General features: G+C 52.3%; 44 protein-coding genes and 1 other annotated feature. Of the genes, 30 read left to right on the top strand and 14 right to left on the bottom strand.

What is annotated here, in order from left to right; all coding sequences use genetic code 11:
- Together DWY25_RS16230 and DWY25_RS16225 are read right to left on the bottom strand one after the other, a co-directional pair.
- On the bottom strand, window positions 1–1,128 hold a 1,128-nt coding region (locus DWY25_RS16230; protein ID WP_147336707.1), incomplete at its 3' end, for a hypothetical protein.
- A gap of 219 nt (window positions 1,129–1,347) precedes the next feature.
- Entirely contained in the window at window positions 1,348–2,436 is a 1,089-nt protein-coding gene (locus tag DWY25_RS16225) for a metallophosphoesterase (RefSeq protein ID WP_117896103.1), read from the bottom strand.
- Between the two features lie 240 nt (window positions 2,437–2,676).
- On the opposite strand from DWY25_RS16225, the gene ltaE reads away from it, so the two are divergent.
- From ltaE to DWY25_RS16200, 5 genes are all read left to right on the top strand, one after another.
- Window positions 2,677–3,705 (top strand): low-specificity L-threonine aldolase, encoded by a 1,029-nt coding sequence (gene ltaE, locus DWY25_RS16220; RefSeq protein ID WP_244926002.1) that lies wholly within the window; start codon window positions 2,677–2,679, stop codon window positions 3,703–3,705.
- Complete coding sequence (locus tag DWY25_RS16215; protein WP_117896101.1) at window positions 3,705–4,952, top strand: M24 family metallopeptidase; 1,248 nt, start codon at window positions 3,705–3,707, stop codon at window positions 4,950–4,952. The genes ltaE and DWY25_RS16215 overlap by 1 nt, the downstream gene beginning before the upstream one ends.
- A gap of 3 nt (window positions 4,953–4,955) precedes the next feature.
- Window positions 4,956–6,941: an alpha/beta hydrolase family protein gene (locus DWY25_RS16210; RefSeq protein ID WP_117896100.1), complete on the top strand. Its 1,986-nt coding sequence runs from the start codon at window positions 4,956–4,958 to the stop codon at window positions 6,939–6,941.
- Window positions 6,942–7,107: 166 nt separating this feature from the next.
- Window positions 7,108–7,878 (top strand): HAD family hydrolase, encoded by a 771-nt coding sequence (locus DWY25_RS16205; RefSeq protein WP_181981877.1) that lies wholly within the window; start codon window positions 7,108–7,110, stop codon window positions 7,876–7,878.
- Window positions 7,879–7,970: 92 nt separating this feature from the next.
- A complete protein-coding gene (locus DWY25_RS16200; protein WP_117896098.1) occupies window positions 7,971–8,798 on the top strand; it encodes an ADP-ribosylglycohydrolase family protein in 828 nt (275 codons plus the stop codon).
- Between the two features lie 162 nt (window positions 8,799–8,960).
- On the opposite strand, the gene DWY25_RS16195 is transcribed toward DWY25_RS16200, so the two are convergent.
- Window positions 8,961–9,947, bottom strand: a complete 987-nt coding sequence (locus tag DWY25_RS16195) for a metallophosphoesterase (protein WP_181981876.1) — start codon at window positions 9,945–9,947, stop codon at window positions 8,961–8,963.
- A gap of 128 nt (window positions 9,948–10,075) precedes the next feature.
- On the opposite strand from DWY25_RS16195, the gene DWY25_RS16190 reads away from it, so the two are divergent.
- The 5 genes from DWY25_RS16190 to DWY25_RS16165 all read left to right on the top strand — a co-directional run bounded on the left by DWY25_RS16190 (window position 10,076) and on the right by DWY25_RS16165 (window position 14,510).
- The gene (locus DWY25_RS16190; RefSeq protein ID WP_117896096.1) at window positions 10,076–11,260 is read left to right on the top strand and encodes an MFS transporter; all 1,185 of its coding nucleotides are present in this window, start codon (window positions 10,076–10,078) and stop codon (window positions 11,258–11,260) included.
- Between the two features lie 81 nt (window positions 11,261–11,341).
- Window positions 11,342–12,109 carry an HAD-IIA family hydrolase gene (locus DWY25_RS16185; RefSeq protein ID WP_039865092.1) on the top strand — a complete coding sequence of 256 codons (768 nt, stop codon included), beginning with the start codon at window positions 11,342–11,344 and terminating at the stop codon, window positions 12,107–12,109.
- 8 nt (window positions 12,110–12,117) lie between these two features.
- Entirely contained in the window at window positions 12,118–12,651 is a 534-nt protein-coding gene (locus tag DWY25_RS16180) for a YqaA family protein (protein ID WP_006060586.1), read from the top strand.
- A gap of 268 nt (window positions 12,652–12,919) precedes the next feature.
- Window positions 12,920–13,636: a gamma-glutamyl-gamma-aminobutyrate hydrolase family protein gene (locus DWY25_RS16175; RefSeq protein WP_117896095.1), complete on the top strand. Its 717-nt coding sequence runs from the start codon at window positions 12,920–12,922 to the stop codon at window positions 13,634–13,636.
- A gap of 355 nt (window positions 13,637–13,991) precedes the next feature.
- Window positions 13,992–14,510: an NUDIX domain-containing protein gene (locus tag DWY25_RS16165; protein ID WP_117896093.1), complete on the top strand. Its 519-nt coding sequence runs from the start codon at window positions 13,992–13,994 to the stop codon at window positions 14,508–14,510.
- Between the two features lie 82 nt (window positions 14,511–14,592).
- Here the strand turns inward: DWY25_RS16165 and mnmM are convergent, their stop codons facing one another.
- From mnmM to DWY25_RS16150, 3 genes are read right to left on the bottom strand one after another with little or no spacing between them, the layout of a single operon-like run.
- Window positions 14,593–15,123, bottom strand: a complete 531-nt coding sequence (gene mnmM / locus DWY25_RS16160; RefSeq protein ID WP_181981875.1) for a tRNA 5-(aminomethyl)-2-thiouridylate-methyltransferase MnmM — start codon at window positions 15,121–15,123, stop codon at window positions 14,593–14,595.
- Window positions 15,116–16,066 carry a tRNA modification radical SAM protein MnmL/YtqA gene (gene mnmL, locus DWY25_RS16155; protein WP_117896091.1) on the bottom strand — a complete coding sequence of 317 codons (951 nt, stop codon included), beginning with the start codon at window positions 16,064–16,066 and terminating at the stop codon, window positions 15,116–15,118. The genes mnmM and mnmL overlap by 8 nt, the downstream gene beginning before the upstream one ends.
- On the bottom strand, window positions 16,053–16,829 hold the full coding sequence (locus DWY25_RS16150; RefSeq protein WP_181981874.1) for a creatininase family protein: 777 nt from the start codon (window positions 16,827–16,829) through the stop codon (window positions 16,053–16,055). Before DWY25_RS16150 ends, mnmL begins: the two co-directional genes overlap by 14 nt.
- A gap of 130 nt (window positions 16,830–16,959) precedes the next feature.
- On the opposite strand from DWY25_RS16150, the gene DWY25_RS16145 reads away from it, so the two are divergent.
- Window positions 16,960–18,330 carry an amidohydrolase gene (locus DWY25_RS16145; protein ID WP_117896090.1) on the top strand — a complete coding sequence of 457 codons (1,371 nt, stop codon included), beginning with the start codon at window positions 16,960–16,962 and terminating at the stop codon, window positions 18,328–18,330.
- Between the two features lie 194 nt (window positions 18,331–18,524).
- On the opposite strand, the gene DWY25_RS16140 is transcribed toward DWY25_RS16145, so the two are convergent.
- From DWY25_RS16140 to trhA, 6 genes are all read right to left on the bottom strand, one after another.
- A complete protein-coding gene (locus tag DWY25_RS16140; protein ID WP_181981873.1) occupies window positions 18,525–19,838 on the bottom strand; it encodes a DUF4153 domain-containing protein in 1,314 nt (437 codons plus the stop codon).
- Window positions 19,835–20,050 (bottom strand): helix-turn-helix domain-containing protein, encoded by a 216-nt coding sequence (locus DWY25_RS16135; protein ID WP_006060594.1) that lies wholly within the window; start codon window positions 20,048–20,050, stop codon window positions 19,835–19,837. The genes DWY25_RS16140 and DWY25_RS16135 overlap by 4 nt, the downstream gene beginning before the upstream one ends.
- Window positions 20,051–20,054: 4 nt before the next feature.
- A complete protein-coding gene (locus tag DWY25_RS16130; protein WP_117896088.1) occupies window positions 20,055–20,534 on the bottom strand; it encodes a DUF2975 domain-containing protein in 480 nt (159 codons plus the stop codon).
- 189 nt (window positions 20,535–20,723) lie between these two features.
- The gene (locus DWY25_RS16125) at window positions 20,724–21,902 is read right to left on the bottom strand and encodes a hypothetical protein (protein WP_117896087.1); all 1,179 of its coding nucleotides are present in this window, start codon (window positions 21,900–21,902) and stop codon (window positions 20,724–20,726) included.
- Between the two features lie 354 nt (window positions 21,903–22,256).
- On the bottom strand, window positions 22,257–23,093 hold the full coding sequence (locus DWY25_RS16120; protein WP_117896086.1) for a DegV family protein: 837 nt from the start codon (window positions 23,091–23,093) through the stop codon (window positions 22,257–22,259).
- 49 nt (window positions 23,094–23,142) lie between these two features.
- Window positions 23,143–23,796: a PAQR family membrane homeostasis protein TrhA gene (trhA, locus tag DWY25_RS16115; protein WP_117896085.1), complete on the bottom strand. Its 654-nt coding sequence runs from the start codon at window positions 23,794–23,796 to the stop codon at window positions 23,143–23,145.
- A 301-nt stretch (window positions 23,797–24,097) separates the two neighbouring features.
- Window positions 24,098–24,308 (top strand) — a binding site (T-box leader).
- Window positions 24,309–24,348: 40 nt separating this feature from the next.
- Between trhA and leuS the strand changes: the two genes are divergently transcribed.
- Both leuS and DWY25_RS16105 read left to right on the top strand, forming a co-directional pair.
- Entirely contained in the window at window positions 24,349–26,751 is a 2,403-nt protein-coding gene (gene leuS, locus DWY25_RS16110) for a leucine--tRNA ligase (RefSeq protein ID WP_117896084.1), read from the top strand.
- 100 nt (window positions 26,752–26,851) lie between these two features.
- Complete coding sequence (locus DWY25_RS16105; protein ID WP_117896083.1) at window positions 26,852–27,337, top strand: dihydrofolate reductase; 486 nt, start codon at window positions 26,852–26,854, stop codon at window positions 27,335–27,337.
- Between the two features lie 91 nt (window positions 27,338–27,428).
- Here the strand turns inward: DWY25_RS16105 and DWY25_RS16100 are convergent, their stop codons facing one another.
- Entirely contained in the window at window positions 27,429–29,426 is a 1,998-nt protein-coding gene (locus tag DWY25_RS16100; RefSeq protein WP_117896082.1) for a BglG family transcription antiterminator, read from the bottom strand.
- A gap of 248 nt (window positions 29,427–29,674) precedes the next feature.
- Here DWY25_RS16100 and DWY25_RS16095 point away from each other — a divergent pair, with 248 nt between their 5' ends.
- From DWY25_RS16095 to DWY25_RS16055, 9 genes are all read left to right on the top strand, one after another.
- Entirely contained in the window at window positions 29,675–30,091 is a 417-nt protein-coding gene (locus DWY25_RS16095) for a PTS sugar transporter subunit IIA (RefSeq protein ID WP_181981872.1), read from the top strand.
- Window positions 30,092–30,109: 18 nt separating this feature from the next.
- Window positions 30,110–30,601, top strand: a complete 492-nt coding sequence (locus DWY25_RS16090) for a PTS sugar transporter subunit IIB (RefSeq protein ID WP_117896080.1) — start codon at window positions 30,110–30,112, stop codon at window positions 30,599–30,601.
- A 15-nt stretch (window positions 30,602–30,616) separates the two neighbouring features.
- Window positions 30,617–31,396, top strand: coding sequence for a PTS mannose/fructose/sorbose/N-acetylgalactosamine transporter subunit IIC (locus DWY25_RS16085; protein WP_117896079.1), 780 nt, complete (start codon window positions 30,617–30,619; stop codon window positions 31,394–31,396).
- Window positions 31,396–32,214, top strand: a complete 819-nt coding sequence (locus DWY25_RS16080) for a PTS system mannose/fructose/sorbose family transporter subunit IID (RefSeq protein WP_117896078.1) — start codon at window positions 31,396–31,398, stop codon at window positions 32,212–32,214. Before DWY25_RS16085 ends, DWY25_RS16080 begins: the two co-directional genes overlap by 1 nt.
- 176 nt (window positions 32,215–32,390) lie before the next feature.
- Window positions 32,391–33,188: a ChbG/HpnK family deacetylase gene (locus tag DWY25_RS16075; protein ID WP_117896077.1), complete on the top strand. Its 798-nt coding sequence runs from the start codon at window positions 32,391–32,393 to the stop codon at window positions 33,186–33,188.
- 13 nt (window positions 33,189–33,201) lie between these two features.
- On the top strand, window positions 33,202–34,047 hold the full coding sequence (locus DWY25_RS16070) for a ChbG/HpnK family deacetylase (RefSeq protein WP_117896076.1): 846 nt from the start codon (window positions 33,202–33,204) through the stop codon (window positions 34,045–34,047).
- A 29-nt stretch (window positions 34,048–34,076) separates the two neighbouring features.
- On the top strand, window positions 34,077–35,267 hold the full coding sequence (locus DWY25_RS16065; protein ID WP_117896075.1) for an N-acetylglucosamine-6-phosphate deacetylase: 1,191 nt from the start codon (window positions 34,077–34,079) through the stop codon (window positions 35,265–35,267).
- Window positions 35,268–35,296: 29 nt separating this feature from the next.
- Window positions 35,297–36,685, top strand: a complete 1,389-nt coding sequence (locus tag DWY25_RS16060; RefSeq protein WP_117896074.1) for an MATE family efflux transporter — start codon at window positions 35,297–35,299, stop codon at window positions 36,683–36,685.
- Complete coding sequence (locus DWY25_RS16055; RefSeq protein WP_117896073.1) at window positions 36,678–37,280, top strand: hypothetical protein; 603 nt, start codon at window positions 36,678–36,680, stop codon at window positions 37,278–37,280. The genes DWY25_RS16060 and DWY25_RS16055 overlap by 8 nt, the downstream gene beginning before the upstream one ends.
- Before the next feature lie 219 nt (window positions 37,281–37,499).
- Here DWY25_RS16055 and DWY25_RS16050 read toward each other — a convergent pair whose 3' ends face one another.
- Window positions 37,500–38,015, bottom strand: coding sequence for a hypothetical protein (locus DWY25_RS16050; RefSeq protein ID WP_117896072.1), 516 nt, complete (start codon window positions 38,013–38,015; stop codon window positions 37,500–37,502).
- Window positions 38,016–38,243: 228 nt separating this feature from the next.
- Here DWY25_RS16050 and DWY25_RS16045 point away from each other — a divergent pair, with 228 nt between their 5' ends.
- From DWY25_RS16045 to DWY25_RS16010, 8 genes are all read left to right on the top strand, one after another.
- On the top strand, window positions 38,244–40,241 hold the full coding sequence (locus tag DWY25_RS16045) for an alpha/beta hydrolase family protein (protein ID WP_117896071.1): 1,998 nt from the start codon (window positions 38,244–38,246) through the stop codon (window positions 40,239–40,241).
- A 4-nt stretch (window positions 40,242–40,245) separates the two neighbouring features.
- The gene (locus DWY25_RS16040; protein WP_117896070.1) at window positions 40,246–42,234 is read left to right on the top strand and encodes an alpha/beta hydrolase family protein; all 1,989 of its coding nucleotides are present in this window, start codon (window positions 40,246–40,248) and stop codon (window positions 42,232–42,234) included.
- On the top strand, window positions 42,227–44,218 hold the full coding sequence (locus tag DWY25_RS16035) for an alpha/beta hydrolase family protein (protein WP_117896069.1): 1,992 nt from the start codon (window positions 42,227–42,229) through the stop codon (window positions 44,216–44,218). Before DWY25_RS16040 ends, DWY25_RS16035 begins: the two co-directional genes overlap by 8 nt.
- Window positions 44,219–44,292: 74 nt before the next feature.
- Complete coding sequence (locus DWY25_RS16030; protein ID WP_006060607.1) at window positions 44,293–45,444, top strand: D-alanyl-D-alanine carboxypeptidase family protein; 1,152 nt, start codon at window positions 44,293–44,295, stop codon at window positions 45,442–45,444.
- 216 nt (window positions 45,445–45,660) lie between these two features.
- A complete protein-coding gene (locus DWY25_RS16025; protein ID WP_039865096.1) occupies window positions 45,661–45,990 on the top strand; it encodes an STAS domain-containing protein in 330 nt (109 codons plus the stop codon).
- Window positions 45,987–46,415: an anti-sigma F factor gene (gene spoIIAB / locus DWY25_RS16020; RefSeq protein ID WP_117896068.1), complete on the top strand. Its 429-nt coding sequence runs from the start codon at window positions 45,987–45,989 to the stop codon at window positions 46,413–46,415. Before DWY25_RS16025 ends, spoIIAB begins: the two co-directional genes overlap by 4 nt.
- Entirely contained in the window at window positions 46,408–47,133 is a 726-nt protein-coding gene (locus DWY25_RS16015) for a SigB/SigF/SigG family RNA polymerase sigma factor (RefSeq protein WP_006060610.1), read from the top strand. The genes spoIIAB and DWY25_RS16015 overlap by 8 nt, the downstream gene beginning before the upstream one ends.
- Before the next feature lie 163 nt (window positions 47,134–47,296).
- On the top strand, window positions 47,297–47,826 hold a 530-nt coding region (locus tag DWY25_RS16010; protein ID WP_147336705.1), incomplete at its 3' end, for a coiled-coil domain-containing protein.

The raw sequence follows: 47,826 nt of genomic DNA, 5'->3' as shown, positions 1-47,826 counted from the left end.
ATCCAATGCTTCCATCACCAACGGCTTGTTACTTCTTACACATTCCAGCACGATCTCTTTCGCCGTCTGCCGGATCTGATGTTTCCGTTGATTCTTCTTCTTTCCTCTTAAGGGCATCGGCACGGTCTTCAACAGCACACAGTTTCCGCAGGCATCCGTTTCACTCACGGCAATGTGATCCGCATTGATATCGATTCCAATCACGCCGTCTTGCTTTTCTTCCATCAATTCACGTTCTTCCATTTCCACAATCGCTTTGATAATGAAGTATTTCTTATGATCTTCCAATAGATAAGCGACCGCTTTCCCCGGTGTGTTGTGCGGCAGCTTCACCGCCCGTTCCAGTTCTTTGGCATTCGCGTGAAACTGGATCTTCAACCGGATTTCTCTGTTTTCACTGCTGCAGCGATAAATCAATACGCCTTCTTCAATATGATATTTGAATAGGCAATTGGAATACTTCCCCTGCCTGCGTCCGGGGATCATCATGGTTTTGTTTCTCTGATACCGGTATTCTTCAAGCCACGCTTCATGATTTCCAGCATAAACCGTCGTTCTGGAACGCGATAGCTTCTTCCCGCCAAAGCAGGTAAACCGCATTTTCTGATTCGCGGTGTTGAGCTGTTGCTGGGTGCGGTTCAATTTAAAGATCAATTGAGAGCGTTGATTCTTTAACTGTTTCCGGGTTGGCCGCAGCCCCTGAACCTCCAGTAAATAATCTTCTTGGGTTTGTTTGCCTTGTTTTGTTTTCTGCTTAAGCTGAGCTAACTGCTTATCGAGCCGTTGGATTTCTTTCTCTGTTTTCCGGATTTTCTTTTCCACGCTTTTCACTCTTGCTTTTAACGATTTCTTCCAGCGCTCATGGTTTTCAAAGTCTGCTTTCAATTGATGCTGAGCTTCCCATAGCGCTGTCAGAGGAAAATAATCATTCGTGTGATACCGGCGCTTCAGCTCTTTATGAAGCGATTCTTCAAATGGGAAGGGAATTCCCCGGGCTTTCAGCGTCAGATAACGATAAGCGGTATGGAGGATAGAATGAACCAGCTGGATATCCTGGCGAATAGCCTGAGCTTCTTCGGGAAGCAATTCATCATAGTAGATCCGATCGGAACACGTTATCGTTTTCATGAAGAAGACCTCGCTTTCAGAGATACCCATCATCTTTTGAGTTAATTATACAATAAACGTGATCTCATCTCAACGCATTTGAGTTTGTTTCATTCTTTTCATTTTCTTTTGCCTCTGACGCATCGAAATTCTTAGAATATAAAAAAACTGCCCAGAAGGAATCTGGGCAGGATTGACTAAATTCAGGGACATTCGTCAAAAAGAAGAAGGTGCATACTTTCAGGCATTATCGGCAGGAATCTCTGATTGTGCCTGAAAATGCAGCGTGACCCGCAGAATTTCACTTTCGGTGCCGAGGCGGAACGGTAATCCCCAGGCACCCATTCCACTGGTGACCAGCGCTTGCGGCTGGGTATCGCAGCGGCCGGCGACGCACGGATAAGCCAGTCCAACAACCAGGGAGAACGGCGCGACCTGTCCCGCATGAGTATGGCCGGAAACCTGTAAAAGCACGGCCGGGTTTTTCTCTTTCAGCTTGGGCTGATGATCGACGACGATCCAGTCGGCGTTCGAATTGCCGATCAAATCGTTTAACGCCAGGCGCGGCTGTGATCGGTCTTGACGGAATAACAGCTGAAGATGCTCGTCAATCGCGATGGTTTGATCGCGAAGCAGGACGATCCGGCTGGCCTGGATTTGTTGGAAATACGCTTCATAGCGGCGTTGGTGGTATTCGTGATTCCCTGCCGCCATATAAACCGTTTCCAGTTGGGAATGATTGACGGCGTCGAGGAATTCCTGCAGCTGTTTCGGCGTCGTGTATTCGTCGAACAGATCGCCGGCGATGATCACCGGCTGCTTCGGTGTTTGTTCCAGGAGGCGGATTAAGGCGTTGATTTCCTTCGCGTTGACGGAGGTTCCCAAATGCAGATCCGAGATTACGGTGAACTGCAGTTCTGCATGTGGAAACCGGGAGCTCAGCGTGAGTTGGAGATCGTGAACGGCAAGCGTATGCGCCTGCCGCCATCCTGTGACGCTGATTCCGCCGCTCAGCAGGACGCTGAGACTCAGCCAGCAGAACAGCCAGGTCCGCGTGCCGGTGGGCCGCAGCTGAAAAAGCAGCAGAAGCAGCGTGGAAACTGCCAGAAACACCAACACGCCCAAGGCCAGGGCCTGAACGAGTTGCGTAGAGCCCAGCGGTAAGGGCATGAACCGGACGATGAATATCAGCACCGCGATTCCGTCAAAAATCTGGATTTTTTTGCGAATGCCGGATGCAACATGACTGCGCTCGAGCAGATGCTGCTGAGCGACCAGACCCGCCAGAATTCCGGCCAAGACCAGAATTAATATCAATTTAAGCAACATAGTCTCACTTCCTATTCATTAGGATACCAGAGAAAACGAAAAATCAGCGTCAGAAAAAATAAAGAATTACGAAAACCGGCTTCAAAGAAGACCAGGACTAACTTGAGAGAATCAACTGAATGAAAATTGTTTCAGGAAGAAATTGAAAAAAGATCATCAAGAAGTCCAGGAAACCGGGGAAAAGACTTTAAAAGACCTGCGTTTTTTTCTATAATGAAAATCAGAATTGGAGTTGAAATCATGAAAATACTCGATTTGCGCAGTGACACGGTTACGCAGCCGACGCCTGAGATGCGGGAAGCGATCGCTTCCGCACTTGTCGGCGACGATGTGTATGGCGACGATCCGACGGTCAACGAACTGGAGCGTCAGGCTGCCGAGCGTTTAGGCAAGGAAGCGGCGTTGTTTGTTTCCAGCGGGACGATGGGGAATCTGTTAGGTGTTCAGTCGCAGACTCAGCGCGGGGATGAAGTGATCCTCGGAGCGCGGAGCCACATCATCACCCATGAAGTTGGTCATCTCGCTCAGATCTGTCAATGCATGGGGCGGACGATTGACAACCCCGACGATCGGATTTATCCGGACGATATCCGTCAGGCGATCCGGCCGGACGACATTCACGAACCGCCGACAACGTTGCTTTGTCTGGAAAACGCGTTGTCCAACGGCACAGTGGTGCCGCTGGAACTCATGCGGCAGGATTATGCCGCGGCGAAGGAGGCCGGGTTAAACGTTCATCTGGACGGCGCACGATTATTTAACGCAGCGACGGCGCTGGGCGTTGATGCGGCGGAGCTGGCGGCCTGTGCGGATTCCGTGACGTTCTGCCTGTCCAAAGGACTATGCGCGCCGGTCGGTTCAATGTTATGCGGAACGAAGGAATTTATCGCCCGCGCGCGGCGCAACCGCAAGCGGATCGGCGGCGGTTTGCGTCAGGCGGGATTTCTGGCCGCGGCCGGATTGATCGCGATGAATCAGATGAGCCTGCGGCTGGGCGAGGATCACGCCAATGCGAAAACACTGGCGGCGATGCTGGAGGAGCTGGACGGCGTTGCGGTGGCGAAGGATCAGCTGGATATCAATATGGTCTTTCTGACGCTGAACGGTCTGGCCGCGCCGGAGCGGTTTGTCGATGCATTAAAGGAACAGGGGATTTTAATCAACGGTGCGGATCACGGCGTTTACCGGCTGGTCACGCATTGGGGAATTGAGACCGCGGATTTGCCGCGGATTGCCGCAGCGATCGACCGCTGCAGAAAGGAACTGTAATGGATTACAAAACACGCCGAACCCGCGTCATGGAGACGATGCCGCAGGGTTCCCTGGCATTATTCTTTTCCGGCAAAGCGCCGGTTCGTTCGCTGGACGAGGCCTATCCGTTCTCGGTCAACCGCAATTTCTACTATCTGACAGGCTTGGATCGGGAAGCGATGACGTTGGCACTGATTAAAAACGGCGATTACGTTCAGTCGGTGCTGTTTATCGAGCCGTTTGATCCGGAACAGGCCCGCTGGGTCGGCGGCCGGATGAAACCGGAGGAAGCTCAGCAGCAGGCCGATGTCGACGCCGTGTATCCGAATGCGGAAATGCTGGATTTCATCCATCGTCAGATGAAGCTGAACCGCGGCAACCGCCGCATGAGCGTCGGGCTGGATCTGGCGAAGGAGAGCTGGGAGGAACCGGACGATCCGGCCTATCGGTTTGCCAGTCATGTGCGGCAGCATTATCCCAGCGTCGATCTGATCAACGTCCACGCGTCCCTGGCCCAGCTGCGGATGATCAAGGACGAGGATGAACTGAATCTGATGCGGCAGGCGCAGGAAGCGACGATCACCGCCGTCAAGGTGATGATGCGGCATTGCGCGCCGGGCATCAATGAAACTGAGCTGGAAGGGGTCTTCGACTTCGCTTTGATGAAGCAGGGAGTGCGCGAACATGCGTTCCCGACGATCTGCGCTTCGGGCGCCAACGCGACGACGCTGCACTACAGCCGCAACGATGAAGTGATCGAAGACGGCAGTCTGGTGCTGTGCGACCTGGGCGGCGCGGTCGGTCATTACTGTGCCGATATCACGCGCACCTATCCGGCCAACGGCCGTTTCACAGAACGCCAGAAACAGATTTACGATATCGTGCTGGAAGGTCAGCGGCGGGTGATTGCCGCCATCCGGCCGGGACGAACGCTGCGTCAGCTGAACCAGGTGCTGGTAGATTTTTACAGCGAACAGCTCGCTGCGATCGGTCTGCTGGATCATGGTATGACTGTGCGGGATTACTACTTCCACAGCGTGTCGCATCATCTGGGCCTGGATACTCACGACGTCAACATCGCGAATCTGCCGCTGGCAGCGGGGATGGTGATCACCGTGGAGCCGGGACTGTACCTGGAAGCGGAGAGGATCGGCATCCGGATCGAGGACGATGTGCTCGTCAGCGAAACCGGAGCGGTCAACTTAAGTGAAAAGCTGCCGCATACGACGGAAGAAATAGAAACGTTCATGAACAAGGGGGAATAAACAATGGACAAACTTCAACGTGATGAATTTTACAACTACCGCTTTTTATCCAATCTGACTGTATCGCCGGAGAAAACGGCGGTGGCTGTGACGGTCTGGCAGGCGGATCCCAAAAACAATAGCTACACAAGCAACATCTGGGTTCGCAAGGATCAGGGATTTGCGCAGCTGACGGCGATGGATAAGGAAAGCAGCTTCATCTTTGACGAGGAAACGACGATCCTGTTTGCGGCCAGCCGCGACAGCCAGGACAAGAAGAAGGCGGAAGCCGGCGAGCCGTATACTGCGTATTACCGGATTTCGTTAACCGGCGGGGAAGCGGTCAAGGCCTTTACGGTACCGTTAAAGGCGATCGGGATCTGGAAGCTGGACGTCGATCTGTATCTGATCAAAGCCCGCACGGATGCCGGCATCGGCGATTTTGCGGCGATGAGCGAAGAACAGCGCGAACAGGTTTTGAAGGCGAAGAAAGACAACGTTGATTATGAAGTTTTCGATGAAATTCCGTTCTGGTCCAACGGCGGCGGATTCACGAACAAGCTGCGGAACACGTTGTATGTCGTCGATGCGAAGGCGAAGACCTGCACGCCGATCACCGCACCGCTGTTTATGACCGGCGACGTCGACGTGAAGGAGGGCAAGGTGCTGTATACCGGCGAGGAATACACAAGCCGTCCGCAGCGCAAGGCTTCCGTCTATCTGTATGATGTGAAAGCCAAGACGACGGAATGCATTTATGATAAAAAAGAATATTCGATTCACGAAGCCGCGTTTTTCGGTGAGGCCATCGTGCTGGCGGCTGCGACGACAACCCGCCACGGCAATAACGAAAACCCGTATCTTTATAAGCTTGATCCGGTGAGCCATGAGGTGACGCTGTGGGCGCCGTATGAGTACAGTATGGGCTCCTCGGTCGGCTCCGACTGCCGTTATGGCGGCGGCTGTGGTTTTGCGGCGGATGAGAAAGCGCTGTATTTCTTAACGACGCGCGAGGACAGCTCGCATTTGTATAAGATGGGCGCCTGCGGCTGCATTCAGCCGGTGATCGAGCTGACCGGCTCTGTCGATCATTTCGCGCTGGCCGACGGTAAGATTCTGTTTGCGGGCATGCTGGGGCAGAAGCTGCAGGAAATCTATGAGTACGATCCGGAAACCAAGACGACTACCCAGATTTCCGACTTCAACGAAGCGGCGTTAACGAATAAGTATGTCGCAGTTCCACAGCGGTTAAGCGTCGAATCGGAAGGCACGACGATCAACGGCTGGGTGCTGCTGCCGAAGGATTATGATGAAACGAAGCGCTATCCGGCAATCCTGGATATTCATGGCGGACCGAAGACAGTGTATGGCGAAGTCTTCTATCATGAGATGCAGGTCTGGGCGAACGAAGGCTATTTCGTCTTCTTCTGCAACCCGATCGGCTCCGACGGCCGCGATAATGAATTTGCGGATCTGCGCGGCAAATACGGCACCTGTGACTACAACAACATCATGGATTTCACGGATGCGGTGCTTAAGCAGTACCCGGCGATCGACGCGCAGCGTGTCGGCGTAACCGGCGGCAGCTACGGCGGATTCATGACCAACTGGATCATCGGCCATACTTCGCGCTTTGCGGCCGCGGCCTCCCAGCGCAGCATCGCCAACTGGATTTCGTTCTATGGCGTTTCTGATATCGGCATGACCTTCGGACCGGACCAGCAGGGCGGCAATATCTACGACGATACGGAAAAGCTGTGGTGGCATTCCCCAGTCAAGTATGCGCGCGCCTGCACGACGCCGACGCTGTTTATTCATTCGGATGAAGACTACCGTTGTCCGATGGCGGAAGGCTTGCAGATGTATACCGCTCTGGTCGATCTGGGCGTTGAGTCCAAGCTTGTGTATTTCAAGGGTGAAAACCATGAACTGAGCCGGTCCGGCAAACCGCTGCACCGGATGAGAAGATTGAACGAGATCACCGACTGGATGCAGTCGCATTTAAAATAAACCAGAGAATTCATGACGATACCGCTTAGCGCGGTATCGTTCTTGTATTCCGCGTTCCCGCATCAGCCGTCGCTTCGAAGATGGCTTAGTGCGTATAACTACTGACACAGAGCCTGTTGGGCCGATGCTCTTTATGAAATCGCGAATAGAAAAGGAAACAAAAGTCATGATTAAAGGAATTGTAATGGACTTGGATCAGACGCTGCTGCATAATGACAAACAAATTTCACGCTATACCCTTCAAGTTTTAGAACAGGCAAAAAGACAGGGACTGACGCTGTTTTTCGCTACCGGACGTTCTGTGATGCGAATCGAGAACTATCGGCGTCAGGTTCAGCCGGAGGGTTTAATTTGTCTCAACGGCGGCCTGAATCTATGGCAGGGACAGAGAGTTTCTCAATATCCGCTGAATCCCACGTTGGTTAAAAGTGTTGTCGAAAGACTGAATGGGCTGTCAGGCTGCCGCTTAACGCTGACGTATGCTGAGACGATTTTTACAAATGATCCGCAAACGCAGCACGATGATCCGATCTATCATCGCGCAGACCTGCCGGGTTGCCCGATGGATTCCGTGCTGAAAATTTCGATCAATCTGGATTCTGATCAGGAAGCGGCCTGGCTGAACAGCCTGGACTACACCTGTCTTGCGAACGCGCATGAGCCAGGTTATTATGTTCTTGTCAGCTCCGTTGTCAGCAAACTGACAGGAGCGCGCGATCTTTGTCGGCGCTGTGGTTTGGACTTGTCGGAATTGGCTGTGTTTGGCGATGACTTTAACGATCTGCCTTTGCTTCAAAATTGTGGAATAGGAATTGCGGTGATGAACGCTCATCCGGAAGTCAAGGCGGCCGCTTCACAAATTTGTTTCAGTAATGAACAAGACGGCCCCGCGCATTGGATCGCAGAGGTTTTGCTGAAAGAGAAACCGGAGTTTTAAAGTGAAAGTTCTGAGTAACATTTTCAAGTCGGAAAAGGGAAGATGCGCTCATTTCAGGATCACAGTGATCAATTTTTACGAGGGAGGATTAGATGGAAAAGCGTAATGATCAACTCCGCGGTGCGATCTATGGGCTGGCTGTGGGCGACACCTTGGGTGTTCCGGTAGAGTTCATGGAACGCGGAACTTTCCGTATCGAAGGAATGCAGGGATATGGGACGCACCGACAGCCCGAAGGAACCTGGTCGGACGATACAAGCATGACGCTGGCAACCTGCGATGCAATCCGGCAAACAGGTGAAATCGACGTGGAAGCCATCCGCTCGGCGTTTTGCAACTGGCTGTTTCATGGCAGTTATGCGATTAACCAGGTTGTGTTTGATTGCGGAAATACGACCGGACAGGCGCTGGTTCGGGGTTACGGATTTGCGGATTTCAAGGCCAATGGCAATGGTTCGTTGATGCGGATTCTGCCATTAGCGTTTACTGAGGCTGATGCGGAAACAATTGCGGCCGTTTCCGCGATCACGCACGGCCACGCCATTTCGGTGTGCGCTTGTCAGATCTATATCGAATGCGCTCGAACCTTGATAACAGGAAAAGATCTTGCTGCAATCTTGCGGAATCGAAATGAAGCCGCGCCGTTTCACCGGTTATCTCAATTGGAGGAGTTGGAGGAATCGGAAATCCGGTCCAGCGGGTATGTCGTCGATACACTGGAAGCCGCGTTATGGTCGCTGCTTCACAGTCACAGCTATGCCGAAATGGTGCTGCGGGCGGTGAATCTAGGCAATGATACGGATACTGTCGGCGCGGTGGCCGGCGGACTGGCCGGAATCCTGTATGGAATGGAAGCCATTCCTGCAGCCTGGCTGGAAACGTTGCGCGGCAAAGACATCATCGAAGATTGTCTGTTCTGACGATGTGATTGGTAACGGTAGTCTGACGTCGTATTGTAATTTCAGGCGAGGTTGATGATTTTTATGCCGCGGATTTAGAAATGAATGAAACAGGACTTTGAAACTAAAAAAAGGAACGCCGTAACGGGTTTGATCATCCGTTTCAGGGCGTTCCTTTTTTAGTTATTCTTCTGGATTTTCAGCGGGTTGATCCTGTGGGACATCGCTGCCGTCTGGATTTTCGTCAGTGCCGGCTTCGTTACTGCCGTCGCTTTGATCCGGGTTGTCTGGCACAGAGTCTGTTTCAGGCGCCGGTTCTGTGTGTTCCAGACGATAAACGACGATTTCGGCAGGGGAGAACAGGCGTACGTCCATGCGGGTGGTGCCGGTGCCGTTGCTGACGTCAAGGAGAATGTCGTCAACCTGATGCTTGCCACGGTAATAAATTTCGGCATAATTCGCCCGGTAAAAGGTACCCAGCAGCGGAATGTAAATCTGGCCGCCGTGGCTGTGGCCGGCTAACATTAAATCCGTCTGGTCCTGCGGCAGCCGCAGCACGGTATCCGGCGTATGGCACAGGGCGATCGTAAAGCTGTCCGGAGAGATGTTCTGGTATGCCGCTTCCGGATCCGGATTGCCCAGCATCTCGCTTTCCAAACCGACTAATGAAATCGACTGAGTGCCGCGGTTGCGGATTTTCACGGACTGATTGTTCAAGACTTCAAAGCCCGCTTCAAACAACAAGTGACTGACCATTTCCCCGCTGCTCTGCGATTCCAGATCATGGTTGCCCAGCACCGCAAATTTTCCCAGCGGCGCTTTTAACCGCGATAAAGCGTTGCGGATCGTATCCATCGCCTGATCGTCTGGCCATTGGTTGGCAGGGTGATCAAATAAATCACCGCCGAACAGAATGACGTCTGCGCCGACGCTGTCAATTTTCTCGATCAGCGCTTCCAGCCGTGAATCGTCGACAAAGGCGTTATAATGCACGTCGGAAAAAAATAAAATCTGAAGACCGCTCAGGGCTTCTGGAATCTTTTCTGAACGGATTGTTTCTGTCCGGATCCGCACCCGCTTTGGCGCGATTTCCGTGGCGTCTAAATAAAGCACGCCCGCGCCGGCGATCAGAAGCAGAACAATCAAGGTTATTTTCAGGATTTTCTTCATGAGAACTCCTTTCGTCATTCTATTTTATCATAAGCGGCGGGCAAAAAGAATCGCGAAATCAGCGGAATTCACAGACCGGTGATGAATGACGGACGCTCAGCCTGGGAACACTAAGCACGAGGTGGACTATGAAGAAAAAATCAACTGCCGTCCGTTTTAACGGGCTGTTTCTGTTTTCGTATGCGGCCGGCGCAATCGGCACGACCCAGACAATTCCCTATCTGGTCTCGATGGGCTTTGAAGGCACGCAGAAAGGGATTATCCTGTCCGGGATGGCGATCTCAACACTCGTCACGCAGTTTCTGTTCGGCTATCTGTCGGATAAATTCAAGGGCTGCCGCTGGTTTTTCCTGATCAGCTTCGGCGTCTTTTTCATCGGCGACGTCGTGCTGTTCGGCTTCCGCTGGCCGCAGTTCTGGTACCTGTTGGCGATGATCTCGCTGACCGGCGGCATTGCCCGGACATGGCAGGGATTAGAAGATACGTGGGTGCTGCAGATCGATGAAACCAAGCCGGTTTACAGCCGGATCCATGCCTGGGGTGCATTTGGCTGGGCAATCGGCAGCTGGGCTGCGGCGATTTTATTAAACTGGCTGGATTTCCCGGTCATCGCCGTGCTTGTGTTTCTGACCAGCTGCGCTACGCTGTACTTCGCGTGGAAGCAACAGGACGCGCAGCGCGCCAGCGGTAAGGTCGTCAAAGTAGCGGACTTAAAAGAACTGGTGAAAAATAAAGCCTATATTCTGTTGGTGCTGATTCTGCTCGTCCTGTTTGGGATGGGGACAGCGGACATGTATATCGTCGTCGACAAGGTGATGGCGATCGGGGGAACCAGCTTCCACGTCGGTGCGAAGTGGGGCCTGCAATCGCTGATGGAAATTCCGATTCTGTTAGTCGGGGACAAGCTGATGAAGAAATACGATCCGGCCAACCTGATGCTGGGGGCTTCCGTCCTATTCGGCGTGCGTTTTGTCGTTTACAGCCTGATTCAGAATCCGTGGTGGATGATCGCCGCGGCGGTCTTTCAGATGGTCACGTTCCCAATCATCATTATCAGCTCCAAGCTGATGATTGATGAAATTATTCCGGAAAAGCTCAAATCCAGCGGCCAGATGGCGGCGATGAGCGTGTATATGGGCTTGTCACTGTTAATCATGCCCGTGTTTTGCAGCTGGCTGTCCGAGGCAATCGGGTGCGACCCAGCGCTACTTGTCGTCGCCGGGTTTGCGGTGCCTGCGATCGTTTTGATTCTGATGTTTAAAAAAGCCCGCGGTCCGCTTCAAAAAAAATCCCAGAATTCGCTTCGCCGGTGAACGACCGGCTTTTCTTACGGCTTGAAAGCCGGGCTTCTTTGTGTTACGCTATCGCAGGGTAAAGTAAAGGAGCCAAAGACGATGACAAAAAAATGCTACCTGTTGGATCTGGACGGCACGATGTACCGCGGAACGGCGATTATCGAGGGCGCGAAGGTCTTTATCGATTACTGCTTGAAGGAACAGCTTCCTTTTCTGTTTTTAACGAATAATTCCGGACGCACGCCGCGCCAGGCTGCGGATCACATGCTGAAGATCGGCTATCAGGGAATTGAGCCGAAGCACTTCTATACCTCGGCGATGGCGGCGAGCGATACGATGATCCGGCGGTTTCCCGATAAGAAACGGGCGTACATGGTCGGGGCCGAAGGGCTGCGTGAAGCGCTGCTGAACAATGGCTATGAGCTGGTGGATGACCAGGCTGATCTGGTGTTTATCGGTTTGGATAAGGAAGGAACCTGGGAAAAGTATTCACTGGCGCTGCGGCAGGTGCTGGCCGGGGCGATTCTGGTCGGCACCAACAACGATCGGATCTTGCTCAGCGAAGCGGGAGCCAACTGCGGCAACGGCTCAACGGTGGCGCTGATGGAATATGCCAGCTCGCGCGAGGCGGTCAAGATTGGCAAACCGCATGCCGCGATTATCGAAGGCGCGCTGGCCTATCTGGGCTTGGGCAAAGACGAGGTGGTGATCGTCGGTGATAACATGGAAACGGATATTCTGTGCGGTGTTCAGGCGGGGATTGAAACAATTTTAGTAACGACAGGCGTGCATGACCGGCAGGCGGCCGCGGCATATTCCTTCGCTCCGGATCATATAATTGAAGACCTGAGGGAACTCATGGACTAAGGAGGAGGATGCCTATCGGCACGCTGGAAGCAATTCAACAAGGCGGACTGGTGCTGTATGCCTGTCTTAAGGCGTTTCTGCCGCTGCCATCGCTGGAGGTGGTGCTGATTCCGTTGATTCTTAAAAATCCGGACGGCTGGCTGCTGTACGCAATGGAGGGGGCTGTCGGCACGGCAATCGGCGGCTGGATCGGCTATCAGATCGCAAGGCGGGCCCAGCAAGCCGTGCTGCGCAAATTTGCCAGCGAGCAGGAGATCGCATCAGGCAGGCAGCTGATGGACCGCTACGGCGTGCTGGCGGTGTTTATCGGCGGCGTCACCCCGATTCCGGATTTCCTGCTGGCTTATCTGGCCGGCATGACGCAGATGGCCCTGATTCCATTTCTGCTCAGCGACGGCACAGCACGGTTATTGCGGAGCGTGCTTGTCGGCTGGTGTATCCGGACGCTGGGCTATGTCGTCGATATCGAGCGCTGGGGCACGGTGATTTCGTTAGTCATGGTCGCATGGCTGTTATTGCGCTGGGCGCGCAGCGACGGATGAAGCCAAGAAAAAAGGCCTCCGTTCCAAAGGGCCTTTTTCCTTGTTTATAAGGGGATAGAATGTTTCTGTACGATAATTTTTTTAAAGGGGATATTATGTTAGTTCGTAGGAGAAGAGGTTATCGTACAGGCAAGAGGTCTTCTCGCTCTTGCTGAATATAATATACCAGAGAAGTATAGGCGAAATATGTCGAAATTGTGTTAAAATGTGTGATTTTCTTAAAAACTTTGATTATAATGAAACAGGAACATAGAAATGAGGAAAGAGAATGAAGAAACCCATGATTGCCCTGACTGCCCGGATCGGTGATTTCCAGGGACAGAACCGGATTTTTGATAATCAGACGTACTTTGACGCGGTCGCGCTGGGCGGCGGCATTCCGGTGCTTGTGAATTACGGCAGCGACGAGGATTATGAAGCGATTGCCGAACGTTTCGATGGATTGTTAGTGACCGGCGGCGAGGACCTGGATCCGGCGTTATTCCATCAACTTGCCCATCCGTCCGTTGAGCTCACTGATCCGCGCATGGACACGTTGGACCTTGAGCTGATCCGGCGCTTCGCGGCGAAAGGAAAACCGATCTTAGGCATCTGCCGGGGGATCCAAAGCATTAACGTGGCGTTCGGCGGCACGCTGATTCAGGATCTCAATACCCAGTATCCGGCCATGCGTCCTGCCGGACACCAACAGCACAAAGCCGATCCGAAGCCGGCGATGGACGCGCCGTTTCATGACAATACCTTCGTGGAGGGGACGCTGCTGTATGAACTGTTCGGTCCGCGGCATGCGGTCAACAGCTTCCACCATCAGAATATCGACAGAGTTGCCGACGGCTTCGTCGTTTCTTCCTGGAGCGAGGATGGGTTGGCGGAAGCGATAGAAAAGGATAAAATCCTGGCCGTGCAGTGGCATCCGGAACGCTTGACGGCGGATCCAAGCCACCGTGCGATCTTTGAAACATTTGTTCGCCAATGTCAGAAATAAAATTAGACAAATTCCGTAAAGTGTCTACAAAAACCGTTTAGTTAAGCCTTTTTTTAGAATTTGTATTGACAAGAAACCATAAATTAAGTAATATTCTATCAGGTCATAGGACCTGGATTGATTCATCTGTTATTGTTTTTCCCCCACCCATTCAAACAATAATAGATCCCCCCCAAGAGATAGAATCAATTCTGATAAGAGGACATCTTCGGATGTTCTTTTTTTGATTTCTTTTGGTTTTTGAATCGCAGCTTTGTTCTGTCCGATGCTGAGGTTCTCAGATTTCATCGAGAAAAACAAGGTCGGTTGGATAAACATTTTCATTTGTCTTAGATAGGGGAAGGAGGGAAAACTTATGGCATGCTTAGGTGTTTTTGAAGATACTGTGGATCCCGATCAGCCGATTCTCACGCTGCGGAAAACCGCGCGCGTATTTGTGATCAATCCGCAGGGGCGGATCGGGATGATTCATGTATTGGGACAAGATGAATTCGGTCTGCGCGATCATCTGGAAAGCTGCGGCGGCGGGATCGAGGCCGGGGAGAGTGCGAGCCAGGCTGCCGTCCGGGAAGCGCGGGAGGAACTGGGTGCGGTGCTGACGGATTGGATCGAACTGGGCTGGATAGAAGACGAATATCATCGGCTGCAGCGGCGCAATCACAGCACGTTCTTCGTCGCGCATTGTGAACCGGTATTGCATCCCCGATCGTTGACGGCCAGGGAGCGGCGGATGATGGCGGAGCCGGTATGGCTGTGTCCGGAAGAAGTGGAACGGCGGCTGAATCCGGAAAATAACCAGGGCATCGGACTGTTGATCGCCCGGCGGGATTTCTGCGCCTGGCAGGAAGCGGTGCGCCGTCATCAGATCCCCTAAGAAAAAGAATCCTCGGACGGGGATTCTTTTTGAAAGTTCAGTTTATCTGTTTGCGTTTCTTATTTCATGCTTTTTCTGACGGTCAGGTCCGGCGCAGATGATACAGAACCGGCGCTGCCGGCCGGCCGTCGGTATAGGATCGCACGCTCCAGGCCGAGCCTAGTTGCTCGATCCAGCCGACGACGGCCTGCCATTCTTCCATGCCGCCCGCATGGCCGCGGTAACAGGCCAGCGCCAACAAGCCATCCGGCGTCAGATGGGAAACGGCGGCGTCCAGTGCCGGCAGCGTTGTTTCGGGCGTCGTAATCAGCGGGCTGGAAGAATAGGGGAGATACCCCAGGTTAAAGACGATGATCTGAGCCGGCTGCGTCAGCCAGCGCGCCAGTTCGGCATGATCGGCCTGAATGACCGTTACGTTGGCGAAGCCGGCAGTTTTTTTCTGTGTTTTCCTCACCGCTTCGAGCTGGATGTCCAGCGCCAGCACGTTGTCGGCCAGACCGGCGAGGAAAACGGTGTCGTTGCCGCCGCCGCAGGTGGCGTCGACGGCCAGGTTGACATGCTCGAATGTTTCCCGGATCCAGCGGTGATTAACGGTATTGATATTTTCAGCCATGCGCTGCCCGCTTGCCCTGCCATGTCTTCTCCCGGGCCATAAGCTTGTCGATCTCATTGAGGACAATCGTCTTCTTTTGAGTCCACTGCGGCGCGATCAGCGCATCCGAGGCGCCGTCGCCAGTCAGCCGCTGAATGATGATTTCCGTTCTTAACAATTCCAGCTGGCGCACGACCAGACCGACATATTCTTCGCGCGACAACAACGGGAAGGGCTGTTCGGCATAGCTGTATGCCAGCTGCGTATCCTGCATTAAATGAAGCATGTGAAGCTTGACGGCGTGGATGGGCAGCAGGTTGATCTGCCGCACGGTTTCCAGCATCATTTCTTCATCTTCACCCGGCAGACCATCGATCAGATGAACGCAGATTTTTAACGGAGTCAAGGCCAGGCGCTGAACGGTTTCGACCACCTCGGCATAACTGTGACCACGGTTGATCATCTGCGCGGTGGCGTCGTGAACGCTCTGCACGCCCAGCTCCAGCCAGATTTCCTTGCTTGCGCAGCAGGATGCCAGCCAGGCGATCTTTTCCGGTTCCAGGCAGTCGGCGCGGGTCGCGATCGCAATCGCCGCGACTTCCGGCCGGTCTAAAAAGGGTTTCACGCAGGCCTGAATTTTAGAAAGCGGACCATAGGTGTTGGTATAGGCTTGAAAATAGGGAATAAAGTCGGCGTCCGGCCATTTATGGCGCATGACGGCCTGGCCTTTGATATATTGGTCTAACAGCGGTTCAGTCCGGTCTCCGGCAAATTCCCCGCTACCTGAGCTGGTGCAGAACGTACAGCCACCATAGCCGCGGGTGCCGTCGCGATTGGGACAGGTGAATCCGCCGTCCAACGGAACCTTGGCGATCTTTTTGCCAAAACGATGGCGCAGATAATAATTCCAGGTGTGATAACGCTTGTTGTCATCGGAAAATGGAAAAGGATTAACGGACTTCATGAGCTTCTCCTAATGGGATGTGTTTCAATTCGTCGATCAGCTGGATCAGGAGCTGGCTGATCGCTTCGAGCATCGCTTCGCCCCACGAAGCGGAAGCCGTAGCCGGGTGATCAGGCCCGGTCCAGCCGTTGTCGCAGATCGCGGCGATGGGTTGGGGCATCGTCAGCGTTACCCCCTTGAACTGAACGGTTTTAAAACCGGTTGTCGTGATATTCTCACTGAGCGGCTTCAGCGTGGATTCACGGCAGCGCTCGAAATGGACGGCTTGCGGACAGATCGCAAGCATCGCTGCCGTTTCTTCCCCGCCGCCATGGCCGCCGCCCCAGGCCGGGTCGATTTCTTTGGCCATCTGCCACCAGTTGGCGATGATTCCAAGATCGCCCTGGCTGTTCAATTTCAAAGCGACCTGTTCCAGCGCCGGCAGATTGCCGCCGTGGCCGTTCAGAAACAGAAACCGCCGCGCGCCATGAGCCCGCATACTGTCGACGATCTCCTGCAGGACGCGCCGCAGCGTTTCCGTGCTGAGACTGACGGTGCCGGGAAATCCCCGCAGATAGTCGCATGAGCCATACGGCAGCGCCGGCAGCACAAGGATTTCCGTCTGCTTTTCAATCCGCTGCGCCAGCGCCTCGGGAACAAAAGTATCGGCGCCTAACGGATTGTGGACGCCGTGGCATTCCAGACTGCCGGTGATGATCATCACGCTGTCGTTCGTTTTAAAATAAGCCTGAACGTCAAGCCAGCTTGTTTCTATACTAAACATAAGCAAATCTCTCCTTATCTCTTGATTAGTGTAAGCGATCCGGCTGTTTTTTTCAACTCGGTTGACGATTGCGGCTTCTTTGCGCGCGCAGGAAGCGGTATAATAGAGAAAAGAATGGGGGAGAAACCTGATGAATCGAGATGTGATCTTAAACGCGGCGGTGGACGAACAAGCGCCGCTCATCTGTAAAACTGCGGAAGTGATCTGGAAGCACCCGGAAACGGGCTTTAAGGAATGGAAGACAAGCACGTATCTGGAACAAATTTTTACCGATCTGGGCTATGACCTGGTCAAGCCGGAGGGGATACCTGGCTTTTACACCGATCTGGACACCGGCCGGCCGGGACCGAAGCTGTGTCTGATGGGTGAGCTGGATTCTCTGATCTGCGCGGAGCATCCGGATTGTGATCCGGTAACGAAGGCGGTGCATGCCTGCGGCCATCACGCGCAGGCAGCGGGGTTGGTCGGCGCAGCGGCGGCGCTGAAGCAGCCGGGCGTGCTGGACGGGCTGTGCGGCTCCATCCGGCTGATGGCGGTGCCGGCGGAGGAGCTGATCGAAGTGGGTTACCGCGAACAACTGCGCGCCGAAGGCAAGATTGAATTTTTCGGCGGCAAGGTGGAGTTCATGCGGCGCGGTTATTTTGAGGACGTTGATCTGTGCGTGCTGATCCATACCTTCGACGATCCGGGGATGAAGCATGTTTACCAGCTCGCGCGGGGTAACAACGGTTGTATCGTGAAAAACATCACGGTTCATGGTCTGGCCTCGCATGCCGGCGGTTCGCCGGACAAGGGCATCAACGCGCTGTATGCCGCCATGCAGGCGCTGCAGGCGGTCAACGCTCTGCGTGAAACATTCCGCGACGACGAGCATATCCGCTTTCATCCGATCATCACCGAAGGCGGACAGGCGGTCAACGCGATCCCGGAGGAAGTTAAGATTGAAAGCTATGTCCGCGGGGCTTCGTTGGAAGCTATTGATCAGGCCAACCGCCGGATCAACCGCGCGATCGCGGCGTCGGTTGCGGCGATGGGAGCGACGGTCACACTGCAGGATCGGCCGGGGTATTGTCCGATGCATGACGACGAAGCGATGAACGAAGTTGCGCTGGCGGCGATGAAACGGATTGTCAGCGAAGATGAAATTTTGATTCAGACCCATTGGGGAACGGGCTGCACGGACATGGGCGATCTGTCGGCGGTGCTGCCGACGATCCAGCCGGGCTCGAGCGGATCGACCGGGGCTTATCATGGCAAGGATTTCCAGATTGCCGACGAAGATAAAGCCTATGTCAAACCGGCGAAGGCGCTGGTCTTTATCGCCGACGAGCTGTTAGGCAACAACGCCGAAAAGGCAAACCAGATCGTTGCCCAGTTCAAGCCGCTGTACCCGTCGCAGAAGGCCTATCTGGAGGATGCCCGGCGGCGTTTCCTGGATAAGGAAGCAGTACGGAAGAATGCCGACGGCACGATAACGCTGGACTTTCAGAACGGGGAATAAAGCCGGCAGTGCCGGTCAGAGGCTTGGAATCGGCTTAGGCTTCCTGACGGAAGACTGCTTTTTATCGTATTAAAAGCGGGGAATCCAGGAAGCGCGGGATATTGAGCAAAACAAAAAGAAACCGCGAAACGGTTTCTTCCGGAGTTCTCAAACGAGAACTCTTTTTCATTTTTCCAGAGGATCCGGGTTTCCTCTCAATGCAGAAAGCCTGTCCAGCTTTCTAACGGGAAACAGCCCAGCAGCGTGAAGCTGATCAAGGCGTACAGAATTCCCCAGCGGGCGGCCGGGATGATCTGTTTCAAGCGTACCCAGGCCAGACCTGCGCCGACCGCCAACACGCTCAAGGCCCAGACCGCCAGCACCCGGCGCAGCGTCCAGCCGTAAACTAACGCGTACACGCCGAGCTTTAATCCGGCTAACAGGACAAACGCGATCGTACAGACGCTTAACAGCTTCGCCAGCGAACGCAGGCGGCCGGGAGCGAGCAGGGAAGTTTCACTGAGCGTGTGCAGAACCGCCAGCACGCTGAGATTTAACAACACAATGCCGCAGAGCTGCCAGAAGCCCTGAACGGCGTACTGACAAGCCAGCGTCACGGTGATGGCGCCGGCGATCAATTGTGTGAGATAGGCGTAAGCCTCCACCGCGAAGAACAAACTGTAAATTCCGCACAGCACGCCGATTACCAGTGCCGTTGTGAAGCCTGGCAAAACCTGCATCCGGTCCAGCGCTGTCTGCCATCGCCAAAGCGGGACGGCCGGTTCGGCCTGGTATAAACTGCCGCCTGCCAAACCAAAGAGCCACGCGCCGACCGGCAGCGAGAGAATCACGGTAAGCAGCGTCTGCGGTGAAAGCCAGCCGAACAATCCGGCGCCAACCTGGTCCGCAACTTCGGCGAAGAATGGATCGGCGCCGCTTAATAAGCTCCAGGCCGTCATTCCGATTCCGCCGGCTAAAAGCAGCGAGAAGCCGATCATGGCCGGACTGTGCGCGCCGCGGCTGCGATCGGTCAGATAATCGCGCAGCGCACTGCTCAGCACCTTGATTCGCAATAGAAAATGACGCAGCGGCAGAACACAGAAGCCCCAGGCCAGTTCAAACGGAAAGCTGCCGCTGGTCCGGTTGTGGATTAAGATGCGGGTTCGGCACAGCGTCCAGTAGACTGCTTCCAGATGCAGCGCCAGAATCTGCAACAGGGCGAAGAAACTGGTCGGCTGATAGAAGCATAGGGAGAGCGCTGTCGTCAGCAAGCATCCCGCCCAGAGTCTGCTTTCGCGGCTGGCGGGCCGGTCTAAACGGTTTGCGCCGTGACTGACCAGGAACAAATAGAGCAGCGTGAAGATGACCACGGCCGGGTTGCGGTAGGTCATCAGACGGAAGTCTTCAAAGCCCATCGCGTAACCGACGTACAGAAACGCCATGGGGAAACTGAGGATCGCCGCGGCAGACCAGGAGAACCTCATGGCCGTCTTTTCAGACGCGCTGCTTACCGGCCGGCTTTCGCTCATTTTCCTGCCTCCCGTCTGAATTCCAGCAGATCGCCCGGCTGACAATCCAGCACGTCGCAGATCTTGCATAACGTTTCAAATTTAATGCCTTTCGCTTTGCCGTTTTTCAAGATCGACACATTCGCCATTGTGATGCCGATCCGTTCGGATAATTCGGTCACGCTCATCTTGCGCTTTGCCAGCATGACGTCTAATGTTACATTGATTTCCATAGGCTTACACCATCAATTCGTTTTCCGTCTGAATCTGTTCGGCGATTGTAACCAGATAAGCGAGCGTGTAGGCGGCCACGGCGATCAACCCGCCCAAAGCCATGATTCCCAATCCGCCCAGCATCAGAACCGGATGCAGGATGTTGAGGAACAGCGCGTAAAGGCAGCAGATCAAGCACAGCGCGGTGTCAAAGAGCGCCAGCTTGCAGATCCAGCGCAGACCTTCGGCGTTTTCATGGCAGAACGAACGGTTGCGGCCGATCCGCGTGCAGATCCGCCAGAATAAGATCAGCGCGATATACAGGATCACGGCTGCCGTGACGGACAACAGCTGCAGCGGCAGTTCTTCATTCAGCGTCCGATGGTAGAATAAAATCAACTGATGAAGCAGACTCGGAATGCAAAGTCCAAAGAAAACAAGTCCCAGGGCCGCCAGAATAACGACGAACAGTTTAAGCAGAAACGCTAGTTTTTTATTGTCCATAACATCAACCTCATTTCTGCTTTGATTATAACAGGAAAATCTTGAGAATCAATATAAATTTATTGTTAGACAATAAATAATTATCGAATATCAATCTGCTTGTACAGCTTGGAAAGTTGATCCGCGACGTGATAAAGAAAAATCCGGATCCTTTTATTCGATCCGGATGGGTTTGATTTTTTATTTTCGCTAACAGCTGCGAATGAGCTCGGCAACCGCTTTTTTATCGTCGTTGGACAAAATTTCGATCATTGTTTCATACGAGATTTCCTGATTGTCCGGGCAGCTCAGATAGCCCAGATAGCCTTGTGAATAACAGACAAGCACGTCTTTTTTCGGATCCAGGTTCTGCATATAACCGGAGAACAGCTCAAACGGATTAAAGATCAGCCGGAACGGCCCCAGACTGACGCGGGTGAATCGCACTTCATTCGGCAGCATCGCCAACATGCCGCGGTATTGTTCGACCATCTTCGCGCCGGTATGCAGCTCGCGGATTTCTTTTTCGCTCAAGCCTGCCGTGTCCATTTGATCAATGTCTAATGTTTTTAAGCCTTTGTGAATCGGCAGCGTCTGATCGCTCCAATCCAGCTTCAGCGGCTGCATCCGCGGAGTCAGCTTCATCATCTTTTCCCAAGCCGATACAATTTCATTCGCGAGCCGGATGACTTCATCGTAGTTCTTAGCCTGACGGGTAAACCGCGTCGATACGTCGCCGCACGGCCCCTGCAAGAACAGGAAGAATTCCTTCGGATAGCGCTGCTTCAGAATATCCAGCGCTGCACCCGGATAATCGGAGGACAGGTAGTCGGCATCCTCGGCGGAGATCGTCGGATGGCAGTTATAGATCAAGAAGTTGCCAATCCGCAGACCTTCTTTGAAAAAGCTCAGAACTCCGGCCAGAACAAATTGATCGCTGCCCTGAGACAGCCGGCAGCGGCCGACGCCAGTGAAATTGCGCACCTGATAGGAAACTGTCAGCTGTGCATCCTCGCTCATCCGGCAGTTTCTGACCAAGTTGAGCAGCTTGATATCCAGACTTTCAAGATAAGGGGTATTTTCTTCAATAAAACCCAGTGCGTTGCATAAGGAAGGGGCGTAATGCGTATGCGAACAGCTGAAAATGATCAGCGCATCTTCGCCGATCGACTGGCGCAGCGATTCCTCCATCCGCTCCTGGACATCCTGCGAAATCCCCAGTGAATCAAATGTAATCAAAATCACTTCCCGGCCGTCGTCCTGCATTCGCAGACAGCGGGCGTATAAGTCGCCGCGAACTTTATTCAGCGGTTCGGTCTGCGTCAAAAATCCAACCGGCAGGCAGCTGAAGGTGGGATTGATGCAGACTTGATTGTAACCAATTTTCACGTGATATCCCTCATTTCAAAATTAATTATAAAACGACTGGTTTGAAAGCGCAATCTTTTGTCCCGTTTTCGGGTGATTTGAAAGAAATCCGTCCGGAAACGACGCTGATACATTTTAGAAGAGGAAAGGAAAAGCCTGATAGGATTATGGCGCAATTCCGCTGTTTTATACGCCGTTTCGCATCCCAGGGCAGGTCTTCAATCTCGTTTTTGCGCCGCAGATTCTTTTCTTTTAACAAATAGGCGAACCTCATTGCCGCTGACAGAGGTGAGGAGGCTATAAGAAGAAAACGGGATTAAGAACAAGAAAAAACGGCGCGTCTTTCAACATGCCGTCAAACATAAGAACGTATCTTTACAATTCGATCGACTGGATCGCGATGCACCGCGGGCCGCCCTGGGTGATAAACGCGCAGGACAGATCGTACATGACACATTCGGCATTCGGAAACCGGTCTTTAACCTTCGCCAGAATCTTGTCGGCCTGTTCCTTACTGAACGCATGGGACACGCTGATCTGGACGCGGGCGTTCTGAACGTGTTCCTCCAGCTTGCCCAGAACCGATTTGACCGCTGCGTCAAAGCTGCGGCCCACGCCGAACTTTTCCAGCCGCCGGCCTTCTTCGGCCTGGATCATGATCGGCTGTAATTTCAACAGACCGCCCATGGCCGCCGCTACCGGCGTACACCGGCCGCCGCGCTTGAGATAACTGAAATCCTGCGGCAGTAAGAAGGACAAGCTCGTCGCTATTTTATTCTGGAGCGTTTCCAGGATTTCTTCAATCTGCCGGCCATCGCGAATCAGCCGCGCCGCCAAATCCACCAGATAACGATGCGGACCGCACAGCGTCTGGGAGTTCACCACATGAATCCGTTCCGGATGTTCCGTGTGCTGCCGCGCCGCTTCCGCCGTCTGATATGTTCCGGACAATCCGTCCGCCATTGAAATGACGAGGATTTCATCATCCGGATATTTTTCAAACAGCTCGACCAGTTCGCCCATCGAAGGCTGCGACGAGGAGGGGATGTAACCCGCTTTGATTAAACCTAGAAATGTCTCGGCGTCGATTTCTTCAAATTCACGGTAGGTTTTACCGTTAATTGTAACGCACAGCGGTGTGATATCGCAGGGCAGCGCCTTGCCTTCTTCGATGGAATAAAGCGTAGAGGAATCAGAAATTAATCGAATCATAGTTGAACTCTCTTTCTTTTGTAATAAATGGATTGGGGAATTTCATGCACTAAAGCAAAATGTAGGTCAGCACCGCGATGAAGTGGAAGAATGATCCTAGCAGGATGAACAGATGGAACAGTTCGTGAAAGCCCCACTGCTTTGACAGATCCGGCTTTTTAATCATGTAGATCACAGCGCCGATCGTGTAGGCAATTCCGCCCAGCGCGATCAGCGTCAGGCAGCCGGAGGGCATCTGCGAAAATCCGCTCCAGTCAAACAGCACGGCCCAGCCCATTGCCAGATACAGCAGCGTGTACAGTATCCGCGGCGCACTCAGCCAGCAGATCTTCGCGACGATGCCCGCCAGCGCGATCGCCCAGATCACAACCGCGAACGTAATGCCTTCCTGGCCCGGCAGATAAGTCAGGCACAGCGGTGTGTAGGTGCCGGCGATCAGCACATAGATCATCGAGTGGTCCAGCTTGCGGAACAACGTGTGATGCGGATGATCCCAGCTCAGCGTGTGATAATAGCTGGAAGCGCTGTACAGCGCGATCATCGAAGCGCTGAATACGCAGCAGGCCAGAATCGTTTTAAGCGAACGTTGGTTCGCGATCCCGGCGGCGACAAATATCACCGTAGCAATCACGCCGAAGCAGGCACCGAGAAAATGAGTGTAGCTGCTGATCGGATCCTGAACATCTTTAAACCAACGAAACATAATATCAACTCCCTTTTTGATCTAGTTATCAAAACTAGATCACATAAACATCATATCATATTGATGAGGAACTTCAACTACAAATCTTGGTTTTTGTCTAAGCGTTTGCTTATTCCCTTGTTCATTTTCTTATTGTAGCCGTTTTGATAGAAATTGAAAAGCCTTTCTGTTATTTTTTTTAATGATCGCAGGCCTGAAAATGTCAACTCAAGAAAACCTTTCATAAAAAAGAAACAACGATGAAAACCCTTGCTTTTCAGGCAAGATTTGATTGACTTAAAACGGGGATTTTGTTATCCTTGAATAAGCGATGAAAAGGAATAGTAATTCTACCGTCTGACCGATCAGAGAGCCGGTGTCAGGTGCAAACCGGCGGCAGACCCGAATGAACTGACCTTGGAGCTGAATCTGAAATCAAGGATTCCGTGACTTCCTGCGTTAAAGGAAAAAGAGGGGCACAGAAGGGATCTTTTCTGTGAACTAAGGTGGTACCGCGCGCTGACGTCCTTAGATGAAGGGCGTTTTTTATTTGTTTGAGAAAGGATGAATTTTATGAGCTACGATCACAAGCGTATTGAGACAAAATGGCAGAAGGTATGGGAGGAAAACAAAACATTCACAACCGATGCCTGGGACTTCTCCAAACCGAAGTTTTACGCGTTGGACATGTTCCCGTATCCGTCGGGGGTGGGCCTGCATGCCGGCCATCCGGAGGGCTACACGGCGACCGACATCGTCAGCCGCATGAAGCGCATGCAGGGGTACAACGTACTCCATCCGATGGGTTTTGACAGCTTTGGTCTGCCGGCGGAGCAGTATGCGATCCAGACCGGCAACAATCCCAACGGCTTCACACTGAAAAATATCGAAACATTTAAGCGTCAGCTGAAAATGCTGGGCTTCAGCTACGACTGGGACCGCGAGGTATCGACATGCGATCCTTCGTTCTACAAATGGACGCAGTGGATATTCAAGCAGCTGTTTGAAAGCGGTCTGGCGAAGTGCGTCGAAATGCCGGTCAACTGGTGCGAGGAATTGGGCACCGTTCTGGCCAACGACGAGGTCATCGACGGCAAGAGCGAGCGCGGCGGTTATCCGGTTGTGCGCAAGAACATGCGCCAGTGGGTCATCGACATCGTACAGTATGCCGAGCGGCTTTTGGAAGGTCTGGACGAGGTGGACTGGCCGGAATCCACAAAGGAAATGCAGCGCAACTGGATCGGCAAGTCGATCGGCGCGCTGGTGGATTTTCAGGTTGCGGGGCATGCGGAGCAATTCACGGTTTTCACAACCCGCTGCGACACGCTGTTCGGCGCGACATACTGCGTTTTAGCGCCGGAGCACGCGCTGGTCGATCAGATCACGACACCGGCGCAGAAAGCGGCGATCGAGGAGTACAAGCGGCAGTGCGCGACGAAATCGGATCTGGAACGCACGGAATTAAATAAAGAGAAAACCGGCGTCTTCACCGGCGCGTACGCGATCAATCCAGTCAACGGCAAGCAGATTCCGATCTGGATTTCCGATTATGTTCTGGCTACCTATGGCACGGGGGCGATCATGGCGGTGCCGGCTCATGACGACCGTGACTATGCCTTCGCTAAGAAGTTTGGTTTGGAAATCATTCCGGTACTGGAAGGCGGCAACGTCGCCGAGGAAGCCTGGACTCAGGACGGCGTGCATATCAACTCGGAATTCTTAAACGGCATGAACAAGCAGGACGCGATTGACACAATGATCCAGTGGCTAAGCGAGCATCACTGCGGTCAGAAAAAAGTCAATTACCGGCTGCGCGAATGGATTTTCGCCCGCCAGCGTTACTGGGGCGAGCCGATTCCGATCGTTCATTTGGATAACGGCGATACCGTCGCGTTAAGCGATGATCAGCTGCCGTTGTTACTGCCGGATCTCAACGATTACAGTCCGTCAAAAACCGGCGCTTCGCCGCTGGAGAAAGCACCGGATTGGGTGAATGTGGAAGTGAACGGCGTCCAGGGCCGCCGCGAAACGAGCACGATGCCGGGCAGCGCCGGCAGCAGCTGGTATTTCCTGCGTTACATCGATCCGCACAATGAGAAGGAACTGGCTGATCCGGAGCTGTTAAAACACTGGATGCCGGTCGATCTGTATATCGGCGGTCCGGAGCATGCGGTCGGACATCTGCTTTACAGCCGGATGTGGAACAATTTCCTGTATGATAAGGGCGTCGTCCCGGTCAAGGAGCCGTTCCACAAGCTTGTCCATCAGGGCATGATCCTCGGCTCCAACGGGATTAAAATGGGCAAACGATTCCCGGAATATGTCGTCGATCCGAATGTCATCGTCGAGAAGTACGGCGCGGATACGCTGCGGCTGTACGAAATGTTTATGGGACCGTTAGAGGCCAGCAAGCCATGGAGTGAAAAGGGTGTCGACGCTTCGCGCAAATGGCTGGAACGCGTCTGGCGTTTAGTCATGGAACAGCCGGAGAAAGTCACAGATGAACCGACGCCGCAGCTGGACTACGCGTACCACTTTACCGTAAAGAAGGTCACGGAGGATATAGAAACGCTGAATTTCAATACGGCGATTTCACAGATGATGATTTTTGTCAACGAATGCTACCGCGCCGAGAAGATCAACCGCGAAATGCTTTTGGGCTTCATCAAGCTGCTGAGTCCGTTTGCGCCGCATCTGGGCGAGGAAATGTACCAGTCTTTAACCGGCGCGGAAACGATCGCTTATGAAAGCTGGCCGACCTATGACGAAGCGAAGTTGGTGAAAAATGAAACGGAAGTCGTCGTTCAGGTCAACGGCAAACTGCGCGGCAAGTTCATGACGCCGGTGGACGCCGGGGAAGACGAGCTGAAAGAAAAGGCGTTAGCCGTTGAGAATGTTCAGCCGTTTATCGAAGGCAAGACGATCCGCAAGATCATTGTGATCAAGGGTAAGGTCGTCAACATCGTCGCGAATTAATGAGAGAACAAAGCCAGGCCTGAATGAACCTGGCTTTCTTTATTAAGTGCGGTCATGCGTGCCGATTTGATTTTGGATTCAACAAAAGGGAGGGACAGGCATGGAAATCACGATGATCGCGGCGCTGGATGAAGTCGGAGGGCTGGGCAAAGCCGGCCGAATGCCGTGGCATTGCCCGGCGGATCTGCGTCAGTTTCAGGCCTATACAATGGAGAAACTACTGTTGATGGGCAGGAAGACGGCTGAGCCGCTGCGCCGCAGACTTTCGGGCCGGCAGCTGATTATCCAAAGCCGAACAGTGAAGGATCCGGACTTTCCCGTCGTCCGCACCGTGAATGAAGCGCTGGCTTGGATGGTTGAACATCCGGAATATGACGAGCTGGTGATCGGCGGGGGCGGGGAAATCTATGCCTTATGGCTGCCCTATGCCGCCCATCTGCGGATAAGCCGGATAGCCGGTCGGTTTGACTGCGATACGTTCTTTCCAAAGTGGGATCCGCAGGAATGGATTTGTCGTAAGCAAAGCGAGGAAGACGGCTTTCTCCTGGAAGAATGGGATAGAACGAAAAGAATAATAACGAGATAAGAGAAGAAACCAGCCGGGGAAGAAATTCCTCGGTTTTCTTTTGAATCGGGGGAACAATCTGAACAAAGGCCGCAGCAAGGGTAGTCGATTCTTAAAACGAGCGGAATCGAATCAGGACTTCGCAGGTCAGTTTTTTCAGATAAGCGGTCTTTTCTTTTTTCAGAGTTTCCATGTCGCAATGACTCAGCAGCTGCATCAGGTAGATCTCGGCAACCCGAAGTTTCAACAAAGATGAAAAATCAAGCATACAAAAAAGGACTGCATAGATTTTATTACCTTTGTAACTGAATTTGCCATCAGAAAGAAAGACATCGATCCCTTCTCTGCCGTAATCTTTCTTATTTCCTATTAATAATAACTTTCCGTCGGTAATTTTAAAATCAACCGTATTTTCCATTTTCTGAAATTCGCCGATCAGCCGCTGAAATTTTTGGGGAGCGCGGCAATTTTTATAGACGACGAATTGATAAATCTGCAAGAGACTGGAAAACTGGATGGTTTCAAAGAATGCAATATTTTCATCAGAAATAAAAGTATCGTCGATCAAAAAGACGTCGGAAAATGCTTGAATTAGATTGAGCTGAGCTTCGATGTTTCTTTCTTCAAAATTAACCCGATAAAACGGTAAAGAGTAGGAGTAAAATTGCGGCAGCGTACTGAAATCAAAGTTCGTAATAATCATATCGAAATCGGTGGAGTTCAAATGCCGGATTTCATAAAGTTCACAAGGCCGGATTGTTTCAATATATGCACTGAATTCATTCTGAATCAGCTTTCCAATAGATTCAGAATAGGCTAACCCGGCGCCAGAGGTAATCAAAAGGCGTTTTTTTCGGATGGGAACCGGGATGGATGTCAGTAGCGTCATAAAAAAGTTAATAAAACGAAAATAATCGTCACTGGATAACGACAAATGCCATTTGCTTTCCAGCTGCGACGCAACTTTAAACCCTAAATAGGTTACCAGGGGGGAAACCTGGGAAAATTTATTCGTGATGACGCCGCTGAAAGTGATCTTCGTTTCAAAATGAAAATAATGTTTAGTCACGATCTGCGCTAAAGGAAGTAGGAACTTCTCGCAAAATGCTGGATTGTCTTCCAGACGTAAATTAAACTGATGAGTTAAAAAATACAGGCAATCTTCGCTGATCCGCTTGTATTCCGACGCGATTGGCGAGGCTTCCACAGAGCGTAAAAAACAACGGGCATCGCTGATATCCGCACCGCACATCATCAGTGCCGCAAACTGATACACTTCATTGACATCTACATTGAAATATCCGGGAAAGCACTGCGATAAGTGTTCAAAGAGGGCGGAAGCCGGCTGGAAAAACGCAGTCTGATTCAAAAAATCAAAAGCGGAACTACTTGCGATCCGATAGCCATACTTGCGGCGGTTCATCAGAATGATCAGGTAAAACGACAGCCAGATGAACATCGCGTCGGTAAAGTGGATTCCGCTGCCGGATATAAAAATTTTGAATTCCCGGCGAATGGCTAAAAACAAATCCCGGTCGCAATAGACGAATTGATTATACGCCGTTTCATCTTTTTGAATTACGGTCTGGTGATGCAGCGGACCAATGAGCTGGATGATCGCCATGCGGAAGTTGATTTCAGAGCCGGAAAGTTTAATGCCTTTGCCTTTTTTATGCAGGATCGTCAACTGACGATTTCTGAAATAGGTTGTGATATCCGAGATGACCGGACTTAACGCGCTGCGGGAGAAATTCAATTCTTCCGCCAGTTTGTCAATTTTGATCCAGTCGTCAATAGCGGCCAGCTTCCGCGCGATAAATAGAAAGCTTTCGTTTTCGTTGTATTTAATCTGATTGAGAACCGTACCGGTAACGTTAATCTGTTCGGCAAACGTCTGGTAAAGCTGTTCATCTTCGATTTGAATCTCGAACCCGTAGTTTCTGCGTGAATGAATGGAGAAGCCGTTTTCCTGACACGCCGGCTGCATCTCTTTGATCGTGTCACGGATCGTGCGCGAGCTCAATTTCAATTCCCGGGCGATGTCGCTGGATTTACAGGGCGCGGGGTTGCTGAAAAAATAATAAAGTATTCTTAACTGACGATTATTCATAATTCCGCCCCTTTGTCCCAGTGAGTTTAACCGATCTTTTTTTGTGAAGTGAACCGTTTCGATTCTATTTCATTATAGCGAACATGTTGTAACCTTTTCCGTGTTAATTTTTTCCTGTATTCATAACGGAAAAACTGAAATTTCCATTAACTATGTGAAAAAAAACGGATGGTATCCAGAGTAATGGAAAAGTAGAATGAACTCAGGAAATGTTAAGCGCTTACAATTTCGGGAGAGGAGTGGATTCATTGCGGTTATTATTGGGATCGCACGGACATCTGGCCAGCGGGATGGCCACGGCTATTGAAATTCTGGCGGGGCCTCAGACGTCGCTGACGGTATTGGACGCCTATGTGGACGGCCGGAATATCGATGAGGAGCTCAAGGCATATTTTGCTTCAGTGCCGGAGGGAGAAACCGTCGTCATGCTTTCCGATTTATACGGCGGCAGCGTCAATCAAAAGATGTATTTATACTTAGACCGGCCGCATACGTTTTTGATCGCGGGCGTAAATCTGGCGCTGGTGCTGGAGCTGTGCATGCAGGAAGAGGTAACGTTGGACTCATTGCAAGCGCTGACGGAACAATCCCGGCAGATGCAGCGCGTCGTGCTCTATGACCAGGACGAGGGAGTTCCGGCTGGGGATGAAGGAGAATTTTTTTGAAAGAAAAGAGGAAGAACAATGATTAAATTATGCCGTCTGGATGATCGGATGATTCATGGCCAGATCGTAACGAAATGGTCGCGGGTGGTTCCCGTTGACCGGATTATCGTCGCCAACGATCAGGCCGGTTCCAATCCGATTATCGCCAAATCGCTGTTGATGGCTGCACCGGGCAATATCAAGGTCGCCGTAAAAACGGTTAAGGACGCAGTTGAGCTGCTGCACAATCCGAAGGCGTCCGCTCATGATATCCTGTTGATTGTCGCGAATCCGCAGGATCTGCTTACGGTCGTGGAACAAGTGGAAGGAATCCATCGCGTGAATATCGGGAACTGGGGGTTGCTGGAAGCCAGCGATGGTAAACAGCGGGAAATGGTTTCCCAGTTTGTCGCGTTATCGGAAGATGAGAAAGCGATTCTCGCGAAAGTCAACGAGAAAGTCGAGGATTTCGTTCTACAGGTAACGCCGGACGTTTCTGCGATCAAGGTTTCGTCAATTTTGAGAAAATAGAAAAGGGGAATTTTCATGTTAATCGCTGCATTAAAACTCAGCCTTCTTTACTGGCTTTTAGGAATTTTAGATACCGCGGCGCTGGGCTGGCAGGCCCTGACGCGGCCGATCGTCGTCTGTCCGCTGGTCGGCATTCTCTTAGGCGATGTGACGACCGGCTGTATTCTTGGCGCTTCGCTGGAATCGTTATTTATGGGCATTTCGGCAATCGGCGGTTCGATTCCGGCCGACGCTACGACCACTAGCTACGTCGCTACGGCATTCGTCATTCTGACCGGCGCCGATATTGAATCGGCAGTGGCGATCGCGATGCCGATCGGTACGGTCTTAGCGTCCGTCACGATGCTTCCGTATGGGTTGTTCTCACCGATTCAGGGCTTTTTTACAAAATTATTGCAGGATAATAAAATCAAGCAGTATGAAATCGCGGTCTGGGTCTTTACGTTTATTTCGCCGTTGATCAATACGGTCATTCTGTTCGGCTGCATTTACTTCGGCGTCGATGCGCTGCAGCTGGCGATCGCTTCGCTGCCGGCATGGGTCATGACTGGCTTGGGCGCGGTCAGTTCTATGGCGCTGGCCGTCGGCTTTGCGATCCTGACGTCGCAGATCATGAATAAAGAAACGGTCATCTGGTTTTTCGTCGGCTTCGTTTTAGTCAAATACGTCAGTCTGGATACCGTGGCCGTCGCCGTCATCGGCGCTGCCGTGGCAATCACGATCTTCCTGTTGGAAAAGAAAATTATTGAAAATAAAGGAAAACCGGAAAGCAAAGAGGAGGAGGAATTTTTCTGATGAAAAACATGATGATCAGCGCTGATGAAAAAAAGCTGCTCCGCAAAGTGGAGATTCGCTCGCATACCTGCTTTTTGGCCGCTACGATGGTCAATATGGAAGGCAACGGCTTTACGTTCTCGTTAATTCCGGCGATTGAAGAAATTTATAAGGATGATCCGGAAGGGAAAAAGGAAGCCTATACCCGGCATCAACAGTTTTTCAACACCCACGCCGTCCCATTCTCCTTCATTGTCGGCCTGGCCTGGGCGATGGAAAAGGAAAAGAAGGAAAAAGGTTCGGTTGACGGCGAAACCATCTCCAGCGTTAAGTCCGCGCTGATGGGACCGACCGCGGGGATGTTCGACAACCTGTTCTTCAACTGTCTGCGCATCATCGCCGCCGGCATCGGCATCGGTCTGGCACAGCAGGGGAATATCCTGGGCATGGTGATGTTTATCCTGATTTACGGCGTGCCGCAGTCGGTGGTTAAAATGTGGTTCTGCCGGCTGGGCTACACCTACGGCACAGCGTTTATCGACATGATGTTCAGCACCGGCTTGATGGCCAGCTTTACCAAGGCCGCTTCCATTCTGGGAATTATGATGGTCGGCGCGATGACGGCACAGATGGTGTATGTTCCGTTGAATCTGATCCTGCATATCGGTCCGGCAACGCTGGAAGTTGCGCCGGTGCTTGACGCGATTTTTCCGGGTTTTATGAGCATCGCGCTGTTATTCGGCTATGTCGCGCTGATTAAAAAGGGCTGGAAGCCGATCAACCTGATTTTATTGACGATGGTCATCGGTTTAGTCGGCGCTTTAATCCATATCTTCTAGTTTGACAGAACAGAGCGCAGCGGGTTCAGGGGTGTACCTTTCCCAGACAATTCCGAACGCTCTGTTCTTTTCTCAAACACGCAGGGAGAAAACGTTTAAAAACAGAGCTCATGTTATTTTAGTCTTAGGGTTTGGAAGATTCAGGTTTACAATAGAAGAGAAGGAGGCCTAGCCTTATGAAATTGCTTGTTCAAGGCGACGATTATGGTTTTACGAAAGGCGTGACGTTGGGGATGCTGGAAGGCATCGACCACGGCGTATTAACCTGCAGCGGCTTATTTGTTAATATGCCGGATGCGGAATGGGCGGCTGCGCAGATGCGCGCCCGGCCGGATTTTTGCTGGGGTATCGACTTCAATCTGGTGACCGGACCGTGCTGTGCCGATCCGCGCAAAATCCCACATTTTGTCGACGCCGCCGGAAACTTTATTCGTTCCGGCATAACGGTCCGGGATCCGCGCTGGCAGAGCGAAGCCGGACGGCGCGCGATGTTTCCCTTTGAAGAATGTTATTTGGAAGTCCGCGCGCAGTTTGACCGCTATGTAAAGCTGGTTGGGAAAAAGCCGGGCTATCTCAACGGCCATTCCATCAATCATGAAAATCTGACGGCGGCGATCCGGCAGCTGGCCAGAGAAGAAGCGCTGCCGTATACCAACGATATTCTCGAACAGTTTCATTTTGCCTGGGCGGTAGATATCGGCGGCAACGAAGCGACGACGAAGAAAATTTTTGATCCGGCCCGTCAGGTGAACCGCAATCCGCTGCAGTACTTTATGGATCACGCCGACGATTATCTGAAGCATGAATATGTGTTCGCGGGCGGTCATCCAGGCTATGTCGACGCGGAGCTGTTCAGCCAGACCTCGCTGTCAATTGAACGCTGCCGGGATTTGGAAATGGTTCTTTCGCCGGTGTTGAAGCAATGGATCGAAGAACACCAGGTTGAGCTGATCAGCTATGCTGATTTAATTTAGGAGGAAGAAAACAATGAAATTATTAGTTCAAGGCGACGATTACGGTTTTACCAAAGGCGTAACCTACGGCATTATTGAAGCGATTGACAACGGCATCCTGACATGCACCGGGATGTTTACCAATATGGAAATTGCGCCGTGGGCCGCGCAGTTCATCAAGGAAAGACCCGATTTCTGCTTCGGCATCGACTTCAATCTCGTTGCCGGACCATCCTGCGCGCCGGCTGAGAAAATTCCGCATCTCGTTGATGAAAACGGCCGCCTGATCCGTTCGAATATCCGGATTCATGATCCCCGCTGGCAAAGTGAGGAAGGCCGTGCAGAATTATTCCCTTACGATGAAGTCTATACGGAGATCAAAGCGCAGTACGATCGTTTTATCGAGCTGACCGGGCGCAAGCCAGGCTATTTAAACGGCCATTCGATTGTTGCGGAAACGATGCTCAAAGCGATGCGTAAAATTGCTGAGGATGAAGACCTGCCGTTTGCCTTTGATTTTATGCAGATGGCGTTTACGACCTTCTCATTGCCGGAGGAAGAAGACGAGAAAACCAACGCTTCGGTATCGAAAGTCTTTGACCCTCAAGCGCAGCTGAAAAAAGATCCGCTGGGAAAATTCCTGAAATATCAAGACGAGCTTTTAAAACATGAGTATGTTCTGGCCGGAGGGCATCCGGGGTATGTCGACGCCGACCTGTTCAGTCAGACGTCGTTGTCGATCGAGCGGTGCAAGGATCTGGAATTCGTCACTTCGCCGCTGATGAAGGCGTTCGTTGAAGAAAATCATGTCGAACTCATCGACTATTACGACGTAGCGGAAATCATGAAGCAGGGCTTGATCAAAAACGCTGAAAAATAAAGAATCTGCGTTTTAGAAGGGAGAAAATCATGTATATTCAATCGACGAGAATCGTTACACCGCAGGGCTGCGTCAGCGGAATCCTGCATCTGGAGCAGGGAAAGATCGTTGAGCTTCTGGATGTTCACAGTCCTGTTACGGTCAATTTGGACGTTCAGGACAACCGGATTCTGCCGGGGATTATCGATACACATAACCATGGAACGCTGGGCTATGGCGCGATGGGCTTTGAGGGCGACATCGAAAAGGAACTGCGTGGATATTTAAAGGGACTGGCCTCCCAGGGCGTGACCGGCGTGCTGCCGACAACGGATTTCGCCGGCTTTGAAACGGTCGCGAAGCTTGCAGAGGAAGACGTAGACGGCGCGAAGGTGCTGGGTATTCATTCTGAAGGTCCGTATCTCAACCGTGTCGGTGAAAAGGGCGTGGATACGGGACATCCGGATATCGATCTGGACGAGCTGAAACAAAACGTCGCGAAAGCGCGCGGCAAGCTGAAATTGTTCGCAATCGCGCCGGAATTGCCTAAGGCCCGCGAAGCGATCGAGTATTTGACCGGCGAGGGCGTGCGGGTGGCTTTCGCTCACAGCAATATGATGCTGGAGGAAGCCAACGAAGCGTTCAGCTGGGGCATCACCGTTTCGACGCACACTGCGAACGTCATGAGCGGGATCCATCACCGCAACATGGGCGGATTGGGCGCTTGTCTGCTGAACGATGGGCTTTATAATGAAGTGATCTGCGATGGCAAGCATATCTGCAACGCGATGCTGGAATTGATGTTTAGGATGAAGCGTGATCCGTTTAATCACTTTCTGATGGTGTCGGACTGCTCGAATCTGTCGGGTGCGCCGGTCGGAAAATTCCGGATGATGGAAGGCTTCCCGGACGTCAATATCACGCCGGACGGCTATTGCCTTTCCGATACCGGGCGGCTGTGCGGATCGACAATGCCAGTGCTGAAAGGGATTGAAAATCTTGTAGAAAACGTAGGAATCGGGATGAAATACGCGGTGCGGATGGCCAGCCGCAACCCGGCGCTGGTTTACGGCTATCCTGATAAGGGCGCGCTGGAAGTCGGAAAGGATGCCGATCTGATCGTGATTGACGATCAATACCGTTGTCTGTACACGTTCAGCGAGGGCCGCTGCGTTTACGACCGGCAGATGGAAGGCGATGTGTTCAATCAGGAATTCCTGAAAACGCACCGGGTTGCTTAGCCTGAAAGCAGGAAAAAACAGGCGATCGCATGAAAGCTGACACCTATTTACTAGCCCATGAAAAGATCGGGACGGCGATGATCAAGCTCGCCGTTCCGGCAGTCATGGTTTCTGTTATCTCGCTGATTTATGAGCTGATCAATTCTTTTTTTATCGGCCGGCTGAACAACACGGCGATGCTGGCATCCATTTCGTTGTCGGCGACGCTGACGCTGCTGATTTCCAAGATCGGCGAAGCGGCCGGCATTGGCGCGGCGAGCTATCTGGGCCGGCAGTTAGGCGCGAAGCAGGAAGATGCAGCGGTCGAAATCGTCCGCACGACGATCACATTTACAGCTGTGTTTTCAGCTGTGTTCACTTTAGCGGCGCTGTTACTTCTGAATCCGTATCTCCGCTGGCAGACCCAGGATCCGGCTGTGCTTGGTTATGGGCAGGCGTATGGGCTGATCATGATCCTGTTCGCGGTCTGTACCTCGTTGTATACTGCGTGCATCCAGTTGTTCCGGGCTGTCGGCGATGTGAAGTATCCGATGGTGGTCATGGCCCTCAGCGTGCTTTTGAATATCCTTCTCGATCCGTTTTTAATGTTTGATTTCGGCCTGGGTCTTGGCGTTGTGGGCGCGGCAATTGCCAGCGCGGCGGCGCAGTTTGCGGCGTTGGTGCTGTGTCTGCGGCGGTTATCGTCGAAACAAACGGTGCTGCATTGGAAGCTGTTTGATTTTCATATCGACTGGCCGATCATCCGCGAGATCTTCTCCGTCGGCTTTGCGGTTTATGTGCGGAACCTGATGTCCAGCGTGGCAATTCTGGTTTTTACCAAGGTCGTGTTCACTTATGGCGTCGACTTCGCCGCCGGCTGCAACGTCGGCAAGTTCACGATGTATTTCGTCAATTTCTTTATTCAGGGCGTAGCGAACGGCTATCTGCCGCTGGCCTCATTTACGTATGGCGCGAAGGACTACCAAAGGCTGTGGGACGCGATCGTTTGGAATCTCAAGGTGTTGACGGGTTATAGCCTGATCGCAATCGGATTAGTCGCGTTGTTTGCCCCGGCGTTTGTTTCGGTCTTTACAACCGGGCAGGCGGCGCAGAGTTATGGTGCTCAGTATCTGAAGGCGTATAATTGGTCGCTGCCAGTGTATTCGATTTATTATATTTTCACGATCACGCTGCAGGCGGCCGGAAAGGGGCGGGAATCGATGATTCTGTCGTTGTTCCGACAGGGAATCATCTATGTTCCGCTGCTGCTTCTGCTTTCCAGGACGCTGGGTGAGACCGGTGTTTTCTACGCGCAGCCCGGTGCCGATTGGATTACGGTGCTGACGGCGGTAATTTTGTCGCGATCGTTGATCCGTGAAATCTTCATGGGAAAGGAAAAGCAAAAGCGAGCTTCTTTTGCCGGGGAAAGTCATGTTTGAATTATGGATTATCCTTGTCATTCTGTTTCTGTTTGCGTTGTCGATCGTCATCCCGAAGCGGCTCCGCAGCCGGCTGGCCGGAGAACTGTCAAGCTGTCTGATGACACGGGATTTTGATCGATTTGACCGGCTGATTGAAAAACGGTCGGCGCAGTTTGTCTTCGATCCGTTTAATATTGACTTCATGAAATTAAACGCGGCGTTGGTTAAGCAGGATCCGGCTGAGATTGACCGGCGGTTCGCTGATTTTGATCAATGCAGGCTGAACGACAAGCAGAAGGAAGCGGTTTATTACAACGCGTTCTATTATTATGTCGCATGCTCGGACATTGCGAAGGTCAGGCTGTACGGCAACCGGCTTTTGAATTTAGCGACCTGTTCAGAAGCATTAAAAGCCGAAACACAGAAATATTACGCCGTGATGATCGATCATTCGTACGCGGATCTGGATGAAGATCTGGCCAGACTGGATCAGCTGGAGGGCGAAGAAAAAGCGAAAGCAGAATTTCTGATCTCCAAGATGTTTGAGAACCAAGGCGACAGTCAACAGGCGAAACTCTATTTAGACCGTTCTCTGGAACACCTGCATTCGTAAAAATAGAATCTGTCCGAATTCCCGACAGATATAGGAAGTATCTGTCCGGGTGAATGAATGTAAAAGAAAAGACTAAAGGGAAGGTCTGAAGTATGGCTTATACTCGGTTCAGGCTTAGTTCAGCAGATTAATAGTAAAGAAGCAGGCGGTATAAAGCTTTATACTCCCTGCTATTTTTATCTTGATTTAAATTTGAGTTAAAGCTCGCAGCGCGTTGGTTTAGTCTTTTTCATGAGGTTGGGAAGCAAGCCATTTCGGGAGATCTTCGGGCGTGTTCTCCGTATTTAAAATCTCGAAGGAATCGACAATTTTTTTATTTATTCGGTGCTGGAGAGTAGGCACGCTGCGCAGGCGCTGTTTAGCAAAGAAATCGGAGGAAGTCTCGATACCTTCCTCGAATTTTTGATCATGCTGGGGATCGGTATCAGGAATCCGGGTAAAGGCCAGAATTGGATCCATATCCATGACATAGATTGCCGCAGGCGCGGACAACGTTGCTTCGGCAATCTTTTCCAGCATCACCGGGCATCCCGCGACGATGTCGCTGGCGCTGCAAAATAAAATATAATAGTTATCCTGATCCGATCCGCCTAATGTGGACAGCTGTTCTTCATCCAGGGTCATCGGGGCAGGATGCTTTGAAATTTCCGCTCCCAACGGACTTATGTTTTTACTGCAGGCACTGACGATCAACAATAAGCAAAAGGCAAAGATGAAACGCTTGAATGATTTCATAAACATACCTCTTTTCTGAATTCAGATAAATTGACTATCATTTATTTTCCGAGGGCATAGGTTGATTCTATTTTATCATGGAGGAGGAAGAAAGAAAATCATGAACAAATCGAATCAGCGAATGTAACAAAAATGAAAGAATTTGAAAGAAGATGAGGAAAAAGTGAAAACCAGCGGAAAATCAGAATCAAACATGCTATACTAATACCATATTTTGGGGGTAAAAACATGAAAAAAATCCGCTTAGATCAATTCACGGAATATCGCTTTTGTTCCAATCTTCAAGCTGGGGCGAAACCCGGCACCGCGGCGTTTGTGGTGACGCAGGCCAACGGGGACAATGGGTATGACAACCATCTGTGGCTGCTGGAGGACGGGCAGGTCCGGCAGCTGACTTCATTTAACGAATCCAATTTTATCTGGGAAGATGAGGAAACGCTGTTGTTTGCTTCCCTGCGGGATCCGAAGGATAAAGAAGCGCTGGCTGCGGGCGAGGAGCGCACGGTTTTTTACCGGCTGAATATTCATCAGGGCGAAGCGCGGAAGGCGATGACGATTCCTTATACGGTCACCGGTTTTAAACGGATGAAGGACGGCCGGCTGCTTCTGACGATCCGCTATCATCTTGACTATTCCCGCATGGCTGAGCTGCCGGAACAGGAAAAGCAGACGTTGTTAAAGAAGAAAAAAGAAGAACAGGATTATCAGATCGTGAGCGAAGCGCCGTATTATTTTGACGGGGCCGGATTTACTAACGGACTGCGCAGCCGCCTGGCAGTCTGGGATCCGAAGCAGGGATCTGTAGACTTTTTAACAGCGCCGACATTTGCGGTTTCCGGACTGGAGCTGGAAGCGGAAACCAATCAGGTTGTTTTCTGGGGTGCGGATTTCACGGCTGTCAAAGAAGTGAAGGACGGGCTGTACCGGCTGGATCTCACGACGAAAACGATCGATTGCCTGATCGAACCGGGCCAGATGAAGATCAGTTTCGCCCAGGGGTACTGCGGTGCGATTCTGGCCGCAATGAGCGCTGGCGGGAAATATGGCGCGGGTGAAACGCCGAAACTATATTTAATTGATCCGCAGACCAAGGCCCGGACGCTGTTTAACGACAACGACGCGACGTTTGGCAACGCTGTCGGCACAGACTGCGCGTTTGGCGGCAGCGCGATGAAGAAGATTGCGAGCACAGATTTCTATGCCGTGATGACTGATGCCGATCACACGCCGCTGTTTCGCTTTGACAGTCAGGGACGCCGGACGGAGGCGCTGCCGTTTGACGGAGCGATCTTCGGTTTTGATCTGCAGGGAGATACGGCCTATTTGATCGCGATGAAAGACATGAAGCTGCAGGAAATTTACGAAGCAAACTTAAAGACGGGAGAATGCGTGCAGCGCTCGCATTTCAACGACGCGGTACTGGCTGAATGTTATGTAGCGAAGCCGAAGCGGCTGGACTATGCGCAGACTCCGGATCCGCTTTGGGGCTGGGTGCTGGAGCCGAAGGACTATGATCCATCGAAAAAATATCCGGCGATTCTGGATATCCACGGCGGGCCGCGCGGCTCCTATGGAACGGTTTTCTATCATGAAATGCAGCTGTGGGCCAACGAGGGCTACTTCGTCTTCTTCTGCAACGTCCATGGCTCTGACGGCCGCGGCGATGCGTTCGCCGATCTGCGCGGAAAATTCGGTACGATCGATTTCGACGATTTTATGCAGTTTACCGACGCTGTGCTGAAAGCCTATCCGCAGATTGACGCAAAGCGAATCGGCGTGACGGGCGGCAGCTACGGCGGCTATATGACCAACTGGATTATCGGCCATACCGACCGGTTTGCCTGCGCAGCTTCGCAGCGTTCGATTTCCAACTGGGTCTCGGAAAACATGGTGTCTGATATCGGCTTCTCCTTCGGCAACGATCAAATGGACGCCACGCCGTGGAGCGACGTGAATAAGATCTGGGACCAGTCGCCGCTGAAGGCCGCGGACCGATGCGTTACCCCGACGCTGTTTATCCATTCGTTTGAAGACTACCGCTGTCCGATTCAGGAGGGCATGCAGATGTACAACGCGATCGTCCATCATGGAGTGGAAGCCCGGATGTGCCTGTTCAAAGGCGAAAGCCATGGTCTCAGCCGCGGCGGCAAGCCGCTGCACCGAATCCGCCGGCTGCAGGAAATTACCGACTGGATGAACCGATTTTGTAAGCAGGAGGAGAAATAATTCTATGAATAAAGTAACGATTGATTTTTTTGATCAGGCGCATTTCTTATCGAACCTGAAAGCAAGTCCGGATGGACGCCGCGCCGCCTTTCTTGAATGTCAGTGCCGCGATGAGGGCTATGCGAAAAGTCTGCATCTCTGCGATGGCGATCATACTTCGCGGTTAACCAGCGAGGGCGTCATGGATTATGTGTGGGAGAATGATCAGACGATTCTGTTTTCCGCCCGGCGCCGGCCGGGACAAAAGGACAGCTCACGTTATGGCGAACAAACCGATCTGTACCGCATTGATATCCGGGGCGGGGAAGCCCGGCATCTGATCAGTCTGCCGCTGGCGATTGAACAGATGGAGAAGCTGAATGACCGTGAGCTGTTAGTAACGGCGGAGGTGCGCAAGGACTGTCCGGATTTTGCGTTATTGACAGAAAAAGAACGTCAAGACGTCATCGATCGGCGCAAGGCGGAGGAAGACTATCAGGTCGTCACGGAATCGCCATTTGTGCTGGATGGCAGCGGCTTTATCGAGGGTACCCGCAGCCGCCTGTTCTGCGTTGATCTGGACAATGGGAAAATAGAAGCTCTGAGCGAACCGCTCGAATCCGTCAGCCAGTTCACCGTTGCGGACGGCCGGGTTTTAATGAGCGTGAAAAAGTTTGAGGTTGTCCGTGGGGAACAGGATGGCTTAGTCTGCCTGGATCTGGTTACGAATCAGCGCCGGTGGTTGATCGAACAGGGGCGGATGCGGATCCGCCAGATCGGCTGGCGTCGGGGACAGGCAGTTTTCTTCGCATCCGAGAATAAAACGTTTGGAACGACGGAAAACCCGAAGCTCTATCAGCTGGATGTTGAGACAGGTGAAATCCGCTGTCTGCTCGATACGGAAAACCACATCGGCTCCAGCGCGGTCATGACCGACGTTATTTACGGCTCCGGCCAGCAGGTCTTGTTTTCCGACGAGGCCGTATTGGCTGTGCATACGGACCGCTATGCGGATGAAATTTTACGGATTGATGAACACGGCAGCGCAGCGGTACTAAGCTGGCCGGGAGCGATTCAGGCGATTGAAACGGTCAATGGTCAGCTGTGGCTGATCGGCTTACAAGATCAGAAGCTACAGGAGCTTTACAGCTGGGATCCGGAAACGAAAACGACCCGGCAGCTTACGCATTTTCATGATGAACTGTTGGCGGAAACCGAGATTGCCAAGCCGGAGCATTTCATGGTCAGCCGCGGCGGCTATGAGCTGGATGGCTGGATTCTCAAGCCGGCGGACTTTGATGAAAAGCGCACCTATCCGGCGATCCTGGATATTCATGGCGGACCGAAAACGGCGTATGGCGAGGTGTTCTTCCATGAAATGCAGTTTTGGGCGGCGCAGGGCTATATCGTCTTTTTCTGCAACCCGACCGGTTCCGACGGCAGAGGCGATCAGTTTGCCGATCTGCGCGGCCACTATGGGCAGATCGACTATGAAGATCTGATGGTCTTTACTGATGCGGTCTTAGACCGTGTGCCGCAGATTGACGTTCAACGCTTGGGCGTGACCGGCGGCAGCTACGGCGGCTACATGACCAACTGGATCATCGGCCATACCGACCGTTTCAGGGCGGCGGCCAGTCAGCGCAGCATCGCCAACTGGGTGTCGATGATCGGCACGGACGACTGCGGCTTCACCTTTGATACCGATCAGATGGATGCCGATCCGTGGAATGGAATGTTAAAAATCTGGGATCAGTCGCCGCTGCAGTTTGCGGATAAAGTGAAAACGCCGACGGTTTTTATCCATTCCTTTGAAGATTACAGCTGTCCGATTCAGGAGGGCATGCAGATGTACAATGCGATCGTGCATCATGGAGTGGAAGCGCGGATGTGCCTGTTTAAAGGCGAAAGTCATGGCCTGAGCCGGATCGGCAAGCGCCATCACCGCGTGCGCCGGCTGCGCGAGATGACCGATTGGTTTGATCATTATTTAAAGGAGAACGCTCATGAATAAAATTACGGTCGACCATTTCCAGCGCGTGCAGTTTCTTTCTGCGCTGGCGCTGTCGCCGGCCGGTCAGCCGGCCTGGGTGCGGACGCGGGTTGAAAATGATGCGTACACCGGCCAGCTGTTTGTGCTCGATCATGCCCAGCCGAAACAGCTGACCTCCGGCAATGAGAGCCTGTTTGTCTGGGACGATGAAAAGACGCTTCTGTTTATTTCCAGCCGCGGTGAAAAGCCGCAGCCGGAAGCCGAATCCACAACGTTTTACCGGATCCGCACCGACGGTGGGGAGGCGATCAAAGCCTTCACGCTGCCCCTGAAAGTCCGGCAGATCGTTCCGGTCAAAAAGGGACTTTATGTTTTGACTGCCCAGATTGATCTGACGGCGGCGGATTATTGGCAAATGAGCGAAGCGGAGCGCGAAGCCTTGCATCAGCGGCGCAAAGCGGAGGCGGACTATCAGATCGTCAGCGAACAGCCGTACTATCAGGACGGTGCCGGCTATACCAATGGTCTGCGCAGCCGGCTGTTTCTCTACGATGAAGCTCAGGATGAATTAAAACCGCTGTGCGAGCCGCAGTTTCACGTTTCCCGCACGGTTGTCAGTCCGGATCACAACCATTTAGCGATTTCCGGGGCGCCGTTTGTCAAAGTCCGGCAACCAAAGGAAGGTCTGTACCGGATGGATCTGAACACACTGAAATCCGATTGCCTGCTGGAGCCGGGACAGTTCAGCATTGCCGAGATTCAATGGCTGTCTGAGACGCAGATTCTGGCGGCGATGAGCAATCAGAAACGCTATGGAGCGATTGAAAATCCGTTCTTCTACACACTTGACGCCTATACCGGCAAACGGGAACTGCTGGCGGAAAATGAAGAAAGCTTAGGCAGCGCGCTGGGCAGCGATTGTCAATACGGTTCGGGAAAACAGACGCAGATGGTCTCTGACGGGCTGTTCATAGTGCATACACTTGGAGCCTTCGATGAAGTCCGCTGTCTGAAAGCAGATGGAACCTGGCGCACAATCATGCAGCTGGACGGCTCCATCCAGGCACTGGCCGTGGCTGACGAAAAGCTGTGGCTAATCGCGATGCTGGGGCAGAAGCTGCCGGAGCTGGTTTGTTTCGATCTGAAAACGAATGAGCTGCATCCGATGACTGCCTTCAACGAAGCGGTGCTGGAGGATTGTTATGTCGCTGAACCGGAGCCGCTGAGTATTCCGGCAGGCGAGTTCCGGGTTGACGGCTGGGTGCTGAAGCCGAAGGACTATGATCCCAATCAAAAATATCCGGCAATCCTCAATATCCACGGCGGACCGAAGGCTGCCTATGGCCCGGTATTTTTCCATGAGATGCAGTTCTGGGCCAGCGAGGGATATTTCGTGATGTTCTGCAATCCCCGCGGCTCCAACGGCAAGGGTAATGCGTTTGCTGAACTGCGCGGGCTGTACGGAACGATTGACTATGACGATCTGATGAACTTTACCGACGCCGTTCTGGCGGCGTATCCGGCGATTGACGCTGAACGAATCGGCGTAACCGGCGGCAGCTACGGCGGTTACATGACCAACTGGATGATCGGTCATACCGACCGCTTTGCGGCCGCGGCCAGCCAGCGCAGCATTGCCAACTGGGTTTCCTTAATCTGCTACGCCGACATCGGCTTTACCTTTGACAACGATCAGATGGGCGCCGACCCGTGGAGCGACGTGCAGAAGGTCTGGGATCAGTCGCCGCTGCAGTTTGCGGACAAAGCTAAGACGCCGACGCTGTTCATCCATTCGTTTGAGGATTACCGCTGTCTGCTTCAGGAGGGCATGCAGATGTACAACGCGCTGGTGCATCACGGCGCCGAAGCCCGGATGTGCCTGTTCAAGGGAGAAAGCCACGGGCTGAGCCGGATCGGCAAGCCGTCCCACCGCGTGCGCCGGCTTCAGGAGATTACCGCATGGATGGATCGCTGGTGCAAACCCGCGACAGAAAACAAATCATAGAAATGAGGCAGAAAACAAACTGCCTTTTTTCATATTTTGGACACTTCCCCATACACTGGTAATGAGGTGTCGATATGAAAAAACTTGCCAGTATCGTAATTGCGCTGTCCTTATTTCTTGTTTCCGTCCACGCGACGACCTCGCAGGGCGTCGATTTAACGCCGTCGGCGAAAGCGGCGATCTTGATTGACTATGAAACCGGGCAGATCTTGTATGAAAAAAATTCGTCCGCGAAGCTGTATCCGGCGTCGATGACCAAAATGATGAGCTTGCTTCTGGTGGTGGAGGCGATCCATAACGGCAAGCTGAGCTGGGATACCGAAGTAACGGCTTCCGCGCATGCTTCCTCAATGGGCGGGTCGCAGATTTTTCTGGAAACCGGCGAGGTCATGACAGTGGAAGACCTGTATAAGGCCTCGACGGTCGCCAGCGCCAACGACGCGATCGTCGCGTTGGCAGAAAAGGTCGGCGGCAGCGAGGAGAACTTTGCCGCGATGATGAATGAAAAAGCGGAACAGCTGGGCTTGGAACAAACCCATTTCGTCAATGCCACCGGCCTGCACGACGATAACCATTACTCCTGCGCCAAGGATATGGCGGCGATCGGACGGGCACTGATTCAGGAAGGTCAGGACGATATCCTGCGCTTTACCTCGACGTATGACGACTATATCCGGGCCGATACGGAAAACAAATTCTGGCTGGTCAACACGAACAAGCTGATCCGCACCTATCAGGGGATGGACGGCCTGAAGACCGGCTACACGACTCAGTCGATGTACTGTATCACGGTGACGGCCAAACGCGACGGTCTGCGTCTGATCGGCGTCGCGATGGGCGAGCCGACGCGCGATGTCCGCAACAGCGAAGCTTCCGCGCTTTTGGATTATGGATTCAGCACCTACGGCTATCAGATCGAAATGGAAAAAGGCACGCCGGTAACAACGATCAAGGTCGATAACGGCAAGCCGGACGAGGTCCGTCTGGTTACCAAAGAGGCGATCGGCCACATCGTCGCCAAAGGCGCTCAGTCTGCCTTGATCAATACCGAGATTGTGCTGGATAAGAAAAAAGCACCGATCCAGGCCGGCGAAACGGTCGGCCGGGTGATTCTGCATTTTGAGGATGGGACGCAGATCGGTCAGGATCTGGTGGCGGAAGAAGCGATCATGCCGCTGGATTTCATTGATATTCTTTTGAAAACCTGGAAAAAACTGTTGTTCTGACAATTTACGACATGACCCGTAGTCCGGGATAAACGCGCAGAAATGATGAACTATCCCGATGAAGCCGCTGCTTTCTCCGCGGCTTTTTTACGTTGGAAAACGTTTACCTGGACCCCGGCGCACTATGAAAAGAATGTCGCAAAAACACTTGTTTTAGCGGATATTTCCACAACAAAAAGGGCTTCCATTACAATGAAGAGGAAAGGAGGATGCAGTATGAAGTGCATTCAACAGGACGATGCTTTGATCTTCGCCTTCTGCGGGGATCTGGACAATTTGTCGATTCTCAAGATCAAGGCCGACGTAATCCGTGAAATAGATCGGGTCCAGGCACCCGTGGTGAAATTTGATTTCAAGGACGTGACCTTTATCGACAGCACCGGTATCGGTTTTTTATTAGCCCGCTACAATCAGGTTCAGAGTTATCGGGGCGAGCTGATTTTAAAGAACATCTCACCCGCTATCCGCAGGCTGTTCGCTTTGTCGGGGATCTTTCAGATCATGCGGGTGGAAAAGGAGAACGATAGAAAAGAGGTACATGTATGAACCGGATGACATTGAGCTTTGACGCCAAGCTGGAAAACGAGGCGTTCGCCCGCACCAGCGCCGTGGCTTTTCTGATGCCGCTCAATCCGACCGTGGATGAGATCATGGAGATCAAAACCATCCTGGCCGAAGCGGTCGTCAACTGTATGATTCATGGTTATCAGGGCCGGGAGGAAGGTCAGGTCCGGGTCAGCGTGTCGTATGATGAAACCCATCGGGTTATGATTGAAGTCCAGGATTCAGGCGTCGGGATCGAAGACATTACGCTGGCCCGCCAGCCATTATACACGACGCGGGCGGATCTGGAACGATCCGGAATGGGGATGACAATTATGGAGAGCTTCTCCGACGAATTTGAGATCTGTTCTCATCCTGGCGAAGGCACAACCGTCCGGCTTGTCAAGCAGCTCCAATTTCATGAATGATCAGCAGGAATTCTTCGATCTTCTGCATCAGGCCCAGCAGGGCGACGAACAGGCCCGGGAACAGTGTGTGCTGCGCAACGTCGGACTGGTCTGGTCGATCGTCAACCGCTTCAAGACGCATTCTTCGGCTCAGGACTTGTTTCAAATCGGATGCCTGGGTTTGATGAAGGCGATCAACAACTTCGATACCAGCTATAACGTGATGTTCTCAACCTATGCCGTGCCGATCATTCTCGGTGAGATCAAGCGTTATTTTCGCGACGAAGGTCAGATGAAAATTTCCCGATCGCTGAAAGAACGTTACCTGCAGGTTCAGAAAAGCCGCGAACGGCTGGCGCAGAAGCTGCAGCGGGAACCGACGTACCGGGAGATCGGCGAGGATTTAGGCGTGGAGGAAAACGACGTCATGTTAGCGATGGAAGCGAACCAGTTTCTGGCTTCGATGGACGAGGCGTTTTATCAAAAAGACGGTTCGACGATTAAGCTGGAAGATAAGGTCGAAGACCGGCATGGCGAAGATGTGCCGATGAAGCTGGCGCTGAAAAAGGAGATCGGGCATCTGGAACAGCGCGAACAGTATCTGATTTACCTGCGCTATGAATTGGAATATAATCAGGAAGCGATCGCTAAAAAAATGGGGATCTCGCAGGTTCAGGTGTCGCGGCTGGAAAAGAAAATTCTGAACAAGCTGAAATGTAAACTGACAGAGGACGCATGAGGAGCAGACGCTCCTTTTTTTGTATTCTAAGAATTTCGATGCGTCAGAGGCAAAAGAAAATGAAAAGAATGAAACAAACTCAAATGCGTTGAAATGGAGAAGGATGAATTGTATAATTAACTCATTAGAAAGATGAGCGTTCTCTGAAAGCGAGGTCTTCTTCATGAAAACGATAACGTGTTCTGACAGGATCTATTACGATGAATTGCTTCCTGAAGAAGCTCAGGCTATCCGCCAGGATATTCTTCTGTACCATTCGATCCTCCATACTACTTATCGTTATCTGACTCTGAAAGCCCGGGGAATTCCCTTACCGTTTGAAGAATCGCTGCAGAAAGAACTGAAACGACGGTATCACACAAATGATTATTTTCCTTGTGCGGCGCAATGGGAGGCTCAGCATCAGTTGAAAGCGGACTTTGAGAACCATGAACGCTGGAAGAAGTCGTTAAAGGCAAGAGTGAAAAGCGTGGAAAAGAAAATACGGAAAACAGAGAAAGAAATCCAGCGGCTGGATAAACGGTTAGCAAAGCTGAAACAGAAAACGAAGCTGGGAAAGCAAACCCGGGAAGATTATCTCGAGGAGGTACAAGTGCTGCGGCCAACCCGGAAGCAGTTAAAGAACCAACGCTCTCAATTGATCTTTAAATTGAACCGCACGCAGCAACAGCTCAATACCGCGAATCAGAAAAT

The sequence above is a fragment of the Holdemania filiformis genome (assembly GCF_003459085.1).
GTDB classification, from domain to species: domain Bacteria; phylum Bacillota_I; class Bacilli_A; order Erysipelotrichales; family Erysipelotrichaceae; genus Holdemania; species Holdemania filiformis.
Note: the sequence above shows the minus strand (reverse complement) of the source record. Positions and strands in the feature narration are given on the sequence as shown.

Excerpts from the sequence above, each read along its gene's own strand:
- DWY25_RS16225 (WP_117896103.1), bottom strand. The coding sequence starts at position 2,436 with ATGTTGCTTAAATTGATATTAATTCTGGTCTTGGCCGGAATTCTGGCG.
- ltaE (WP_244926002.1), top strand. The coding sequence starts at position 2,677 with ATGAAAATACTCGATTTGCGCAGTGACACGGTTACGCAGCCGACGCCT.
- DWY25_RS16215 (WP_117896101.1), top strand. The coding sequence starts at position 3,705 with ATGGATTACAAAACACGCCGAACCCGCGTCATGGAGACGATGCCGCAG.
- DWY25_RS16210 (WP_117896100.1), top strand. The coding sequence starts at position 4,956 with ATGGACAAACTTCAACGTGATGAATTTTACAACTACCGCTTTTTATCC.
- DWY25_RS16205 (WP_181981877.1), top strand. The coding sequence starts at position 7,108 with ATGATTAAAGGAATTGTAATGGACTTGGATCAGACGCTGCTGCATAAT.
- DWY25_RS16200 (WP_117896098.1), top strand. The coding sequence starts at position 7,971 with ATGGAAAAGCGTAATGATCAACTCCGCGGTGCGATCTATGGGCTGGCT.
- DWY25_RS16195 (WP_181981876.1), bottom strand. The coding sequence starts at position 9,947 with ATGAAGAAAATCCTGAAAATAACCTTGATTGTTCTGCTTCTGATCGCC.
- DWY25_RS16190 (WP_117896096.1), top strand. The coding sequence starts at position 10,076 with ATGAAGAAAAAATCAACTGCCGTCCGTTTTAACGGGCTGTTTCTGTTT.
- DWY25_RS16185 (WP_039865092.1), top strand. The coding sequence starts at position 11,342 with ATGACAAAAAAATGCTACCTGTTGGATCTGGACGGCACGATGTACCGC.
- DWY25_RS16180 (WP_006060586.1), top strand. The coding sequence starts at position 12,118 with ATGCCTATCGGCACGCTGGAAGCAATTCAACAAGGCGGACTGGTGCTG.
- DWY25_RS16175 (WP_117896095.1), top strand. The coding sequence starts at position 12,920 with ATGAAGAAACCCATGATTGCCCTGACTGCCCGGATCGGTGATTTCCAG.
- DWY25_RS16165 (WP_117896093.1), top strand. The coding sequence starts at position 13,992 with ATGGCATGCTTAGGTGTTTTTGAAGATACTGTGGATCCCGATCAGCCG.
- mnmM (WP_181981875.1), bottom strand. The coding sequence starts at position 15,123 with ATGGCTGAAAATATCAATACCGTTAATCACCGCTGGATCCGGGAAACA.
- mnmL (WP_117896091.1), bottom strand. The coding sequence starts at position 16,066 with ATGAAGTCCGTTAATCCTTTTCCATTTTCCGATGACAACAAGCGTTAT.
- DWY25_RS16150 (WP_181981874.1), bottom strand. The coding sequence starts at position 16,829 with ATGTTTAGTATAGAAACAAGCTGGCTTGACGTTCAGGCTTATTTTAAA.
- DWY25_RS16145 (WP_117896090.1), top strand. The coding sequence starts at position 16,960 with ATGAATCGAGATGTGATCTTAAACGCGGCGGTGGACGAACAAGCGCCG.
- DWY25_RS16140 (WP_181981873.1), bottom strand. The coding sequence starts at position 19,838 with ATGAGCGAAAGCCGGCCGGTAAGCAGCGCGTCTGAAAAGACGGCCATG.
- DWY25_RS16135 (WP_006060594.1), bottom strand. The coding sequence starts at position 20,050 with ATGGAAATCAATGTAACATTAGACGTCATGCTGGCAAAGCGCAAGATG.
- DWY25_RS16130 (WP_117896088.1), bottom strand. The coding sequence starts at position 20,534 with ATGGACAATAAAAAACTAGCGTTTCTGCTTAAACTGTTCGTCGTTATT.
- DWY25_RS16120 (WP_117896086.1), bottom strand. The coding sequence starts at position 23,093 with ATGATTCGATTAATTTCTGATTCCTCTACGCTTTATTCCATCGAAGAA.
- trhA (WP_117896085.1), bottom strand. The coding sequence starts at position 23,796 with ATGTTTCGTTGGTTTAAAGATGTTCAGGATCCGATCAGCAGCTACACT.
- leuS (WP_117896084.1), top strand. The coding sequence starts at position 24,349 with ATGAGCTACGATCACAAGCGTATTGAGACAAAATGGCAGAAGGTATGG.
- DWY25_RS16105 (WP_117896083.1), top strand. The coding sequence starts at position 26,852 with ATGGAAATCACGATGATCGCGGCGCTGGATGAAGTCGGAGGGCTGGGC.
- DWY25_RS16100 (WP_117896082.1), bottom strand. The coding sequence starts at position 29,426 with ATGAATAATCGTCAGTTAAGAATACTTTATTATTTTTTCAGCAACCCC.
- DWY25_RS16090 (WP_117896080.1), top strand. The coding sequence starts at position 30,110 with ATGATTAAATTATGCCGTCTGGATGATCGGATGATTCATGGCCAGATC.
- DWY25_RS16085 (WP_117896079.1), top strand. The coding sequence starts at position 30,617 with ATGTTAATCGCTGCATTAAAACTCAGCCTTCTTTACTGGCTTTTAGGA.
- DWY25_RS16080 (WP_117896078.1), top strand. The coding sequence starts at position 31,396 with ATGAAAAACATGATGATCAGCGCTGATGAAAAAAAGCTGCTCCGCAAA.
- DWY25_RS16075 (WP_117896077.1), top strand. The coding sequence starts at position 32,391 with ATGAAATTGCTTGTTCAAGGCGACGATTATGGTTTTACGAAAGGCGTG.
- DWY25_RS16070 (WP_117896076.1), top strand. The coding sequence starts at position 33,202 with ATGAAATTATTAGTTCAAGGCGACGATTACGGTTTTACCAAAGGCGTA.
- DWY25_RS16065 (WP_117896075.1), top strand. The coding sequence starts at position 34,077 with ATGTATATTCAATCGACGAGAATCGTTACACCGCAGGGCTGCGTCAGC.
- DWY25_RS16060 (WP_117896074.1), top strand. The coding sequence starts at position 35,297 with ATGAAAGCTGACACCTATTTACTAGCCCATGAAAAGATCGGGACGGCG.
- DWY25_RS16055 (WP_117896073.1), top strand. The coding sequence starts at position 36,678 with ATGTTTGAATTATGGATTATCCTTGTCATTCTGTTTCTGTTTGCGTTG.
- DWY25_RS16050 (WP_117896072.1), bottom strand. The coding sequence starts at position 38,015 with ATGAAATCATTCAAGCGTTTCATCTTTGCCTTTTGCTTATTGTTGATC.
- DWY25_RS16045 (WP_117896071.1), top strand. The coding sequence starts at position 38,244 with ATGAAAAAAATCCGCTTAGATCAATTCACGGAATATCGCTTTTGTTCC.
- DWY25_RS16040 (WP_117896070.1), top strand. The coding sequence starts at position 40,246 with ATGAATAAAGTAACGATTGATTTTTTTGATCAGGCGCATTTCTTATCG.
- DWY25_RS16035 (WP_117896069.1), top strand. The coding sequence starts at position 42,227 with ATGAATAAAATTACGGTCGACCATTTCCAGCGCGTGCAGTTTCTTTCT.
- DWY25_RS16030 (WP_006060607.1), top strand. The coding sequence starts at position 44,293 with ATGAAAAAACTTGCCAGTATCGTAATTGCGCTGTCCTTATTTCTTGTT.
- DWY25_RS16025 (WP_039865096.1), top strand. The coding sequence starts at position 45,661 with ATGAAGTGCATTCAACAGGACGATGCTTTGATCTTCGCCTTCTGCGGG.
- spoIIAB (WP_117896068.1), top strand. The coding sequence starts at position 45,987 with ATGAACCGGATGACATTGAGCTTTGACGCCAAGCTGGAAAACGAGGCG.
- DWY25_RS16015 (WP_006060610.1), top strand. The coding sequence starts at position 46,408 with ATGAATGATCAGCAGGAATTCTTCGATCTTCTGCATCAGGCCCAGCAG.